Below are 55943 nucleotides of genomic sequence, written 5' to 3' on the forward strand. Positions count from 1 at the left end.
GGCGGGCGGGCACGGGCTCGACGCCGGGCAGCGCCGGCGCTTCGGCCCAGCGCGGGCCGAAGCCGCGGATAACCACGGACCGCGGCTCGTCGTCGTCGTCCGTGTCGAAATCCAGCACGCCGGAATCGGCGGCGGAATCGGCAGCCACGCGCGGTGCCCCGGCGGGCTGAGCCACGGCTGGCATGCCCGCGGCGCCCCCGCGCGGCCGGTGGAGCTCCACCTCAAGCCGGCTGTCGCTCAGGTGCTCAACCCGGCCGCGGCCCCATTCGACCACCGTCACGGCGCTGTCCATGGTGTTTTCGAGATCGATGTCATCGATTTCGGCGGCCGACTCCAGCCGGTAGGCGTCCACATGCACCAGGTCCGGCCCGCCCGGCCGGGGTCCTCCGGGCAGATTGGGGTGGATCCGCACCAGGACAAAGGTCGGCGAAATGATGCCTGCCCGCACGCCCAGTCCTTCCCCCAGCCCCTGCGTGAAGGTGGTCTTGCCCGCACCCAGTTCGCCGGTCAGGACCAGCAGGTCGCCCGTTTCCAGCACGGCGCCGAGGGCCGCGGCGAGCGCGTRCGTCTCCGCCGCCGTCCGGACCTCAAGGCTCCGTTCCCACGCGGGCCCGCTCACGGCCGCTCTTCGCCGGCGGAGGGTTCTTCGTGAAGGTAGCGGCGCGGCACCCGGGGGCTGATCCTGGTGACGATCTCGTAGTTGTTGGTGCCGGCGGCCCTGGCCCAGTCATCGGCCGTGGGTCCGCCGTCGGCGCCGTCGCCGAACAGCACCGCCTCGGCCCCGAGGATGCTCGGGCCTCCGGCCGTCACATGGCGGGGGCCGAGGTCGATCACCATCTGGTCCATCGCGATGCGCCCCACGACCGGATAGTTCACGCCCTCGACCCGGACCGGACCGCCGGTGGCAATGCGCGGCACGCCGTCGGCATACCCCAGCGGGATGAGCCCGAGGGTGCTGACGCCGTCCGTGCGGTAATTCAGGCCGTAGGAAACGCCCTGCCCGGCGGGCACGTCCTTGCAATGCGAAACCACAGTGCGGACCGTCATGGCCGGGCGCAGCCCGAGCTCGGCCGGGGTTTGTCCTTCGAACGGGGACAGCCCGTACAGGCCCAGGCCCACGCGGACCAGGTCAAAGTGGGTGTCCGGCCGGGAGAGGGCGGCCGGGGTGTTGGCCAGGTGGCGGACCTCGGGGTCCACGCCGGCGTCCTGGGCAACGGCGAGGACCTGACGGAACGCGGCGAGCTGCTCGTCGGTTTCGGGCCGTTCGGGTTCGTCGGCGACGGCCAGATGGGAGAAGATCCCCACGACCCGGAGCAGGCCCTGGTCCTGGTGTTCCATGGCTTCACCCACCAGGCTGTCCCAGGCGTCGAGGGTGGCGCCGTTGCGGCCGAGCCCGGTGTCGACCTTCAGATGAACGCGGGCGGGCCGTTCCTGTTCGCGGGCGGCGGCCACGATCCGGTCCAGTTCCCAGCCCGAGCATCCGATGTCGATTCCGGCGGCCACTGCGGCGGCGAAGTTGCTGTCCGGGGTGTGCAGCCAGGCCAGCAGCGGCGCCTCGATCCCGGCGGCGCGCAGGGCGAGGGCCTCGGAGATGTGGGCCACGCCCAGCCAGCTGGCCCCCGCACCGAGGGCCGCCCGGGCCACCTGGACGGCACCGTGCCCGTAGGCGTCGGCCTTGACCACGGCCATGACCTGCGCGGGTGAGGCCACGGCTGCGAGGCGGCGGACGTTGTGCCGGATGGCGTCGAGGTCGATTACGGCTGAGCGCTCCTCAGCGTGGGCCGGCACTGCCGCCGATCCGGGCAGGAGATCGCCTGTTGTTGCTTGGTAAGTCACTTAACGATTCTAGGCGCGGCGCCGCGGGCCGAATAATCGGCGGCCCCGGCCACCACTGGACATGCCGTCCCTCCCCCAGCGGGACATGCCCATTCTTCACGCCCACGAATGCGCACAACGGGCACAGGTCCACGCCTTGGCCCCACCAGAGGACATGTCCACTCGCGGCAGGAACCCGGACCGGCACCCACCGCAGGACATGCCCATTCTTCACGCCCAAGGCCGCGCACAACGGGTACAGGTCCATTCCTTGGCCCCAGCCGAGGACATGTCCACTCGTGGCAGGAACCCGGACCGGCACCCACCGCGGGACATGCCCATTCTTCGCGCCCAAGGCCGCGCACAACGGGTACAGAGCGCTCTCTCGTGAGCGTCGCAACACCTACCTGAACGTGGTGTTGATTGTGGGACGTTCACGGCGAACGAACGATTGCGTGACTGGCTGATTTACGATTCACAGGGCTTGCGGCGCCCCTTTGTGCTGCATCGCTGGTTTGGCGGACAGCGGTCAGCCGATCCGCTCGGCCAGGGACACGATAATCCCCTCAGGACCGCGCACGTAGGCCATGCGCCAGATGTGCTCGTACTGGCCGATGCCGCCAACCAGCCCGTAGCCGTCCGCGGCCAGCCGGTCGACGGTCCCCTGGAGGTCGTCGACCTCGAAGGCCACGTTGCGCAGCCCCAACTCATTGGCCATCGCCGCGGGCGATCCGGGCTGGTGGTCGGGCCGGACAAAGCTCGAGAGCTCCACACGGGTACCTCCGTCGGGCGGCCGCAGCATGACGATCTCGGTGCGGGAGTCGGGGATGCCGATGACCGTGTCGAGGAACTCGCCCTCCACGAACATCCGCGTGCCCTCGACCTCGAGACCCAGCCCGACGAAGAACGCCGTCACCGCGTTGAGATCGGCAACAGTGATACCGACATGATCGAAACGTCGTACATGTGACATGAGGTCCATCCTCCGGTGCTCATCTTCTCGATCCGTCCGAAGGGACGGAGCCGACGGGGATTCCCAACACAATCATCGGCGAAATCCTTCCGGCGCACTGATTGAACAATCCGAAGGATTGGCAGACTGCCCCTTCTCCGACAAACACCGCGATGCTGGCCTGAGTCCCGCCGGTGCGGGACGCCAGCCCGCAGCGGTCGCGGCGTCGCCCAAGACGCGGCGGTGAGCCCGGTCAGTACTCGCCCTTAATGACGAAGTAAGAGCCGCGGATAACGCCCGCCAGCTTCGACTTCTGGCGAGCGAACTTGAAGCGTGAGGCCAGTTCCTCCGGAATCTCCATGCCCTCGGCAAGTTTGAATCCGACCGCTCGCTTCCCGCCTTCCTCGATGCTGTACATGACGTTGATCGACAGCCCCGACTCGTAGAACACATAAGCCATCCGCAAACCGTCCACTTCGAAGGCGGTCGCTTCGAGCCGGCGGGAGCCGATGACGATGTCACGCTCGTCCCTGAGGATGCGGCTCACCCGGTCGACCACCTCCGGAACCTCGCCTGCAGGGCTCACTGTGAAGACGTGGCCGTACTTGTTCCGGTAATAGCGGCCCTCGTTGGCGCGCAACCCGGCCAAGGCCTCGGCGACCGGAGACGATTCCAAGCCGACAGTAGAAACGTTCTCGAAGTCAACGATGTACGGCATGCGGGCCTCCTGGTCAGATGTGCTGGGACCAATCTAACGCGACGACGTGCTGCCCGGACGTCAGAACGCACGTGCGTAGCGCGCCGATCCCCGTGACGGCCGACGCGGATAGGCGCAAAGCTGGGTTCCGGTCCAGCAGCCGGTGAAGGGGCCCTATAAGCACACGATTCGGATCGTTAGAAACGTCCGATGTTGAGGCGGATCCGTGAGCGGGCACCGGCATCCGCGGGACCGCCGAGATCTTTGCGCGGCACGATGGCATCGGCGAGGATGAATGTGATCGCCCGTGCTGTGAAGAAGGAGTCGACGCGATGACCAAGTATCTGATCTCGTTTCCGAGTGCCGCCATGGTCTTTCCTGACGAAGACCTGCAGGCCGTTTCGGATGCGGCGCATGCGGTCGTTCAGGAGGCGAAGGACGCCGGCGTCTGGGTGTTCGGCGGCGGCATCGATGAGAGCATCCCGCCCGTCATGGTCGACGGCGATGGGACGGTGAGCGAGGGCACCTACCCGCAGACGACACAGCTCGAAGGCGGCTACTCGGTGCTGGAGCTGCCCTCGTACGATGCGGCCTTGGAGTGGGCCGCGAAGATCGCGGTCGCCTGCCGTTGCGCGCAGGAAGTGCGCGCTTTCCAATACGACCCCGCCAGCTAGGTCTCGGCCGGGTCTCCTCGTCGCTGGACTCGCGGTCGACATATTCGCGATCGCACGGATTTGTCGCGCTCGACGCACCCACGAATGCGCACAACGGGCACGGGTCCACGCATTGGCTTGAACGGAGGACATGTCCATTGGCAACAGGAAGGCTCAGGAGGACATGTCCAGTGGTAACAGCAACGGCCCCGCCCAGGCGCCCCCCGGCCCGTCTACGCGTCGGACAGGTGGGCGATGGTCGCCGTCGCCCGCCGCTGCGCCTCGGGTGGGACATCGCGCACGATCTCTTCCAGGAAGCGGTAGCGGCGAAGCCATTGGCTGCCCTGCCGTTCCTTCCGGGCGTTGGCCCGCTGCCACCAGTCGGCAATGTCCCCCCAGCCGGGTGCGGCAAGTGAGCCGCCAACCTCCTGGACGGCCAGGGCGGCGCACAGATTGGCGAAGCGGAGCCGGTCTCCCAGCGGCCAGCGGGCCAGGGAACCGACAATGAATGCCGCACCGAAGCAGTCACCGGCACCGGTGGGATCGTAGGCCCGGACAGGCAGGGACGGGACCCACTCTTCCTCCCCCGTTTCCGAATCCACGGCCATGGACCCCTGGGCGCCGAGGGTGACCACCGCCACCGGAACCCTCTCTGCGAGCGAGTACAGCGCGGACCAGGGGTCGTCGCGGCCGGTGAAGTTCATAGCCTCATGCTGGTTCGGCATGAAGGCGTGGAAGTACTTCAGGTTGTCCAGCCGGGTCGAGGACCACGCGCCGGTGGGGTCCCAGCCGACATCGCCAAACAGCAGGACGCCGTTCTTGTGCGCGTCGACAGCCCACGGTTCGAGTTCCTCCCCCAGCTCCGCAACGGCTGCGAGCGCCGGCGGCGGGCATCCGACCAGCTCGGTGGAGGTCACCGGTGCCGGGTGCCCGTGCGTCACCATGGACCGGTCCTTCTCCACGCTCAAGGACACCGTGACAGGCGAATGCCAACCCGGCACACGCCGCGACAGGGACAGGTCCACATGTTCCTGGGCGGCGAGGATCTTCCAGTTGTAGTCGCCGTAGCCGTCATCGCCGAACGCGGCGGCAAGACCGGTCCGCAGTCCCAGCCGGGACGCGGCGATCGCCTGGTTGGCGACACCCCCGGGGCAGCTGCCCATCCCGTCGCTCCAGATTTCCGTTCCGGGCTGCGGCGCGTGGGGCAGCCCGGTGAAGATAATGTCCTGGAACACCGTCCCGGTCAGGAGCAGGTCGAACCCGTCCGCGGCCGGGCTGCGGACGGCAGAGAGCGGATCAAAGCGCCGCGCCGGGGTCGCGTCCATATACGGCACACTACGCTGTACCGCCGTCGAGGGAAACCGCGGGAACCGGGGCCCTGGCCTGCGGGGAATAGACTGTCCGCATGCGGCTCACGATCGCCGGCGGGGGCGGGTTCCGGGTCCCCCTGGTTTACCGGGCGCTCTCTGCCGGCCCTTTCGCGGGGCTGGTGCGGGAGCTGGTGCTCTACGACGTCGATCCCGCCAGGCTGGCGGCCATCGAGGCGGTCCTGGCCTCCCTGGCCCAGCAGGGTCCGCCGGGTTCCGGCCCGCAGGTCCGTGCCGTGTCCTCGCTCTCCGAGGCCCTCGACGGCGCAGACATGGTCTTCGCCGCCATCCGGCCCGGCGGCACGGCCGGGCGGACCGCCGACGAGCGGATCGCCCTGGACCTCGGACTCCTGGGCCAGGAAACCACCGGCCCCGGCGGCATCTCCTACGCCCTGCGGTCCATTCCGCCGATGCTGCGACTCGCGGAGGAAATGCGGAGCCGCTGCCCCGCGGCGTGGCTGCTCAATTTCACCAACCCCGCCGGCATGGTCACCGAGGCCCTGGCCCCGGTGCTCGGGCCCAAGGTGATCGGGATTTGCGACTCCGCCAGCGGCCTGGTGCACCGCGCGGCGCGGGCTGCCGGCGTCGCCCTGCCGGAAGGAACGCTCGACGGCGTGGGCTACTACGGCCTGAACCACCTCGGCTGGCTATACCGGCTGGAGGCCGGAGGCCGGGACGCCCTCCCGGAGCTGCTCGCGGACCCTGCAGCGCTGTCGGGATTCGAGGAAGGCCGGTTGTTCCCGCCCGGGTTGCTGGCCGGGCTCGGCTGCCTGCCGAATGAATACCTCTTCTACTACTACGACACCGCTCGAGCGGTGGCCGGGATGCGCGCAGCAGAGCAGACCCGAGGGGAATCCATCGCCCGGCAGCAGGCCGAGCTCTATCCCCGGCTGGCTGCCGCCGGACCGGATGCTTTTGCACTTTGGGACGCCGCCCGGCTCTCACGCGAGGAAGGCTATCTCGCTGAAGCCCGCACCTCCGGGGAACGCCGTGACGAGACCGACCTCGCCGGCGGCGGCTACGAGCGGGTGGCCCTGGCGGCCATGCGCGCCCTCTCCGGAGGCGGCGCGGCGGACCTGATCCTCAACACGCGCAACACTGTCAACGCCGCCGGGTCCGCGGCACCGGAAGCGGGCGCCGCCGGGTCAGCGGCGCAGGCGGTGCCGGCGGTGCCGGGACTGCCGGCCGACGCCGTCGTCGAAGTTCCGTGCACGGTGACGCCCGACGGCGCTGTGCCGGTCCCGCAGGATCGTCCGGCACCGGCACAACTCGAGCTGATGCGGCGCGTCAAGGACGTCGAACGGCTCGTGGTGGAGGCGACGACGACCGGCCGGCGGGAGGCGGCGCTGGCCGCGTTCGCCAGGCATCCGCTGGTGGATTCGGAGGTCCTCGCCGGCAAACTGCTGGCCGGTTATGAAGCCGCGTTCCCGGAGCTGGGCCGTCTCTGGCACGGCGGCCAGTAACGGCCCCGGGGCAGGAACGCCCGCGGCCAGTAACGGCCCGCGGCCAGCGACAACCCGCGGCCAGCGGGCCGGAACCCCTACAGCTTTCGGTACATCACATGCAGGCCCACATAGCCCAGTTCCGGGTGGTTGAACGCCTCGGGAATGGTCGCGAGCACTTCGAAACCCATGGATTTCCAGGCGGCAACGGCCCGGACATTGCTCTCCACCACGGCGTTGAACTGCATGGCCCGGAAGCCGGCGTCGCGCGCGGCCTCGAGCGAATAGGCGCAGAGGGCCCGGGCCAGTCCGCGGCCGGCCTGGGCGGGATGGACCATGTAGCCCGCATTGGCGACATGGCTGCCGCCGCCGCCCTGGTTGGGGTGCAGCTCGCCGGTGCCAAGGATGGCACCCCCTGTCCGGTCACTGTCGCTGTCGCCGGGCCCGTCGGCGACAGCGACGAACGTCTGGCCCGGCGCCTGCTTGAACCAGCGCCCGCGGGCCTCGTCCTCCGCGGTGTCCCGGTCCCAGGTAAAAGTCTCCCCGGCCCGGATGACCGGTTCCAGGATCGCCCAGATCCCCGGCCAGTCCTCCGCGCGGGCCTCCCGGATTGACCAGCCGGCTGCACGTTCAGGTTCTGTCGTTGCGCTCACAGCGGCCACGTTAGCAGTAAGCCCTGGTCTGGGAACGGACCCGTGGCGCGGTCCGGGAACGGAGCCGTGAACCAGCCGGCACTTCAGGAGTAATGTTTTATCGACATGCAGTCTGCAGAGGAAAGGGGAACCGTGTCGCTGATCCGCCGCGTCGCTTTCCTTTCCCTGCACACCTCGCCCATGGAGCAGCCCGGCTCCGGCGACGCCGGCGGAATGAACGTGTACGTCCGGGCACTGGCCGCGGCCCTGGCCGAGACCGGCGTGGAAGTGGAGATCTTCACCCGGTCCACCTCGGCCACGCAGCCCGCCGTCGAACACCCGTCCCCGGGCGTGTGCGTACACAACGTCCTCGCCGGCCCGCCACGGAAGCTGCCCAAGGAGGAGCTCCCAGGGCTGCTGCACAGCATGGTCGCCGAGATCGACCGGATCCGCCAGCTCCAGCCGCACGGCCGGTATGACGTCATCCATTCCCACTACTGGGTGTCCGGGGTGGCCGGGCTGGAGCTCGCAGAGCTGTGGCGGCTGCCTCTCGTCCACACCATGCACACGATGGCGAAGGTCAAGAACCAGCTCCTCGAGTCCGGCGAGCAGCCCGAACCGCGGCGGCGTGAGGACGGCGAGCACCGGATTGTCGACGGCGCAACCCGGCTGATCGCCAATACCGGCACCGAAGCGGCCGAGCTGGTCTCGCACTATAACGCCGACATCGACCGCATCGACGTCGCGCCGCCGGGGGTGGACTTGGCGGTCTTCACGCCGTCCTTCAGGAACCGCGCCCGGGCCCAGCACGGCGTCGTCCCGGGCAAGTTCCATCTGCTCTTCGCGGGCCGGATCCAGCGGCTCAAGGGCCCGCAGATCCTGATCAAGGCGGCCGCGCTCCTGCGTTCCCGGCGTCCGGACATCGACCTGCAGCTGACCATCCTGGGGGCCGTCAGCGGCGCCAAGGACTTCAATCTCAAGGCGCTGATCACCGCCGCCGGAATGGACGACGTCGCCACCCACCATCCGCCGGTGAACGCCCCGGAGCTGGCCGGCTGGTACCGGTCGGCCGACGTCGTGGTGATGCCCTCCTACAGCGAATCCTTCGGTCTGGTGGCCTTGGAGGCGCAAGCCTGCGGGACGCCCGTCCTCGCCACGAAAGTGGGCGGCCTCTCCCGCGCCGTCCAGGACGGCCGGACGGGGATGCTGATCGAGGGTCACAAGGCCAGCGACTGGGCGGACGCCCTCGAAGAGCTCTTCGACGACCCCCAAACGCGCACCGACATGGGGCACACCGCGGCGCTCCACGCGGAGGATTTCGGCTGGCAGCACACCGCCGCCATCACGCTGGACAGCTACCACACCGCCGTGAGCCAGTATTTTGGAAGCCTGACCATCCCGGTGGGCCACACGCCCTGAACCGGATCCGCCCCGCCCCCGCCCGGCAACTCCGGGCCGGGACCAACCCGCCGACGCCACGAGCCGAAGGACAACGATGTCTGAGACCACCACTGCCGGGAACAACGCACCCAGCGACCTGGAGATTGCCCAGCGGGCAGTCATGAAGCCGATCGGGGAGATTGCGGCGGCCGCCGGCATCAACCCGGACGCGCTGGAACTGTACGGACGCTACAAGGCCAAGATCGATCCGGCGAAGCTGACCGTTCCGGCGGGCGCCCCCATGCGGGCCCCCGGCAAGGTGGTGCTGGTCTCCGCGATGTCGCCCACCCCCGCGGGCGAGGGCAAGTCCACCACCACGGTGGGGCTCGCTGATTCCCTGGCCCGTGCCGGGCACCGCGTGATGATCGCGCTGCGCGAACCCTCGCTCGGCCCCATCCTGGGCATGAAGGGCGGCGCCACCGGCGGCGGCTACTCCCAGGTGCTGCCGATGGACCAGATCAACCTGCACTTCACCGGCGACTTCCACGCCATCACCTCGGCGAACAACGCCCTCATGGCCCTTGTGGACAACCACATCTTCCAAGGCAACGAGCTCAACATCGATCCGCGCCGGATGACGTTTAAACGGGTCCTGGACATGAACGACCGATCCCTCCGGGAGGTGGTGATTGGCCTGGGCGGGCCGGCCCAGGGCACGCCGCGGCAGGACGGCTTCGACATCACCGTGGCATCGGAGATCATGGCCGTGTTCTGCCTCGCCACGGACCTGAACGATTTGCGCGAACGGCTGGGCCGGATCACGTTCGGCTACACCTACGACCGGCAGCCCGTCACGGTGGCCGACCTCGGCGTCCAGGGCGCCCTGACCATGCTGCTCAAAGACGCGATCAAGCCGAACCTCGTACAGACCATCGCCGGCACCCCGGCGCTGGTGCACGGCGGGCCCTTCGCCAACATCGCCCACGGCTGCAACTCCCTGATCGCCACGCAGACGGCCCGCAGCCTCGCGGACATCGTGGTCACCGAGGCAGGTTTCGGCGCGGACCTCGGTGCCGAAAAGTACATGGACATCAAGTCGCGGATGGCCGACGTCGCCCCGTCCGCCGTCGTCCTCGTGGCCACCGTCCGGGCGCTCAAGATGCACGGCGGCGTACCGAAAGACCGGCTCACGGAGCCCAACGTGGGGGCGCTGGCCGCCGGCGTCGCCAATCTCCAGCGCCACATCCGCAACGTCGAGAAGTTCGGCATCATCCCGGTTGTGGCGGTCAACAAATTCGCCACGGACACGGCCGAGGAGCTGGACTGGCTGCTTCAGTGGTGCGCCGCGGAGGGTGTCCAGGCTGCGGTGGCCGATGTCTGGGGCCGCGGCGGTGGCGGCGACGGCGGGGACGAGCTTGCGGCGAAGGTGGCAGCCGCGATCGACACCCCGCACAGCTTCCGGCACCTGTACCCGCTGGACATGTCCGTCGAGGACAAGATCCGGACCATCGTGCAGGAGGTCTACGGCGCCGACGGCGTGGACTTCTCGGTGCCCGCGCTCAAACGGCTGGCGGAGATCGAGAAGAACGGCTGGTCCGGGATGCCCGTGTGCATGGCGAAGACCCAGTACTCCTTCAGCGACGACGCCGCCCGGCTCGGCGCCCCCAAGGGCTTCACCATCCACGTCCGGGACCTGATCCCCAAGACCGGCGCGGGCTTTATCGTGGCCCTCACCGGCGCGGTCATGACCATGCCCGGCCTGCCCAAGGTTCCGGCAGCGATGCGGATGGATGTGGACGACGCCGGCAACCCCGTCGGCCTCTTCTAACTCCCGCCCCCGCCCCCTGTCCCCTCCCGTTGCGCTATCACTTTTGGTTGCCATTCCGGTCCTTTGACCGCTCCAAGTGATAGCGCAACCAGGGGCCTGTGGATAACCGGAGCGGGGACCATGCGTTCGGACAAGAATGGTCCGCATGCACCCACCAGCACCCCTGCCGGCTCACCTTTCCGCGGCCCCGTTCACGGTCTACGAGGCGCGGGCTGCGAGCCTGGGCAGTGCCCGGCTCCGTTCCTCCGACCTCGCCTCGGCGGGCCGGCTGATCCATGTGCCTGTGGGCTGGGAGTTTGAAATCCGGAGCCTGGCCCGTGCCCTGTCGGCCGCGACGCCGGGCGCGTGGATTTCGCACCTCACGGCCGCCGTGCTGCTGGGGCTGTGGCTCCCGACGTGGTATCGCGGCTGCCGCGAACTGCATCTCAGCAAGCGCCGGACCCTGCCGCCGGTCCGGCGAGAGGGCGTGGTGGGGCATACCGTCCTCGCGTTCGACGACGAGCTCATGGTCCTGGACGGAATCCGGATGTCAACACCTGCCCGGACCTGGCTGGACCTAGCCCGTATCCTGCCGCTGGACGATCTCGTGGCGATGGGCGACCAGCTCGTGCGGCGGCCCCGCCCTGGACTGGAGAGCCGCACGGAGCCATGGACCACCCTTCCCGAGCTGAACACAATGTTGAAGCGCCACCCAAAGCTGAAGGGAATCGTGAAAGCGCGCGAGGCGACGGCACTGATCCGGCCCGGTGCCGACTCGGCCCCCGAGACATTCCTGCGCCTAGCGCTGACCGCAGCGGGGTTGCCGGAGCCGGAGTTGCAGCTCCGGATTGTGCCGGAAGACCCCTACTCCCCCGCCGCGGACCTCGGCTACCGCGCGCAGCGGGTGGCCATCCAGTACGACGGCGGCCACCACCTGACACGCGAGCAGCAGTCCCGGGACAACCGACGCGACGAATCGTTCAACGCGGCCGGCTGGCGCTATTTCAAATTCAACGCCGACGATCTGGCAGATGACTTCCGCGGCGCGGCCCAAAGAGTCCGGTCCGCCCTTCGTCCCCGTTAAACGCCGGTTGCCCTATCACTTACAGCGGCCAAACCAGAGGTTTAGGGACCGTAAGTGATAGGGCAACCGGGGAGAGGAGAGGCGGTTAGCGCTCCAGGTCGCCGCGGATGAAGGCCTCGACCTTTTCACGGGCGAGGTCGTCGTTGAACTGCTCCGGCGGGGACTTCATGAAGTAGCTCGACGCCGACACCAGCGGGCCGCCGATGCCGCGGTCCAGGCCGATCTTGGCGGCGCGGATGGCGTCGATGATCACGCCGGCGGAGTTGGGCGAGTCCCAGACTTCGAGCTTGTATTCGAGGGACACCGGGGCGTCGCCGAAGTTGCGGCCCTCGAGGCGGACGAACGCCCATTTCCGGTCATCGAGCCACTGGACGTAGTCTGACGGGCCGATGTGGACGTCCTTGGCGGCGAGGTCGGCCTCGACGTTGGAGGTCACGGCCTGGGTCTTGGAGATCTTCTTGGACTCCAGGCGGTCGCGCTCGAGCATGTTCTTGAAGTCCATGTTGCCGCCGACGTTCAGCTGGTACGTGCGGTCCAGGGTGACGCCGCGGTCCTCGAACAGCTTGGCCATGACGCGGTGGGTGATGGTGGCACCGATCTGGCTCTTGATGTCATCGCCCACGATCGGCACGCCCGCCGCGGTGAACTTGTCCGCCCACTCCTTGGTGCCGGCCAGGAACACCGGCAGGGCGTTGACGAATGCCACACCGGCATCGATTGCGCACTGGGCGTAGAACTCGGCGGCCTGCTGGGAGCCGACCGGCAGGTAGCAGACCATGACGTCAACCTTGGCGTCCTTGAGGGCCTGGACGACGTCGACCGGCTCCTCCGGGGACTGTTCGATGGTCTCGAGGTAGTACTTGCCAAGGCCGTCCAGGGTGTGGCCGCGCTGGACGGTGACTCCGGTCGGCGGGACGTCGGCGATCTTGATGGTGTTGTTTTCGCTGGCCAGGATGGCGGCGGACAGGTCCTGGCCCACCTTCTTGCCGTCGACGTCGAACGCGGCAACGAACTCGACGTCGCCGACGTGGTACTGGCCGAACTCCACGTGCATCAGGCCCGGAATCGTGGCCTTGGGGTCGGCGTCTTTGTAGTACTGGACGCCCTGGACCAGCGAAGTGGCGCAGTTACCTACGCCGACGATTGCAACACGAATCGGATGTGAAGACACGGAACTCCTTTTGAGAACAAGGGTGACCGGCGCGGCCGCACTCTGTTGTGCGGCGGCGGCAGGCGGACACGGCGCCGTGAGGCGCCCTTAGTAGTCTAGTCAACACTGCCGGGGCCGCGGTTGTTCCCCGGCGGCCCCGGCTCTTGTGTTAAGTCCGGGTTAAGTGCGGGTCCTGGCTACTTCTGGGCCCACAGGTTGATGTCGGATTCGACGGCGAACTCATCGATCGCGTCGACCTCGTCGGCCGTGAAGCCCAGATTGTTGATCGCAGACAGGGTGTCCTCGAGCTGCCGGACGCTGGAGGCGCCGACCAGTGCGGACGTGATGGAGGAGCCCTTGCCCTGCTCGCGCAGGATCCAGGCGATGGCCATCTGCGCGAGGGACTGTCCGCGGCTCTCGGCGATCCGGTTGAGCCCGCGTACGCGGTCCAGGTTGTCCTCGGTGATCATGGATTCGTCCAGGGACTTGTCCTGGGCGGCGCGGGAGTCGGCCGGAATGCCCTTGAGGTAGCGGTCCGTGAGCATGCCCTGCGCCAGCGGCGAGAACGCGATGGATCCGGCGCCCACCTGCTCCAGCGCCTCGTAAAGGTTGGGGGTGCCGTTCTCGGTCCAGCGGTTGAGCATGGAGTAGCTGGGCTGGTGGATCAGCAGCGGCGTGCCGAGTTCCTTGAGGATCCGGGCCGCCTCGAGGGTCTGTTCCGGGGTGTAGGACGAGATGCCGGCGTACAGCGCCTTGCCGGAGCGCACCGCCTGGTCCAGGGCTCCCATGGTCTCTTCCATCGGCGTCTCGGGGTCCGGGCGGTGGCTGTAGAAGATGTCCACGTAGTCCAGGCCCATCCGGCCCAGCGACTGGTCCAGGCTGGCCAGCAGGTACTTGCGGGAGCCAAAGTTGCCGTAGGGGCCCGGCCACATGTCGTAGCCGGCCTTGGTGGAAATGATCAGTTCGTCGCGGTACGGGGCGAAGTCGTCCTTGAAGTGACGGCCAAAGTTGGTCTCGGCGCTGCCGTAGGGCGGGCCGTAGTTGTTGGCGAGGTCGAAGTGGGTGACGCCCAGGTCGAAGGCGCGGCGCAGGATGGCGCGCTGGATCTCGAACGGCTTGTCGTCGCCGAAGTTATGCCACAGGCCCAGCGAGATGGCCGGGAGTTTCAGGCCGCTGCGCCCCACGCGGCGGTAGGGCATGGAGTCGTAGCGGGTATCAGTTGCCAAATATGTCATACGTCATATCCTGCCTTAGTTGGTGAGAATCGCGGCGCTGTGACCGGGGAGCTCGAGCCGGTTGGCGGACGGCTCACCGGTGGGAACCGGCTCTTCGCCGGGAGTCGGGTGCAGCCGGACGGCGTCGTCCGTGGCCAGGGCCAGAGTGGCGCCGCGGACCGGGAGCCGCCGCTCCCCGGCGGAAAAGTTCATCGCCACCTCGGTGCGGCCGCGGCGCAGCAGCAGCCAGCCCTCGTCCTCGCTGACGTCGACGGCGGTGTCCTCGAAGCCGGGTTCCGTCAGGTCCGGCGTGCTGCGGCGCAGCGCGATCAGCGCCCGGTACAGCTCCAGGAGGCGGGCGTGGTCCCCTCCGGAGGCCTCGGCCCAGTCGAGCTTGGACCGGGTGAAGGTTGCCGGATCCTGCGGATCGGGCACGACGGCGGGGTCCCAGCCCATGCGCTCGAACTCCCTGATCCGGCCCTCGGCCGTCGCCTTGCCCAGCTCCGGCTCCGGGTGGGAGGTGAAGAACTGCCACGGGGTGGTGGCCCCGTATTCCTCGCCCATGAACAGCATGGGCGTGAACGGTGAGGTCAGGGTGGCGACGGCGGCGAGCGCGAGCTGCCCGTAGCCCAGGGACTGCGACAGCCTGTCCCCGGTGGCCCGGTTGCCGATCTGGTCGTGGTTCTGGCTGCACACCACCAGCGCGGCGGGGTGGACCTGGGCCGGGTTGATGGGCCGGCCGTGGTGGCGGGCGCGGAAGCTGGAGTAGCTGCCGTCGTGGAAGAACCCGCGCTCCAGGACCTTGGCGAGTGCCCCGAGCGAGTCGAAGTCGGCGTAGTAGCCGGTGGTTTCGCCGCTGACGTTGACGTGGACGGCGTGGTGGAAGTCATCGCTCCACTGCCCGGCCAGGCCGTAGCCGTTGGTGTCCCGCGGGTAGAGCAGGCGCGGGTTGTTCAGGTCCGATTCGGCGATCATGGTGGCCGGGCGGCCCGTTTCCGCCGAGACGGCGTCCGCGAGGGCGCCGAAGTCTTCCAGCAGGTGCACGGCGCGCTCGTCCTTGAAGGCGTGCACGGCGTCCAGCCGCAGGCCGTCCACGTGGTAGTCCCGCAGCCACATGGCGGCGTTGTCCAGGATGTAGCGGCGCACCTCGTCCGACTCCGGTCCGTCCAGGTTGACGGAGTCGCCCCAGGTGTTGCCCTCCCCCGACTTCAGGTAGGGCCCGAACCGCGGAAGGTAGTTGCCGCTGGGGCCGAGGTGGTTGTAGACCACGTCCTGGATGACGCCAAGGCCGGCGGCGTGGGCGGCATCGACGAAGCGCTGGTATGCGGCGGGCCCGCCGTAGCCTTCGTGCACGGCGTACCAGAGGACGCCGTCGTATCCCCAGTTGTGCGTGCCGTTGAACCCGTTGACCGGCAGCAGCTCCACGAAGTCGATGCCCAGCTCCGCCAGGTACTGCAGTCTCCCTGCCGCGGCGTCCAGGGTTCCCTCCGGCGTGAAGGTGCCCACGTGGAGTTCGTAGATAACGGCGCCCTTGAGCTCCCGTCCCGCCCACTGGCCGTCAGCCCACTGGTGGCGTCCGGCGTCGAACGTGCGGGAGAGGGCGTGGACGCCCGCGGGCTGGCGCCGGGACCGCGGGTCCGGCAGCGGGGTGGGGTCCCCGTCCACCAGGTAGCCGTAGTCCGCCTCCCCGGAGGCGGGCGCCCCGGGGGCAGTCCACCAGCCGGGCGCCTCCCCGCCGCGGCGGGTCATGTCATACTTCCGGCCGTCAGCGAGGAGCGTGACCGCCTGCGCTTCGGGAGCCCAGAGATCGAAGCGGTCGTTTCCGTGTGCAGGCAAGGTCATGGCATTCTTCCGTTCCCCAAATGTCGGTACGTCAAGGACTGCTTAGGCGGTGGGCATCAGGAGGGCCACCGGATAGTCCCGCAGGATCTCCCCCACGGCTACGGTGCCCGGACCGTGCGTGGAGCCGGTCAGTTCATCGGACATGGCCGCGGCCAGCACTATGGTCGTGTCCTGCCATCCGCCGCGCCGCTCCAGGCCGCGGGGCAGCCGGGTGGCGAGCGTCAGCGCGCCCGGGGCTGAGGGGGTTCCGCGGTCAAAGGCGAGCACGTGCGCGGCGGCGCTGCCCGTGGCCGGGACCGGCGTGTACCCGGTGAACAGCTCCGGCCGGTCCCGCCGCAGGCGCAGGGCCCGCGAGGTGACGAGGAGTTTCGCTGCCTCGTCCAGGAACGACGCCGGACGCTCACCGGCGTCGAGCGCGGCGAGGGCGCGCCGTCGGGCGCCGAAGTCGAACGGCCGCCGGTTGTCCGGGTCGGTCAGCGAGCGGTCCCAGAATTCGGTGCCCTGGTAAACGTCCGGCACGCCGGGCATGGTGAGCTGCACGAGCTTGGCGCCGAGTGAGTTGACGGCCCCGTATGGCTCCAGCAGAGCCACGAGGGACTCGAGCTCTGCCGTCACCTCCGGGGTGTCGAAGGCGGCGTCGACGGCGGATGAAAGTTTCGCCTCGAAAGCCTCGTCCGGATCGATCCAGTTGGTCGAGTTCCCGGCCTCCCGGGCGGCTTTTTGTGCATAGGACTGCAGCCGGTCGCGGTCCGCGGGCCAGGCGCCCGCGATGGCCTGCCACAGCAGGTTGGCCAGCGGTCCGTCCGGCAGGGGCGCCAGCTTCTGCAGCCGCTGCAGGGAGGCCTGCCATTCCGGCGCGAGCTCCGCGAGGACCGAGATCCGGGCGCGGGTGTCCTCGCTGCGCTTGGTGTCGTGGGTGCTGAGGGTCGTCATGGACAATGGCAGACCGGCCTGGCGGCGGGCCATCCGGGTGTGGAATTCCTCCGGCGCCACGGCAAACTCGGTGGGATCGGCGCCGACTTCAGTCAGGGTGCCCAGCCGGGTGTAGCGGAAGAACGCCGTGTCTTCCACGCCCTTGGCCATGACCATCCCGGAGGTCTGCTGGAAGCGGATGCCCAGTTCGGCCTCCGCGTCGAGCAGGAGCGGCAGGAGCACGCCGACGGCGCCTTCGAGTTCGGGGCGGCGGCGGACAGCGAGTTCGCAGGCTTCCTTGAGGACGTCTGCACCCTCCGGCAGGTAGCTGCGGTAGACCGGGAACGCGGCAATGATCTCGGACAGCGCGTCCGCCGCGGCGCCCTCAGCCAGCCCTGCCCCGGCCGGGACCAGCCGTGCCAGGCGAAGCATTTCCGAGTGCAGGATTCCGTCCGTGATCCGTCGTTTGGTGCCGCGGATCATGTCGTCGTAATCGGCCGCGCCGCCGCGCAGTTCGGCGTCGAGCGCATCTAGCGGGCCCTGGCCTGCGGCGTCGACGAACACCCGGTCCACGTCCGCGAGCGCGTCGTAGCCGGTGGTGCCCTCGCACTCGAAGCCGGCGGGCAGGGTCTCACCCGGTTCCAGGATCTTCTCGATGAGCAGGTAACTGCCGCCCGTGACCTCGCGCAGCCGGTGCAGGTAACCCTCCGGATCGGCGAGGCCGTCCGGGTGGTCGATCCGTAGCCCGTCGACGAGCCCTTCCCGGAACCACCGCACAACCTCTGCGTGGGCTTCATCGAAGACCTCGGGAAGCTCCACCCGGATTCCGGCCAGGCTGTTGACGGCAAAGAACCGGCGGTAGTTCAGGTCCGTGTCCGCCCGGCGCCAGCCGATCAGCTCGTAGTGCTGCCGGTCGTGGACCTCACGGGGGTCATCGGCAGCGGAGTCACCTGCGGTATACGTGCCCTCTGCAAGCGGAAAGCGGTGGTCGTAGTAGCGCAGTTCCCCGTCACGGATCTCAAGCGCGTCCACGTCCGAGTCCGCGCCCAGCACGGGGATCCGCACGCGGCCGCCACCGTAGTCCCAATCAACGTCGAACGCCTGCGCGTAGCGGGACTGCTGCCCCTCCTTCAGGAGCGACCACCACCACGGGTTCTGGACCGGGGTCGCGACGCCGACATGGTTGGGCACGATGTCAACGAGCACGCCCATGCCGGCTTCCCGCGCGGCCGTCGACACCGCCAGCAGGCCTTCCGCGCCGCCCCGGTCCGGATCAATGGCAGAGGGATCGGTGACGTCGTAACCGTGGTCCGAACCCCGCTCCGCCGTCAGGATCGGCGAAAGATAGATCCAGTCCACGCCCAGCGACTTCAGGTACGGAACGGTCTGCGCGGCGTCCTGCAGCGTAAAGCCGGGACGGATCTGCAGCCGGTACGTCGAGACCGGGGTCCTCATGAGGCCGGGCCCTTTTTGGACCGCGGCTTCTTGCCAGCCCTGGCCGGGGCGCGTTTGCCCGGGGCGCGCTTCGCCGGAGCGGGCTCAGTCGCAGCCGCAGGCTCAGCCGCAGGGGCTGCCTCCGCCGGAGCCTCCTCGGCCGGCGCCTCCTCGGCCGGCGCCGCCGGAGCCTCCTCGGCCTCCTCGGCCGGCGCCTCCTCGGCCGGCTCGGCCGGAGCCTCCTCGGCCGGCTCGGCCGGAGCGGCAGGAACCTCGGTAACCTTGGCAACCTGCTCAGCCGGCGCAGCGGTGACCGCTTCCGCGGGAGCTTCGGCCCTGGCCGCCAGGGAGGCTGCGGCGGAGTAGTCCACCTCCACCTCCGGGCCCGAGTAGGCGCGCAGCACCACGAGGGACTTTGCCGCCAGCTTCAGGACACTCCCGGCCTTGAGCGGCTGGCCGGTGTCCGCCGAGTCGGCGGTGTCCACGAGGAGATCCCAAAACGGCGTATATTCCTCGGCCGGGAGCAAGAAATCGACGCTGTCGTCATGGGCGTTGAACGCCAGCAGAAAACTGTCGTCGGTGATACGGCGTCCGCGCGAATCCTGTTCCTGGATGCCGTGGCCGTTATAGAACACGCCGATGGTCCGGCCGAATCCGCTGCCCCAGTCCTCCGGCAGCATTTCCTTGCCGTCGGTATTGAGCCAGACGATATCCGGCAGCTTCTCGCCCTCGCCGCGGCGTACCGGGCGGCCGTCGAAGAAGCGGCTGCGCCGGAAGGTGGGGTGGTCGCGGCGGATCTTGTTGACTACCGCAGTGAACTCCACGAGCGGCTGGTCTATGGCGTCCCAGTGCACCCAGCTGAGTTCGGAGTCCTGGCAGTACGTGTTGTTGTTGCCCTGCTGGGTGCGGCCCAGCTCGTCGCCGTGCAGCAGCATCGGAACGCCCTGCGAGAGCAGCAGGGTGGCAATGAAGTTCCGCTGCTGGCGGGCGCGCAGCGTCAGCACGGCGTCGTCCTCGGTATCGCCTTCCGCGCCGCAGTTCCAGGAGCGGTTGTGCGATTCGCCGTCGTTGTTGCCTTCACCGTTGGCGTCGTTGTGCTTCTCGTTGTAAGACACGAGGTCGCGCATGGTGAAGCCATCGTGGGCGGTGACGAAGTTGATGGACGCCACCGGACGCCGGGCAGAGCTCTCGTAGAGGTCGGCCGATCCGGTCAGGCGCGAGGCGAATTCGCCCAGCGTGGACGGTTCGCCGCGCCAGAAATCACGGACGGTGTCGCGGTACTTGCCGTTCCACTCCGTCCACTGCGGCGGGAAGTTGCCCACCTGGTAGCCGCCGGGGCCCACGTCCCACGGCTCGGCAATCAGCTTGACCTGGGAGACGATCGGGTCCTGCTGGATCAGTTCGAAGAAGGTGGAGAGCTTGTCGACGTCGTAAAACTCCCGTGCCAGGGTGGAGGCGAGGTCGAAGCGGAACCCGTCCACGTGCATTTCCGTCACCCAGTAGCGCAGGGAATCCATGAGCAGCTGGAGGGAGTGCGGGTGGCGGACGTTCAGCGAGTTGCCGGTGCCGGTGTAGTCCATGTAGTGCTTCAGGTCATCGTCCACCAGCCGGTAGTAGGCGGCGTTGTCGATGCCCTTGAAGGAAAGGGTGGGGCCCAGGTGGTTGCCCTCGGCCGTGTGGTTGTAGACCACGTCCAGGATCACTTCCATGCCGGCCTTGTGCAGCTCGCGGACCATGGCCTTGAATTCCTGGACCTGGTGCCCGACGTCTCCGGAGGAGCTGTAGGTGTTCTGCGGGGCGAAGAAGCCGATGGTGTTGTAGCCCCAGTAGTTGTTGAGGCCCTTCTCCACGAGCGTGCCGTCGTTGACGAACTGGTGCACGGGCATCAGTTCCACAGCGGTAACGCCGAGTTTCTTGAGGTGCTCCACGACGGCGGGGTGTGACACGCCCGCGTAGGTGCCGCGCTGCTCCTCCGGGACCTCCGGGTGCAGCTCGGTCAGGCCCTTGACGTGGGCTTCATAGATGACGGACTCGTGGTACGGGATGCGCAGCTGGCGGTCGCCGTCCCAGTCAAAGAACGGGTTGATGACCACGCCGTGCATGGTGTGCGGAGCCGAGTCTGCGTCATTGCGGGACGCAGGGTCCCCGAAGTTATAGGAGAAGAGCGCGGGGTCCCAGTCGATCTGGCCCTGGATGGCTTTGGCATACGGGTCCATCAGCAGCTTGTTGGCATTGAACCGGTTGCCGTTGTCCGGCGCGTAGGGTCCGTGGACACGGTAGCCGTACTTCTGGCCGGGCTGGACCTGCGGCAGGTAGCAGTGCCAGACATAGCCGTCCACCTCGGTCAGTTCGATCCGGGTTTCGGACAGGTCGTCAGCCAGGAGGCACAGTTCCACGCGCTCGGCGCGTTCGCTGAACAGGGCAAAGTTGGTGCCAGTGCCGTCAAAAGTGGCTCCCAGCGGGTAAGCCGTTCCGGGCCAGACTTCCATGTGTACTCCTCGTGCGTGACGAATTATTCTCTAGACAGACTACTTGTAAGTAGGGTTAGCATTTGTTCGGGCGCACTGAGCGCGGCCGTTTATTACAGTTCCCGCATCACCTCCGGAACGGCACCGGCGATGGCCGTTGCGGTCACCGGTCCCCCTTGGGAGGCCAGGACTCCGGCGCGGCCGTGGATGCTGGCTGCCATCGCCGCGATCGCCGCCCATCTAGCGTCGGGATCGATGTCATGTCCACCGAAGCGCCCGACGTCGGCACCCAACTGGGCCAGCAGCCCACCGATAACTCCTGCCAGGACATCGCCGCTGCCTGCCGTGGCGAGCCAGGGCGTGCCCTCGGCCTGGCTGAAGAAGTCCTGGAAGGGGGAGGCTACGAGGGTCGTGGCGCCCTTGAGCAGCACCGTGGCTTCGGTCAGGCCCGCAGCCACCCGCACCGCGCTGAGCGTGGATGCTTCTACCGCGGAGCGCTCTGATGCGACCCCGAGGCGCTGAAGCAACGCCGACAGTTCGCCGGCGTGGGGTGTCAGGATCACTTGCGGGGCCAGCACGTCAGGCAGGGCGGGCAGCGCGCCGGCGTCGGCGATCGTCGGCAGGCCCGAGTCTGCGGCGTCGCGGGCGCGCTGCAACTGCTGCTCATTGGAGTCATCCAGCCCGCAGCCCACGAGCCAGGCCTGAACGTGCGTCTCGGCCACGGTGCCGTCGCTGCACACGACTTCGGGGCAGGCCTGCCGGACGAGGTCGGCGACGTCCGGCGGCCCAAGGTAACGCACCATGCCGACGCCGGCGGCCAGGGCACCCTTGCAGGCCAGCACGGCGGCGCCGGGATATGCGCCGGAGCCTGCGACCACCCCAAGCACCCCCCTGGAGTACTTGTGCGCCCGCCGCTCCGGGCGTGGCAGCAGTGCGGAAAGGTCTCCGGCCTCAAGCCGTCGCAGGGCCGGCCATGGCAGCGCTCCTTCGATGCCGATCGGAATGATCTGCACGCGGCCCGCGAAGTCGGCCCCGGGGTCTGCCAGCAGGCCTGCCTTGGCGGCACCAAAGGTCACCGTCATATCCGCGGTCAGCACCGGCGCGTGCGCCTCCCCGGTGTCCGCGTCGACGCCGCTGGGGATGTCGCAGGCCACCACGAGGGCCGGTCGGGACCGCTCCAGCGCCGCGATCAGTTCTGCGGCCGGTCCCCGCAGCCCACCCTGCGCTCCGGTCCCGAGGACCGCGTCGATCACGACGTCGGCGCCGCCGGCCATCGCGGCGAGTTCGGCCACGTTGTCCCCGGTGAGGGCCACGGCATGCCCGCCCGCTTTCCGGAACGCCGCCAGCCCGGCGTCGTGGGCCGCGCCGGCGGTGAGCACCGCCGTCGTCCGCATGCCGCGGCGGGCCAGCAGCGCTGCGGCGAAGAGCCCGTCCCCGCCGTTGTTGCCCTTGCCCGCCAGCACGGCCACGCTGGAGCCGTACAGCCGCTTCCCGCCCCCTTGCAGGCCGCTGATGACAGCGTTGGCGAGGCCGTAGGCGGCCCGCTGCATGAGAACAGCGCCCGCACCGGAGCCCAAGGTGTCGTCGAGAAATGGCTTCTCGGCGTCTCGTACCTGGGTTCCGGTGTAGGCGCTGATCATGGTTTCAGTCCATTCGCGGTCGCTGGGAAATGCCTGGCGCTCAGGCCGGTTCGGCCTGGACGGCTCTCTCAGCCTTCGGCGACAACTGTCGCGGTGGCAATCCCGCCGTCGTGGCTCATGGACAAGTGCCAGCGCTTGACGCCCTTCGACTCCGCCACAGCCAGCACGGTGCCTTTGACCTGGACGGTGGGACCGTTCTGGTCCAGCCCGATCCAGCAGTCCTGCCAGTTCATGCCGGCCGGCGCCCCCAGCACCTTGGCCACGGCCTCCTTGGCCGCAAACCGCGCGGCGAGGGAGCGCGTGTTCAGTTCCCGTTCGGCGGGGACGAACAGCCTGTCGCGCAGCCCGGGGGTGCGCTCGAGCTGCCGGCCGAACCGCTCAATGTCTACGACGTCTACGCCTATGCCAACGATCATGGCGTTATTCTACGGTCACGCTCTTGGCCAGGTTGCGCGGCTGATCCACGTCATAGCCCTTGGCCGAGGCGAGCGCGAGGGCGAAGATCTGCAGCGGAACCGTTGCGAGCAGCGGTGCCAGGAGCGTGGGGGTCTCCGGGATGTAGAAGACGTGCTCGGCGTAGGCCTTCACGGCCTCGTCCCCTTCCTCCGCGATCACGATCGTCCGGGCGCCGCGGGCGCGGACTTCCTGGATGTTGGAGACCACCTTGGCGTGCAGCGAGTCGCGGCCACGCGGAGACGGGACCACCACGAAGACGGGCTGGCCTTCCTCGATCAGGGCGATCGGGCCGTGCTTGAGCTCGCCGGCGGCGAAGCCCTCGGCGTGGATGTACGCGAGCTCCTTGAGCTTCAGCGCGCCTTCCATCGCCACCGGGAACCCGACATGGCGGCCCAGGAACAGCACGGACTTGGCGTCAGCCATGGACCGGCCGAGTTCCTTGATCTCGGCCTCGTTGTCGAGGATGCGCTGGATCTTGGCGGGAATCTTGCCGAGGTCAGCCAGGATGTCCTTGATCTCGCCCTGGAACTTGTTGCCGCGCAGCTGTGCCAAATAAAGGCCCAGCAGGTAGGCAGCCGTGATCTGGGCCAGGAACGCCTTGGTCGAGGCCACGGCGATCTCCGGTCCGGCGTGCGTGTAGAGCACGGCGTCCGATTCCCGCGGGATGGTGGACCCGTTGGTGTTGCAGATGGAGACCGTCTTGGCGCCCTGCTCCTTGGCGTAGCGGACCGCCATGAGGGTGTCCATGGTCTCGCCGGACTGGGAGATGGAGACAATCAGGGTGTTCTCGTCCACGATCGGATCCCGGTAGCGGAATTCGTGCGAGAGTTCGACCTCGGTGGGGATCCGGCACCAGTGCTCAATGGCGTATTTCGCAACCTGGCCGGCGTAGGCGGAGGTGCCGCAGGCCAGGACGATGATTTTGTCGACGTTCTTGAGCAGCTGCGGATCGACACGGAGCTCATCAAGCGTCAGCTTGCCGTGGATGTCGGAGCGGCCCAGCAAGGTCTGCAGCACGGCGTCCGGCTGGTCGTGGATTTCCTTTTCCATGAAGGACGGGAAGCCGCCCTTCTCGGCAGAGGCAGGGTCCCAGTTGACGTGGTATTCCTTGCCCTCGGCGGGGGCGCCGTAGAAGTCCGTGATCTCCACGGAGTCAGCGGTGATCGTGACGATCTGGTCCTGGCCGAGTTCCACAGCGCGCCTGGTGTAGTCGATAAAGCCGGAGACGTCGGAGCCGAGGAAGTTCTCGCCTTCGCCGAGGCCGACGACGAGCGGGGAGTTCCGGCGGGCCGCGACCACCACGTCAGGCTGGTCGGCATGGACGGCGAGGAGCGTGAACGCGCCCTCGAGCCGCTGGCAGGCGAGCTGCATGGCCAGGGTGAGGCCGCCATTGGTGGCGTCACCGCCCAGCTGGTTCCGGTAGATGTCCCCGAGCAGGGCAGCCGCTACTTCGGTGTCGGTCTCGGACTCGAATATGACGCCCTTGCGCTGGAGTTCCAGTTTGAGCTCGGCGAAGTTCTCGATGATGCCGTTGTGGATCAGGGCCAGCTTGCCGCCGTCGGACAGGTGCGGGTGCGCGTTCTGGTCCGTCGGGCCGCCGTGCGTGGCCCAGCGCGTGTGGCCGATTCCCGTGAGGGATTCCGGCAGCGGGCGGGTGTCCAGTTCCGCGATGAGGTTGCTCAGTTTGCCCGACTTCTTCCGGGACGAAATGGTGCCGTCGGCAACCACCGCAATGCCCGCGGAGTCGTAGCCCCGGTACTCCAAGCGCCGCAATCCTTCAAGGACAACGTCCAAGGCATTGTGTCCAGCATTTACCCGGCCATCTGAGTGGCCCACATATCCAACGATTCCACACATGGTCATAAGCCTAGCGGGTTTCCAGGAGGGAGGACGTGGGCCAGCGGCGCGCGGGCGCCCCGGCGCGGGTGCTGGTGAGGGCCTGCCCGGGCTCCCACCGGCCGGTCCATTTCGCTCTCGGCGCTGGGAAGGGCAGAATCTCTAGGGTGACTTTGCAACGCAATGAAGCGAACGGGGAAGGTGTCTCCCCATTCGTGGAGCTGGACCGGCAGACCTGGTCCCGGCTCGCTGCCCAGATGGAACAGCCCCTTAATGAAGAGGATGTGTTCCGCCTTCGCGGCCTCGGGGACCCCCTCGACATCAAGGAAGTGCGCGAGGTCTATCTGCCGCTGTCCCGGCTCCTGCACCTTTACGTGGAAGCCGCGGGCCAGCTTCACTCGGCCACCACTACCTTCCTCGGCGAAACCACCCAGCGCACGCCCTTCGTCATCGGCGTGGCCGGTTCGGTGGCCGTGGGCAAGTCCACCATCGCCCGCGTCCTGCGGGAGATGCTCCGCCGCTGGCCGGGCACCCCCAACGTGGAGCTCATCACCACGGATGGATTCCTCTACCCGCTCGCCGAGCTCAAGCGCCGGCAACTGCTGGAACGCAAGGGTTTCCCGGAGTCGTACGACCGCCGCGCCCTGCTGCGCTTTGTGAGCGAGATCAAGGGCGGCGCCGAGGAAGTCCGTGCCCCCTGGTATTCCCACGTCACCTACGACATCGTCCCCGGCAAGGAAGTGGTGGTGCGCCGGCCGGACGTGCTGATCGTCGAGGGACTGAACGTCCTGGCGCCGGCCCGGCCGCGGCAGGACGGCAGGCAGGGCCTGGCCCTGAGCGACTTCTTCGACTTCTCCATCTACGTCGACGCGAAAACCTCATATATCGAGGAGTGGTACGTGGACCGGTTCCGCAAACTGCGGACCACGGCCTTCGCCCAGCCGGAATCGTACTTCCACCGCTACGCAACACTCTCCGATACCGAGGCCGAACAAACCGCGCGTGAGATCTGGAAGCGCATCAACGAGCCCAACCTCGAGGAGAACGTCCTCCCGACCCGGGGCCGCGCGCAACTGGTCCTGACCAAGGACGCCGACCACTCCATCCGCCGGATGCTGCTGAGGAAGGTCTAGCACAGATGTGCTACGACAACGCGGACGGAGCGTTCGGGCGGCAGCCTGCCAGCCCGGATTCGCCGAGCCGCCGGGCCTTCAGCCGCCTCCTGCTGGCAGGCACCGGCCTCGCGGCGCTCTCAGCCTGCACCCCGGCCCAGTCCTTCACGCCGTCCGGCACGCCGGGGCCGACGCCGGACCCGACCCCGGGCATGGGCAGTGCGACGCCGACCGCAGCCGCCGCGGCGTCTAGCCCGCCGGCCAGCTCACCATCTGCGACCCCGGCGCCCGCGGCGGCGGCGGCTGTCCCGCCGTCGGCCGCGGCGCCCCCTCCCTCGGCCGCGGCGCCGGGGCCGCAGCATTCACTCACGGACCCCACCAGTGCCTGGGTGATCGTCAACAAGCACCGGCCGCTGGCCCCCGCCACCTTTGTGCCGCCGGATCTGGTCCGGCCGGCCGTCCGCCTGGCCACCTCCGGCGAGGCGGCACTGCTGAACAGCACGACGGCGGCCGCGGCGGAGAAGATGTTCGCGGCGGCGGCAGCGGAGGGCGTCATCATCACGCTGGCCAGCGGTTACCGTTCATTCGCGACGCAGACGGCGACCTACGGCAGTTGGGTTCGCGCGCAAGGGCAGGCCGGGGCCGACACTGCCTCCGCACGGCCGGGCTATTCCGAGCACCAGACGGGCTGGGCGTTCGACATTGGCGATGGCAGCGGCGCAGACGCTTTTACCCCACAGTTCAAGGACCGGCCGGCGGCAATCTGGGCGAAGGCTAACGCCCACCGCTTCGGCTTCGTGGTCCGCTACCCGTGGATGCTGCACGAAATCACCGGCTATTTCTACGAGCCATGGCATCTGCGCTACATCGGTACCGCGGCGGCCACGGACATGTCCGCCCGCGGGATCGGCACGCTGGAACAGTACTTCGGTCTGGAGCCGGCGCCGGCGTACTTGTAAGGCGTCAGCGGCCTGCGCGGATTTTCCCCACCTTTGCCACCACGACGACGGGACACCCCGGCGCAATCGGCCGACACGCCGTCGGGCGCCCTCGTAGGTGGGGAAACCCGGCGGCGCCGGCCACAGGGACCGGCCGACGGAACCGTTTGAGTCTGGCTATTCGGCCACAAGCTCCAGGGCCAGTTCGGTCCGTACCACTTGAGCCAGCCGCTCGGCGACGCCCTGGGCGGTCTTGTGGTCTCCGGCCTCCACCATCACTCGTACCACTGGCTCGGTGCCGGAGGGACGCAACAGGACGCGTCCGGTGTCGCCGAGTTCGGCTTCGGCGATCGACACGGCCGCAGCCACCACTTCATCGCCCTTCACCCGGCTACGGTCCACGCCCTTGACGTTGATGAGGACCTGGGGCAGCTTGGTCATCACCGTGGACAGTTCCTTGAGCGGGCGCCCGGTGAGGGCCACCTGGGCCGCAATTTGCAGCCCGGTCAGCACACCGTCGCCGGTGGTGGCGTGGTCGGCAAAAATCACATGCCCGGACTGCTCGCCGCCAAGGCTGAAGCCGCCGTTGCGCATTTCCTCGAGGACGTAGCGGTCCCCCACGCCGGTTTCACGCAGGCTGATCCCGGCGTCGCGCAGGGCGAGTTTCAGGCCGAGGTTGCTCATGACTGTGGCCACCAGGACATCGTCCTTGAGCTTTCCGGAGGCCTTGAGAGCTACGGCCAGGATGGCCATGATCTGGTCGCCGTCCACCTCGTTGCCTTCGTGGTCCACGGCGAGGCAACGGTCGGCGTCGCCGTCGTGGGCGATACCGAGATCCGCCCCGTGGTCCAGCACGGCCCGCTTGAGCGGGCCAAGGTGGGTGGAGCCCACCCCTTCGTTGATGTTGAGTCCGTCCGGTTCGGCGCCAATGACGATCACGTTGGCGCCGGCGTCCTTGAACACCTGCGGGGAACAGCCGCTGGCTGCGCCGTGGGCGCAGTCGAGCACCACTTTCAGGCCGTCCAGGCGGTGCGGGAGCGTGCCGAGCAGGTGCACGATGTAGCGGTCCTCGGCGTCGGAGAAGCGCTGGATCCGTCCTACCTCGCCGCCCACGGGCCGGAAGGGCTCCTTGGCGAGCTGCACTTCGATGGCGTCCTCGACGTCGTCGGGCAGCTTCTGGCCGCCACGGGCGAAGAATTTGATGCCGTTGTCAGGCGCAGGGTTGTGGGAGGCCGAGATCATGACGCCGAAGTCGGCGCCGAGGTCCGCCACGAGGTAGGCGGCAGCCGGGGTGGGGAGAACTCCGGCGTCGTAGACGTCGATTCCCGAGCTTGAGAGGCCGGCCTCCACGGCGGCCGCGAGGAACTCGCCACTGGCCCTCGGGTCGCGTGCAACCACGGCGATCGGCCGCTTCCCGGTCGTGTTGCGCTCATGGCCAAGTACGACGGCGGCGGCCTGGGCCAGCTGCAACGCGAGCTCGGCGGTCAGCAACCCGTTCGCCAGGCCGCGGACTCCATCGGTTCCAAATAATCTAGACATCGGGTCAAGCTTAGTCGATGGCCAGCCGCTCACGCTGGCGCGCGCGTATCGACCGCCTTTTGACCCAGCTGCGCCGGAGAGTTGGACGTGCGACTATTCGGTCCGAATGGCGGTTTTTTCACAGCTCCCCAACGACAAGAGCGGTCCACACTTACGCAGACCCCATCGTTTGATCAACAACATCGTTTGGTCAACGCCAGGGTGGCGGGTTGGCCGCAATGATCTCCGGGGTCAGGAGCATGCCCCCGAAGTCGGCACGCGCTTTCGCGAGTGCTGCCGGGTCCGGGTCGACGTTGGCGTACCAGGGCTCCAGGCCTTTGGCCTGCACGAGGTGTTTGTCTGCGCCGAGAGGCTTGAGATCCAGTCGGAGAGGTCGTTCGCGTGCGCGAGGTGGGCGTCGGTGAGGAGCTGCAGTCCGTGCGCGTCGGGGATGTACTGCCCGTTTAGGTGCCTGTTGTAGCGGACCTGGTATTCCTTCACGTGCGGTAGCGGCGGTCTGCCGTCGGAAAGCTCGCTCCAGCTGCTGGTGTTGACGTGGCTATGCTGCACGAACGCCAAATCGGTGTCCCCGGGGAACGCGAGCATGGCCCGAGTGACCTGGGCCAGCCTGTCCTGCCAGGACGCAGTGTCGTCCATGACCCCATAACAGCCCCGACCTAGAGTGCCCAGCGACGCCCAAACCAGTCGGCGTGGCTGGGACCGCAGATAGGTCACACCAGCCAGCGAATTTCGCGACGCCGTCCGCCAGCGCCGGACCCACGTCCGGGTTCTTCGTCCGGATCTGATGGATGTTGCGAAACAGGTACACGTATGCACGGTCGAGCCGGCCCCATGCCGTGGCGGCGTCAGTGATCTTCTCCGTCAGTGCGGGCGGGACATGCCAGGCCCGGCGCTGTTCGTCGGCGTCCAGCAAGGCCAGATCATCGGTCTGGTAGGACACGAACGCCGTGAGCTGTGGCGGCGGCCTGAGTTCGCCGCTCATCCAGTCCGGGAAAAAATGCCTCCGGCGCGGCGGTGACCTTTCCGGACTTCCCCAGGCTCTGTAGATGCCGGGCGAAGGCGTCCAGCCAAGCGCGGACCTCCTCCTCGGGGCCGGCCCTGCTCATTAGCGCCACTGGTCCGGCGTCGGAATCCGAGACTCCCCAGTGAAGACGACGTCGCCCCACCCTGCGTCCTCGACTGCCTGGTTCGCAACCTGGACCGCGGCCCCTACTGCGTCAAAGACATCCTTCGAACCACGGGGCCGGAACTGCAGCCACAGCTCCTCGTACTGGGCTTTCCGCCAAGCCTTCGACAACGCGCCCCACACAACCTCAACGCCGGGCTCCGGCATCCGATCCCCCTTCGTTCACGCGGCGCTACCCCTATCCGGCGAACCTACCCCATCCCATTGCCAACATTCGAGGAACCCCTCGACCCGGCCCAAATCAGGCTGAAAGATCGGTCGACTACTTGGTTTCGAGGTTTCTTGTACTCTATTTTCCCCAAACACCTACTGCCTTTTCCAGGATGCGTTTAGGCTTCGTGGCATGAAACCTAGCTCTGGGGGCTTGGCGCTTGAAATTGTTGTACCGGTCTTTAATGAGCAAGCGGTACTCGAAAAAAGCATCACAAAGCTCGTGAATTACTTAATGCAAGAAATGCCTTCGACGTGGCAAATCACCATCGCCGACAATGCCAGCACGGACAATACTTCGACTATTGCCCGGCGCTTGGCGGAGCAGCTGCCGAATGTGATTCACCGCAGACTCGAGGTCAAGGGACGCGGGTTCGCATTGAGGGACGCTTGGGGTGCATCCTCAGCCAAGGTCTTGGCGTACCTCGATGTTGATCTGTCAACGGACCTCGCGGCGCTGCCACCACTCGTGGCACCTCTGCTGTCGGGCCATTCGGACGTTTCCATCGGGACCCGGCTGGGGCAAAGTTCCAGGGTCAGCCGCGGCCCGAAGCGCGAGTTCATTTCACGGTCCTACAATTTTCTGCTCAGACGGACCATGCAGGTGCGATTCTCAGATGCCCAATGTGGCTTCAAGGCCATCCGGGCGGACGTCGCCAAGCGGATCCTTCCCCATATTGAGGACAATGGCTGGTTTTTCGATACGGAGTTGTTGATCATTGCCGAGCGCTCCGGCTTGCGGATCCATGAAATCCCCGTGGACTGGGTAGACGATCCCGACAGCAGAGTTGATATCAGGCAGACCGCTGTGGATGATCTCCGTGGTCTCGTTCGCGTTGCGGGCTCGCTGTTGAAAGGAAGCATTCCTGTCCAGGCAATCTACGCAGAGCTGGGGCGCCGGCCCATCGTTGCTCCGGGGCGGCCGAGCTTCTTCGGCCAGGTGCTTCGGTTCGGATTGGTGGGCGGGGCTTCCACAATCGCTTTTGCCTTGCTCTATCTAACCCTTCAAGCACCCTTTGGCGCACAGCAGTCGAACTTCTTAGCACTGCTTTTGACCGCCGTCGGTAATACCGCAGCCAACCGCCGGTTCACGTTTGGCATCCGTGGTCCGGTAAGGCTCTTCACTCAACAGTTCCAAGGACTCGTGGTCTTCCTGCTTGCCTGGACCATCACTTCCTCCTCGCTGACGATTCTTCATGCCATCAGTGTCGATGCCGTTCCAAGTCACGAACTCCTGGTGCTGACTGGGGCAAACGTCATAGCTACGCTGCTGAGGTTTGTCCTGCTCCGGGCCTGGGTTTTCAGGGTCGGTCATGTCGCCCAACGGGGCGCTCGTATCTCCCCCCAGCCAGTTGAGGGACCTGCGCTTTGAACTCCGCGCAGGCCCGTTCACTGAACACCGCGCCTGTCCTCAGCGAGCGAACATCCGCCTTGGACCGGGGCCTCTTGGTCGAGTGGCCACGCACGCTGTTCCACGGCAGCCGGTGGCAGCGTCCCGCTCTGTTGGCCCTGCTGGCGCTCACAGCGTTGCTGTACACATGGGGCTTGGATCGCAACGGGTGGGCGAATTCCTACTACTCCGCGGCTGCTATGTCGGGGTCCCTGGACTGGACGGCATTTGTCTTTGGTGCCTCCGATCCGGGGAATGCGATCACCGTGGACAAGCCCCCTCTCAGTATCTGGCTCATGTCGCTATCGGTCCGGGTGTTCGGACTCAGCTCCTGGAGCCTCTTGCTTCCCCAGGCGTTCATGGGCGTGGCCAGTGTCTACCTGCTATACCGAATGGTCCAAAAGCGCTTCAATTCAGCCGTAGGCCTCCTGGCCGGAGCGTTTATGGCCGTCATGCCCGTCTCTACAGTCATGTTTCGCTACAACAATCCTGATGCGCTCCTGACGCTGCTCATGATTGGAATTGCCTTTCTTGCCCTGGAATCCATCGATCGTGGCCAAGTTAGATGGCTGCTGCTGGCCGGCCTGCTCACTGGCCTGGCGCTTCTCACGAAACAGCTTCAGGTCGTGCTTCTGCTGCCTTCCATTGCGGCAGCATACTTTCTGTTCTCGCGCGCCTCAGTATTCAAGCGGTGCCTGCATCTTCTCGCTGCCCTCGGCGCGGCCGCGGTTGCAGGCGGCTGGTGGTTCCTGTTAGTTCAAATCACGGACCCGGCCCGACGACCGTTCATCGGCGGCTCCAGGAAGAACAGCGCCGTGGAACTCACCTTGGGCTATAACGGGCTCGACCGCCTGACCGGGGAAGACGCCAGCAGAACCATGGCGGCGGGTATCACGGGCGCGGCTGACCAACTCGATGTCGGCTTCCAGCGCTTCCTCCAGCCACAGTTCTCCGGACAGAGCGGGTGGTTCCTCCCGTTGGCTGCAGCGGGTCTCTGCATTGGACTCTGGTGCATCGTCCGGCGCCGAGTGCCCCGCGCCGCAAGTGCGCTCCTCGTGCTTTGCTGCGTGTGGTTCGCCTGCTCCGCCACCGTTCTCGCCTTCATGTCTGGAATCGTGCACCCGTATTATGTCCTGACCGCTGTCCCGCCCATGTGCTGCCTGGCGGCTGTGGCCCTGGTGTACTTTCTGCATGGGCTCGCCGCCCCCCGCACGCGTTGGGCAGCCATGATCACGCTGACGGCGAGCATGATCATTGCATATGTCACCGCGGTCCGTTCGACGGCGGATTTCCCGGGCTTGCCCTATGCCCTGCTGATAATTTGGGGCGTCGCGATCGCCGGAATCCTTATCCCTGCGCCAAAACCCGCAGTAGCACGGGCAAGCGCAATGTTCCTGCTCGCCGCGTTGTTCCTTGGGCCCCTGTTGTGGTCGCTGAACACGGTCCTGGCCCCCCACATCGGGGCCGGAGTGGTTGCTGGGCCCAGTATCCTCGGCATGCGTACCGATGAGCGCAATCGCGCGTCGCCCGACACTCACCCGAGTTACTTGGCCGTCATGTACGGTGATCTGCCGTCGGCCGGCGTCCTTGAGCGCTTGAGCAACCAGCCGGCGTCCACGACGTGGGCGGCTGCCATAGTCGGCTCCGAGACTGCAGCCAACTATCAGCTCGAATCCGGCCATGCGGTGCTGCCGCTGGGTGGCTTCGACGGGACGGATCCGTTTCCGACCCTGGAACAGTTCGAGGTGCTCGTCGCGGAAGGACGAGTGGGATCTGTCGTGATCCAAAATCTGCCGCCGCAGACTCTTGAGGGCCGCGGCGAGTCGGCCAGAATCGTCGAGTGGTTACGGCATCGATTCGTTGCGGAAGACATCGACGGAGCACAGTACTTCCAACTCGCCAAATAAGAGCCCTGAAACGGCGAAAGCCCGCCCCGCCGAGTGGCGGGACGGGCTTTCGTGCAAGCGCCAGAAGCGCTTGAAAGCGGGATTAGCGCTTGGAGTACTGCTGAGCCTTACGGGCCTTCTTGAGACCGGCCTTCTTACGCTCGATGACGCGGGCGTCACGGCGCAGGTAACCGGCCTTCTTCAGGGTGGCGCGGTTGTTCTCGGTGTCGATCTCGTTCAGTGAACGGGCGATGCCGAGGCGCAGGGCACCGGCCTGGCCGGAGATGCCGCCACCGTGGATGCGGGCGATGACGTCGTAGGCGCCGTCAAGATCGAGGATCTTGAAGGGCTCGTTGACGTCCTGCTGGTGCAGCTTGTTCGGGAAGTAGTTCGCCAGCTCGCGGCCGTTGATGGTCCACTTGCCGGAGCCCGGCACAACGCGAACGCGTGCAACGGCTTCCTTACGACGGCCAACTGCAGCGCCGGCAACGGTCAGTGCCGGGCGTTCCTTCTTCGGCGCAGCTGCTTCCGCAGCACCGCTCTCCGAGGTGTAGCTGGTCAGGTTTTCCTCAGCCTCAACGGCTTCGGTGGTCAGTTCTTCGTTCTGAGCCACGATTCTCCTTGATAAAAAGTTGGTTGGTGGCCAGGACTACTGGGCGACCTGGGTGATTTCGAAAGTCTTGGGCTGCTGGGCGGCGTGGGGGTGCTCTGCACCGCGGTACACCTTCAGCTTGCCCAGCTGCTGTGCAGCGAGGGAGTTCTTCGGGAGCATGCCCTTGATGGCCTTCTCCACGGCGCGAACCGGGTTGGACTCAAGCAGCTCCGCGTAGTTGACGGAGGTCAGGCCGCCCGGGTAACCGGAGTGGCGGTATGCGCGCTTCTGCTCCAGCTTGGCGCCGGTGAGGGCAACCTTTTCAGCGTTGATGATGATGACGAAGTCGCCCATGTCCATGTGGGACGCAAAGGTGGCCTTGTGCTTGCCGCGCAGCAGGATTGCGGTCTGGCTGGCAAGACGACCAAGGACAACGTCGGTGGCGTCAATGACGTGCCACTGGCGGTTGATATCGCCGGGCTTCGGGGTGTACGTACGCACGGTGTTTGCCTCGTTCTTGTTCTGGCGTTCTTGTTTTAGGCGTCACTCTTACGGTGCACCTACTATCTATGCGCTACCGGAACAGAGGTGAGGGCTCTATGTAACCAGTCATCCTGAGGTCTCGAATGTGCACGTTGAGTAGCTATCCTGCAACCGGATTCTCAAGCGGGCACGCACCATCGAGATAGGACACGCACAACGACTACCAAGAATAGCCGATCGCGGCCTCTTGGGTCAAAATGGGGTGTCCGGATGCATCCTGTCTGCGCCTTGTTTCGCAGACCGTCCCATGCCGGCCCGCCGCATCCCTGGAGGAACAGTGTCCGATCCCACCGCCGCCGGCTCCATCCCCCTGCTCTTGGAACAGTCGGCCGGACCGATGACTGGACTTCTGTTCATAGCCGGTGTTGGCATCGCGGGAGCATGCCTGGGCCTGCTGGCCGAACTCCTCATCCGGCGCACACTCCCCCGCCTTGGCGGACCCCTGACGGTACGCATGAGAATTACGACGGCGGCGGCCGCCTTTACGCTGTCCGCCCTGCTGGCCTTGCGCTTCGGACTCGCCTCCGAGCTTCCCGCCTACATCCTGCTGGCGGTTGCCGGCGTCCAGCTGGCGCGGATCGACCTTTTGCACCATCTACTGCCCAACCGGATGGTTTTGCCCCTACTCGGGGCCGGCCTGGTACTCCTCGGGGCCGCCGCAGGAGTGTCCGGCGAGGCAGGTAGCCTGCTACGCGGGGCTGCCGGCGCCTTAATATTGTTCGTTTTGTACCTTTTTCTTGCCCTGACCAGCCGAAACGGCCTCGGAATGGGCGATGTGAAGCTTGCGGCACCACTTGGCCTGTACTTGGGCTACCTAGGCTGGTCCCACTTGTTCTACGGAGGGGCGCTGGGGTTCGTCGCAGGTGGCGTCGCCTCCCTGCTCGTGGTCCTCAAAAACCGCGGAAACAAGCCGAAGGAAGTGCCCTACGGGCCGTCGATGCTGGCTGCCGGCCTGGCCATCATCCTGCTGCTCCCCTAGGTGTGCTACGTCCCCGTGGGACGCGAATTAAGTAAGACGCCTTATCAAACCAAGTAGTCGAGCCCTGCCCCTACTTGGAAACTGAGTACACCTCACATTTGTGGGCAGGTGATGCCCTAAATTTCCTTCAAAAAGTCGAGTATCCCGCGCCATTGCCGAGGCCTTAATCGCCATGCAAATGTTGTCTCAACGGAACTCCAGCGGTTTAGCAAAAGGGGATTTGCTGGAATTTCGTTTCATATTCGAAACTCTGAAAAGGAAAAATGAAATGACTGGTCTCATGGTCTCAATGCTCGCATTCATCGCCGGCGCCAAGGATCGCCTCTCCTCCGAGAAGGGCGCAACGGCCGTTGAATACGGACTGCTCGTGGCGCTCATCGCGGCAGTAATCATCGGCGTCGTTGTAACGCTCGGCACTCAGATCAACACCGCGTTCACCACGATCTCGGGCAAGCTCTAGCCGCACACATGCAGAAAGGCCCAGGGCGGGGGCGGAGGTAGTTCGGGCGTTAGCTCCGCTGCCATCGCCTCCGCCCTGGGTTTTTCGATTTTCACGGTTGTGCCAGGTCTCAATTGTTGGAGGGGTTGTGAAAGGTCTCAGTAGATGTAGCTTGGCCCTGCGGCGGGTGGCGGGAGCCGGCCGATGGGGGAAACTTTCAAGCGAGGCGGGAGCGACTGCGGTCGAATACGGCCTCTTGGTGGCACTCATCGCCGCCGTGATCATAGGCATTGTTGCGACTCTTGGAGGTCAACTGGTTCCTGGCTTTCAATCCGTGATCGACGGTCTCTGATGACGGCCCGGCGTCGGGCGGCCGGACGCCCCGGACCCGAAAGGGAAAAGGGAGCGGTCGCAGTCGAGTTTGCGTTGGTTCTGCCGATCTTCCTGGTTCTCGTCTTGGGAATCGTCGAATTCAGCAGAGCGTATAACATCCAGGTATCGCTCTCAGAAGCTGCCCGGGAGACTGCACGGTATACGGCGATTCACTACGCCGATGCCGGCTTCAGCGCGGCAACGGCCCAGGGTGTGGGCGTCAGCGCTGCGCCAACTGTGGCCCTGGCACCCGGGAACATCAACATTTCGTACTCCGGCGGCGGCGCTTGTGCAGCGGGCGAAAGCGTTGTTGTCACCGTTGATTTGGCAACTCCCTATATGACCGGATTTCCTGCACTCATCCCGGGCATGCCGGCCAGCCTCAACATCTCAAGTAAAGGTGTAATGCGATGTGGCGGCTGAGGCACGATGATCGCGAACGCGGTGTCGTTGCACCCCTGACCGCCATCCTCATGGTGGCGATGCTAGGAATGGCGGCTTTCGCAGTGGATGTCGCAACGATGTACTCCGAACACGCCCAGCTGCAAAATGGCGCGGACTCCGCCGCGTTGGCCATTGCAGAATCCTGCGCCAATACGCCTACTGACGCGTCCTGTACCGCACCTATGTCCTACGCAACGGGATTTGCAAATGGCAATGCCCTGGACGGGCATACCAACGTACTCAGTGCCGCGGTAGGTGCCGGCACGGTGAACGTCACAACCCAGGCCCAGGATACCTCGGGAAACAATCACTTCTCACTCATCTTTGCCCGTGTTCTTGGCATCCAGGTTACGGACATCCAGGCCTCGGCTGAGGCGAAGTTTGGTGGTTACTCCAGTAGCAATGTGCTTCCGCTTTCGTTCTCAAAATGTGAGTCGGATCCTGGTTTTACAAAGGGACTGCAGTTCTTCCCGGAGCACGGAAATGCATTAGCAGACGACCCCGGTTATGAATGCATTACGACTTCCTCATCGGGACTCGAAGTTCCCGGGGGATTCGGCTGGCTGGATCATGCCTCCGGGGTCTGCAACGTCACCGTAGACATCATGGACCCGTGGGTAGGAACTAATACCGGCAATAACTATGACAGTGATTGCGCCACCACTATGAACAAGTGGGGAGCTATCCTGGCCGACCCTTCGAAGACCGTAGAAATACTCGTACCGATTTTTGACGATGTCCGCGGCACGGGAGCCGGCGCGGAATTCCACATCGAGGCCTTCGCCCAAATATCCCTGCGGGGATGGAATTTGAAAGGTGGCAGCTCGCTGCCAGGGGACTTCATGACTGCGGAAGCAACCGCACTGTCCAAATCACTGAAGCTCAAGAATAGCGACAACGGAATTTTTGGACGTTTTATCAAGAAGGTCACCCTGGCCGAAGCAGCAACCATGGGCGGCCCGAAAACCTACGGAGCGCTGGGGGTCCAACTCTCCAAGTAGCAACGACCACATCAATGAGTTCTATTCGGCAAAAGGAGAAAGTCACAGTGAAAACTCGCCTACTGGGAGGCATAGTCGCACTCGTGCTGGCAATCGTTGGCACACTGCTATTGGTCTCATATGTTCAAGCATCAGAAGCCAGGGCCCAACAGGACCTGCAGCCCGTCGAGGTACTGGTAGTTCAGGAGCAGATCCCGAGGGGATCCGATGTTGAAAAGATCAAATCCGCCGTAAAGCTGACATCGCTTCCCGCAGCTTCCGTTCCCAACGGAGCGCTCAAGAGCCTCGAAGGATTGAATGGAAAGGTCGCAGGTGTTGAGCTGCTGCCCGGAGAGCCCCTACTGGGCGCCCGGCTGGCCGACCCTGAGAGCCTCTCAGCGCCAGGCTCCGTCCCGGTTCCCAACGGGATGCAGGAAATCTCGGTGCAGCTGGAGGCTCAGCGGGTCGTCGGCGGACGCATCGCGGCCGGCGACACGGTGGGCATCGTGGTCCTCTTCGACAAGGGCGCGCTGAAGGACGCCCCCGACCTTGAAACCGGTCAGGAGGTCTTCCACAAGGTCCTGGTGACCAGTGTTCAGCGGTCCACAGCAAAGGCATCAACTGCCAGTGACCCGGCCACGCAGGCTAACACGGAGCTGCCTACGGGACAGCTGATCGTCACGTTTGCCCGCAACGACGCCGATTCCGCGAAAATCGCGTTCGGTGCCCATTTTGGGAGCCTCTGGCTCACCAAGGAGCCGTCCACCGCCACTGAGGGCGCCCCCGTTGTGGTCAAGAAGCCGGAACTGTACCGATGAGCCGCTTCGTACTGATCACCTCAGATCCAGGGTTTGAACGGCGTGTAAGGCAGGCGGCTTCCGGGCTGCATGGCACGTTCCACGCGATCGTGGCCGACAGCCTCCCCCAGGGTCCGGATGACCTGCTGCGAGTCCTGAGCGGCGACCCAGTGGAAGTCATTCTGCTGGGCCCCGGTTTGCAGACAGAGGACTCCATCCGTCTGGCCAGTCTCTTCGACCTTCAGTATCCGGAAATAAGCGTTGTCCTGGTCACTGAAAGTGAGGAGGGCGTCGCCCTTCCCGCAATGCGGGCCGGCATCAGGGATTTGCTCCAGCCTGGTTCGGATGTTGACACCATCCGCTCGTTGCTGGAGCGGGCAAGTCTCGCAGCAGCCGGCCGGCGCCGTGGACTGGGAAACTCCGTGGAAGGACAGGCCAGGAGCGGCCGGATCATCGCCGTCATGTCGCCCAAAGGCGGGGTCGGCAAGACAACGGTCACCACCAACCTCGCTGTGGGGCTGGGCAAGGAAGCCCCCATGGGCGTCGTGGTGGTAGACCTCGACCTCCAATTCGGCGACGTTGCTTCGGGGCTCACGCTGGAACCGGAGCGGACACTCGCTGATGCTGTCGTCGGCGCCGCAGTCCTGGACAGCGTCGTGCTGAAGTCCTATTTGACGCTGCATCCCTCAGGCATCTACGCCCTCTGTGCCCCGCTGCGCCCAACCGATGCAGACCAGATATCGGGCGAACAGGTAGGCCGACTCCTGAGCCAACTGGCTAACGAATTCAAGTACGTGGTGGTCGATACAGCACCTGGCCTGGGCGAGCATGTCCTGGCCACGCTGGAAATGGCAACTGATGCTGTGTGGGTGTGCGGCATGGACATTCCCAGCATCCGCGGGCTTCGAACTGGATTCGGCATCCTCGCGGAACTCGACCTCGTACCAGACAACCGCCACGTCGTCCTCAATTTTGCGGATCGACGTACGGGGCTGACGCTGCAGGACGTTGAGGCCACGATCGGTTGTCCCGTGGATGTGGTGCTTCCGCGATCCCGCGCTGTGCCATTTTCCACGAACAAAGGCGCGCCGCTGCTCCAAGACGGCACCAGGGATTCGGTGACAAAGGGCCTCCGCCAGCTTGTGGAACGGTTCAGCGCCAACTGGGAGTCTCGCCCCCACAAGAAACTTCACAGAAGGGCAGTAGTCTAATGAACCTCACCAAGCGTTTTGAATCTCTTCGGGGCGGCGGCGGTGGCGACACGGAAGCTGCGACGAATCCGGTGGCCGCAAGCGGACCCTGGTCGAGTGGGCCAGCATTGGCAGCAGAGTCACCATCCATGGCACCTGAGCCGAAGGTCCTCGGCACAGATGCCAACGAAGCCTTGACCGCCGTCAAGGATCGGGCGGGCACCGCGCTGTACGAACGTATGGGTAGCCGGATCACTGATGCGTCCCTGGACGAGGCCGAGCTGCAAAGCTATGTCAAGGACGAGCTTCGGGCCATCGTGGACGAAGATGAAATTCCGCTTACTGCCCCTGAACGGCACCGTCTCGTTCAGGAGATTATGGACGATGTCCTGGGGCTCGGACCGCTCCAGAAGTTCCTGAATGAGACGGCCGTTACGGAAATCATGGTCAATGGGCCGGACAAGGTCTACGTGGAACGTGGCGGGCGCCTTTTCCTCACGAACGCACGCTTCAGTTCGGAAGACCACCTGCGCCGGATCATTGAACGTATCGTCACCAAGGTCGGGCGGCGGATCGACGAGTCGTCTCCCATGGTTGATGCCCGCCTGACCGACGGCTCGCGCGTCAACGCGATCATTCCCCCACTTGCAGTGAACGGGGCATCGCTGACGATTCGAAAGTTCGGGCAGACACCGTTGACGGTCGACAATCTGATCACGTTCGGAACCTTGACACCGGAGATGGCGGAGCTCTTGCATGCCTGTGTGCAGGCGCGGCTGAACATCCTGGTGTCCGGCGGTACCGGCACCGGGAAGACGACTCTGCTCAATGTTCTCTCGTCCTTCCTGCCGGCCGATGAGCGGATTGTCACCATCGAGGATGCCGTGGAACTACAGCTGCAGCAGGAGCATGTTGTGCGGCTGGAGAGTCGGCCGCGCAACATTGAGGGTAAGGGCGAGATCTCTATCCGCGACCTGGTGCGGAATTCACTTCGCATGCGGCCCGACCGGATTGTCATTGGCGAAGTCCGCGGCGGCGAATCACTCGACATGTTGCAGGCGATGAACACCGGACATGACGGCTCAATTTCCACCGTGCACGCCAACTCTCCCCGCGATGCCATCGCGCGACTCGAGACATTGGTGCTCATGGCAGGAATGGACTTGCCGCTGCGCGCAATTCGCGAACAGATTGCATCGGCCGTAAACCTCATTGTGCATATTTCGCGACTCAGGGACGGGACGCGCCGCATCACCCACGTCACCGAGGTGCAGGGAATGGAAGGCGATATCGTCACCCTGCAAGACGCGTTCACCTTCGACTACAGCGCCGGCCTTGATGCTAACGGACGGTTCCTCGGCCGCCCCACTGCCACCGGCGTCCGGCCTCGCTTTGCCGACCATTTTGCCGAGCTGGGCATCCAGCTCTCACCTGCCGTATTCGGCGGCTTGCACATGGGCGGTGGACACCGGTGACCGCCACAAGCCCCATTTTTTTCGCCTTGGGCATTGGCCTTTGCCTCGTAGCTCTCGGCATCCTCCTATTTTCGACGATGGGCATGGGCAAGGCCGGAATTGCTTTATCCAGGCGGCGGCCCGGAGTCAAGGAAGAAACCTCTCTTTTGACCCGTGTAACGGACCACGCCGTGACCTTCGTGGATCGGAATGTCAGCAAGAATGCCCGTTTCGGTACGAGGGAATCGCTGGAGCAGGCAGGCCTGAAGCTCCGGCAGGCTGACTTCATCCTCTTGGTTTGTTGCATCGGCGTCACGGCGAGCCTTGTCGGGTTTATTCTGGGCGGCGTCCTCATGGGTCTGCTGTTCCTCGTGGTCACTCCGTTGCTTGCGATGCTTTTCCTGAGGATTCTCTCCAGCCGCAGACGCGCGAAATTTGAGGATCAGCTGGGGGATACGTTGCAGATGCTAGCTGGCGGGTTGCGGGCCGGGCACAGCCTTCTGCGGTCGGTGGACGCAGTTGCCCAGGAAGCAGAATCCCCAACGTCCGAGGAATTCGCCCGGTTGGTCAATGAAACACGCCTCGGGCGGGATTTGAAGGACTCGATGCTTGATGCTGCCAAACGCCTCAAGAGCGACGACTTCGATTGGACCGGGCAGGCCATAGAGATCCACCGCGAGGTGGGCGGAGACTTGGCAGAAGTCCTCGACCATGTGGGGGAAACCATCCGGGAACGTTCTGAGATCAAGGGACAGGTCAAGGCTCTGAGCGCCGAGGGTAAACTCTCTGCCTACATCCTGATCGCCCTGCCCGTTGGCATGTTCTTGTATCTCAGTGCAGCGAGCCCAAGCTACATGGCCGTTCTGTACTCGAATTTCATTGGCTGGGTAATGGTGGGCATGTCTGTGGTGCTGCTGGCCCTCGGCTCCTGGTGGCTCAGCCGCGTCGTAAAGATCAAGTTCTAGGAGGCTCGTTGTGAGTGTATTGGCGTGGTTATTGGTCGGACTCATCATCGTTCCGATTTCGGCAATGGTCTTTTCACTGATCGCAGTCGACCGCGGCGGTCTGGCCGCGGTTCGAGGGAACCTCGGCCGCGGGCTTCGCTTGGCGCAGGAAAGCACCCCGTCCACAGAGTCACGCGGACCGGCGGCCCTCGGCGTCCGGATGACTCCCAAGGGCTATGYGGGGTGGCTGGACAAACTACTTGCCAAAGCTGGGAGGCCTGCGGGCATGCCCCTCGAACGGCTCCTTATTGCGAAGCCGGCCCTGGCATTAGTGGCGGCCTTCGTCAGCATGCTGTTCCTGACAAAGTCTCCGACCGGCATCCTTCTCTTGTTAGTGCTTCTCCTGCCGGTGCTCGCCTATTTCGTTCCGGACATCCTGATCCATGGCCGTGGAGCCGAGCGCCAGAAGGCCATAGAGATGGAACTGCCGAACACCCTCGACCAGATGCTGATTTCGGTCGAGGCCGGCTTGGGATTCGAAGCGGCGATGGCACGCGCGGGCCAGAACGGAAAGGGCCCGCTGGCCCAAGAGCTCGTGCGCACGCTCCAGGACATGCAGGTCGGCCGAAGCCGCAAGGACTCCTATCTGGCCTTGGCTGAAAGGACCGATGTGCCGGACCTGCGGAGCTTTGTTCGGTCCGTGGTGCAAGCGGACACTTACGGAATTGCGCTGGCAGGCGTCCTCCGTACCCAGGCAAAGCAGATGAGGGTCAAGCGGCGTCAGCGCGCCGAGGAAAAAGCGATGAAACTGCCCGTCAAGGTTCTGTTCCCCCTTATGTTCTGCATCCTGCCTGTGCTGTTCATCGTCGTCATAGGTCCAGCAGCCATCAATGTGATGAACAACTACATCGGGGCGTTCTAAGCCCCGGACACCAAGCCCGATACACAAGCCGCATCCCCAAAGACAGGACCCCCTCGGCACCCAGAGCCGAGGGGGTCCGTCATGCGTCCGGGCTTATGCCTCCGCAGTTCAAGCGCAGAATCTACGCAGAAAATGTAAAGAAAATGTGCAGTTTCGGAAGCCTTAGCACAGGATGTGGCAAGCAGCGTAACTTTTGACGAATCGCGTTGCTAGCTTTCTGGCAGAGCTGGCGTCTGGCCAGCTTCCCTTCGCTCGCTCAGGAGTCTCACATGCTTTCACTAATCGCAACCCTTCAGACCCTCGGCTTCGCCGCCAAGGACCGCTTTCGCGAAGAGAAAGGTGCAACGGCTGTCGAATACGGCATCATGGTCGCCCTCATCGCCGTAGTCATCATCGTCGCCGTCACTATGCTTGGCAAGCAGATCAACGAGGCGTTTGACGGCATCACCAAGCTGCTGCCGGCACCGAAGGCGGCGTAACAGCACTCCCACCCCGGCATACAGGCGGCGGTGCGGCGAAGGGCGGGAGTCCAATGCGGCCCGCGAAGGCGCGCGCGTCATGGCAATCAGCAACGACCCGGCTGCTGCCCGAAGTGCCGTCCGGGGTGCGCTCGGAACGCTCGTACCGGTACTGACCGACGACAAAATTGTATTCACCGCATCCGCCCCCACCGGCGCCAAAACCTGTTCAGCTGGAGCGCAGATGTCCGTGACCGTGGGCTATACGCTCAGCACGATGACCGGCATAGCCGGCCCCTTCGCCCTACAGGGCCAAGGAGCCATGCTGTGCGGGGGGTAGGACAGCAGGAAGCCGGCGAACGTGGCGCGATCAGCGTACTCGTCGCCACCGTGATGGTGTGCCTGCTGGGTTTTGCCGCCCTGGCCGTTGACGTCGGAGTACTTTACGCTGAGCGGGCCCAGCTGCAGAATAGCTCGGACGCCGTGGCACTGATGGTGGCCCAAAAGTGCGCCAAGAGCGTCAGCGATCCGGAATGTTCCGACACGTGGCCCCGCCCCACCGAGCTTGCCGCCAAATTGGCCAACGGCAATGCCGCGGATGGCATGACCAACATCAAGTCCGTCGCCCTCGATACGAGCAAGGGGACTGTCTCGGTCGACTCCGGGGCGAAAGAGACGGGAAGCCCCGCCAACAGCATTTCGCTGTTCTTCGCAAGGGCCCTCGGCATTGCCAGCGCCGAGGTGGGTGCCACGTCACGGGCCCAATGGGGGGCCCCGTCTAAGGGAACCGTGATTCTTCCGCTGGTCATCGCCGAGTGCAAGTTCAACCTGAATCCCGGCTCTTCGGTGGCGGTTGAACAGGTCCTGGAATTTGGCACGGGTTGCGGAAGAGTTCCGGGCGGTTTCGGCTGGATCAAGTCAACTGGCACTCAATGCAGCATCAGTCTTGGTGTCGGCAACACGGCCACCCCTGGAACATGGTTTGAAAGCGACCCGGGCGCCAGCGCGCCGTCCCGGTGCACTGCCGCAGACCTCAGCAAGATGAACAATCAAACAGTCCTTTTCCCGCTCTACGATCTGGCAACCGGTAGCGGCACTAACGCGAAATATTACGTAAAAGGCTTCGCGGCCTTCCACGTCACCGGCTACAACTTCGCCAACTACGGCTGGAGCGCCAGCGGAACGATCACCAACAAGACGGTCCGTGGCTATTTCGTCAAATTCGTTTCCTTGTCCGAAGCCCTCGAGCTCGGCAGCGCTCCGGATTACGGTACGTCCGTCGTCCGCCTCAGCATTGGAGCACCCTAAGCATGAAGTCCCGACTACTCGCCGGAGTGGCAGCGGTGGTCCTGGCCGTCGTCGGCGCCATCCTCGTGGTGTCCTACGCCAGCGGCGCGGACGCGCGGGCTGTGAAGAATCTTGAGCCCGTGGACGTCCTCATCGTGTCAAAGCCGGTGCCTGCGGGCACCTCCGTAGAGGGCCTTCTGCCCTTCCTGACCAGCCAAAAGCTCCCGGGCACTGCCGTGGCCAAGAGCGCTCTGACCAGTCTCGACGGCCAAGCCGGAAAGGTCACAGCCGTTGACCTATTGCCCGGGGAGCAGCTCGTTGCGGAGCGCCTGGCCGCCCCGGAAACCATCAAATCCAGCGGTGTCATACAGGTACCGGAGGGCCTGCAGGAAATCTCCTTCCAACTTGAGGCCCAGCGCGTCGTCGGCGGCCAGCTGGCGCCCGGCGATCACATCGGCATCTTCATCTCGCTGAAGGGCGGCGGCATAGAGGCCACCCCGGAGACGGAGACGACGCAATTGACCCTCCACAAAGTCCTGCTGACCGCGGTGCAGGGCGCCTCAGTCCCGACGGCAACTCCGCAGCCCTCGGATGGCGGCTCCGCTGCGGCCCCCGCTGGAGCCCCCCCTGTTCCCTCCGGGCCACTGATCCTCACCGTGGCCGTGAACGATGTGGACGCCAGCAAGATCGTCTACGGCAGCGAATTCGGCACGCTCTGGCTCAGCAAAGAACCGCTTAACGCCGTGGACAGCGGCCGCCCTGGAATCATGACGAAACCGGAGGTATACAAATGAGCCGCTTCGTGATGATCACGCCCAATACCGACTTCGACGCGCGGGTTCACCGGGCACTGGCAGGCGGTCTGCCCGGCGGCCTGCAGACCTTCGCCTTCGTCGATCCATCTGATCCTGGCGCACTGTTCATGAACCTCAACCAGGAGCGCCCCGAGGTGCTGATACTTGGGCCGGACCTGCCGTTCGAAGACGCGTTGCGGCTGGCTATGGTCTTTGACGTCCAACTGCCGGAGTTAAGCATCATTCTGGTCAGCGAACCTGATCCCGACTTCGTCTTGCTGGCCATGCGCGCCGGCATCCGGGATTTTCTCAGCCCGAACGCCGAAGCTGCCCAGATCCGGGTCTTGCTGGAGCGCGCCTGCCAGTCCTTTGCCAGCAAGTACAGGACCGAGGGCGGTCAACAGCCTGCGGGTTCGAGAGGCCAGGTGATCGGCGTCTTCTCGCCCAAGGGCGGAGTAGGCAAGACGACAGTTGCCACGAACATCGCCATAGGACTCGGGCAAATCGCGCCCATGAGCGTGGTGATCGTGGACTTGGACCTGCAGTTCGGAGATGTAGCCTCAGGCTTGTACCTCCACCCGGAGCACACTGTCACGGACGCCGTCTCCTCCGCGGCGAGCCACGATTCCCTAGTGCTCAAGGCCTTCCTGACCGTACACTCCGGCAACATCTATGCGCTCTGCGCCCCGCATAGTCCGGTGGAAGCCGACTTCGTCACACCGGAGCAAGTCACCCGAATGTTGCAGCAGCTCGCGGAACAATTCCAATACGTCATCGTGGACACAGCCCCGGGATTGCCTGAAATAGGTCTGGCTGCGATGGAGCAATGCACGGACCTTGTCTGGGTGACCGCCATGGATGTTCCCAGCATCCGAGGACTCCGGTCCGGTCTCGAAATCCTTGGCCGGCTGGACATCCTGCCTGAGACGCGTCATGTCGTCCTCAACATGGCTGACTCCAAATCCGGCCTCAGCGTCCAGGACGTTGAGGCGACCATAGGTGCGCCCGTTGACATCAGCATTCCCCGTTCGAAGGCCGTAGCCTTCTCCACTAACCGGGGCATACCGGTGCTTCAGGACGGACGCAAAGACCCGGCGGTCAAGGGCCTGCGCCAGCTCGTGGAACGGTTTGATCCGGCGTGGCGGGCCAGAGCGAAAAAGAAACTGCACCGAAGGGTGGTGGTCCAGTGAAACTTTCCGAACGGCTTTCCGCCGCTGAGGGTGGGTTTGCCCCTGAGGCTAAGGCCGCACCCGCCGGCCGCCGCGCCTCTCACGCTGATTCACACTCGGCTGTGGTGCCTTCACCTTTTGAGCAACCGGGACCCACGCAGTCCGCCCCTACATTCGAGGATCAGCCAGACGCCCTTCGTTCCACTGGCCAACAGCCGGTGGATGCCTTTGCGGCGCTCAAGGAACGCGCCGCTACGGCCCTGTTTGAAAGGATGGGCTCCCGCTTCAACGATTCCGCTGTTAAAGAGGAAGATCTCCGCTCAGCCGCACGGGAAGAGCTCATCCGAATCGTCGATGCCGAGCAAGTCCCGCTCTCTGCAGAGGAGCGCTCACGGCTGGTACGCGACGTGGCAGACGATGTGCTCGGCTACGGCCCCCTGCAGCGGCTCCTCGACGACCCGGCTGTCACGGAAATCATGGTCAACCGGATGGACCAGATCTATGTCGAGCGGCACGGCAAGTTAACGTTTACCGAGTCAAGATTCAGTTCCGAGGACCACCTTCGCAAGGTCATCGAGCGCATAGTTTCCAAGGTGGGCCGTCGCATCGACGAGTCGTCGCCCCTCGTCGACGCGCGGCTTGAGGACGGGTCCCGCGTCAATGCCGTCATTCCCCCGCTCGCAGTGGGGGGCTCATCCCTGACCATCCGAAAGTTCAGCAAGGTGCCGCTGACCGTCCGGAACCTCATCGAGTTCGGCACGCTCACGCCCGAGATGGCCGAACTGCTGGATGCATGCGTGAAGGCCAAGCTCAACATCATTGTGTCGGGTGGTACCGGCACGGGCAAAACAACGCTGCTCAACGTCCTGTCATCCTTCCTGCCTTCGGACGAGCGCATCGTGACGATCGAGGACGCCGTCGAACTCCAGATCCAGCAGCGGCACGTGGTGCGGTTGGAAAGCCGGCCGCCGAACACCGAAGGCAAGGGCGAGGTCACCATCCGGGAACTGCTGCGGAACTCCCTGCGTATGCGTCCGGACCGCATCGTGGTGGGTGAGGTCCGTGGTGGAGAGTCCCTCGACATGCTCCAGGCCATGAACACGGGCCACGACGGTTCCTTGTCGACAGTCCACTCGAATTCACCCCGCGACGCCGTCGCGCGACTGGAGACTTTGGTGCTTATGGCCGGCATGGACCTGCCGCTGCGCGCCATTCGGGAGCAGATCGCCTCGGCCGTCAATCTCATCGTCCAGATTTCCCGTCTCCGCGACGGTACCCGCCGGATCACGCATGTCACTGAGGTCCAGGGCATGGAAGGTGACATTGTCACGCTCCAGGATGCCTTCGTCTTCGACTACTCGGCCGGTGTGGACGCTCACGGTCGTTTTCTCGGCAAGCCGGTCCCCACCGGGATCCGTCCGCGTTTCATTGACCGCTTCGAGGATCTGGGCATCCGGGTCTCCCCCAGCGTGTTCGCCGCTCCCCCAGCCTCGGCTCTGAGACCGTGAGGAGGACATGACATTGTTGTCCCTTGGAGTTGCCTTTGTCTTCGCCGCGCTTCTGCTACTTGGCGGTGCGTTGCTTGCCCCGAGGAAGTCCACGGTGCCGCTGGACCGGCGGAGGCCCGTCCAGAACCAGCCCGACTCCCCGCTGACCCGGTTCGCAGGTTCGGCTGTCCACCTCGTGGACAGATTCTCCGCTCAGCGAAGCCTCAGGCTCTTCAACCGGGAGACGATCGAAAACGCAGGACTCAGGCTGAGCCAGTCCGATTTCCTGGTACTGGTCCTGGCGGGAGCCTTCGTGGGTGCGCTGACAGGCGTCGTCATCTCCGGACCGCTGCTGGCAATCCTTCTCATCCTGCTGGCGCCCCTGACGGGGCACCTTGTCCTTGGCTTCCTGTCGGGCAAGCGCAGGAGCCTGTTTGATCAACAGCTCGGAGACACCCTCCAGCTGCTCTCCGGCGGCCTTCGGGCAGGTCACAGCATTCTGCGCGCCATTGACGCGGCAGCCACGGAATCCCTGAGCCCGACGTCGGAAGAGATGCGCCGCGTGGTCACGGAGACGAGTTTGGGACGCGATCTGCTGGCCTCCCTCAACGACACGGCCGACCGAATGCAGAACGAGGATTTTGTCTGGATCGCGCAGGCAATCCAGATCAACCGGGAGGTGGGCGGAAACCTGGCAGAGGTCCTGGACCAGGTCAGCGAGACGATTCGCGAGCGCAGCGAAATCAAAGGCCACATCAAGTCGCTCGCAGCCGAAGGTAAATTCTCCGCTTACATCCTGATGGCCATGCCGTTTGGCATCGTCATAATGCTCATGATGGTCAACCCTAGCTACATGAACGTCATGTTTTCGCACCCGCTGGGTTGGGGCATGATCGCGGCCTCCGCCGTGATGATGACTATCGGTGGTCTGTGGATGCGCAAGATCATCGACCTGAAGTTCTGACCCCATGGACCCCCTCGTTCTGCTTGCACTGCTGCTGGTATCCCTTCCCCTAGGGTTCCTGGCCTGGTCATGGCTCTCCGTGGACCGAAAGTCCGAACGTGCAGCCCGGGAGCTGCTGGCCCTTGGCAGGGACACCGCCGGTCCCTCCGGGCAGGAGCAAAGCAAGCTATTGGAGCGGATCGGCTACCGGCTGACGCCGGCCGGCTACATCAGGAAGCTCGACAGGCTTGTGTCCCTGGCGGGACGTCCGGCGTCGCTGCCGCTCGGACGCGTCCTCGCGGCCAAGCCTTTGCTGGGCTTGGTGGGTGCCCTCCTCGGACTCTATTTGAGCGGCACAGGCCCGACGCCGATCCTCAAGCTGGTCGGGATCTTCGTAGCAGTGCTGGGCTACTTCATCCCCGACCTCCTGCTCTACAGCAAGGGCCAGGAACGCCAGAAGGTCATGCAGCTGGAACTGGCCAACACCCTGGACCAGATGCTCATTTCTGTGGAGGCAGGTCTGGGGTTCGAGGGAGCCATGGCGCGCGCCGGCGAAAATGGGAAGGGACCGCTCGCCGACGAGCTCGTCAGGACCCTGCAGGACATGCAGGTAGGCAGGAGCCGCCGCGAGTCCTACCTGGCGCTCGCGGAACGGACCAGCATCCCGGAACTGCGTAGCTTTGTCCAGGCCGTCGTTCAGGCGGACACGTACGGTATCGCCGTCAGCACAGTGCTTCGGATCCAGGCGAAAGTCATGCGGGTCAAGCGTCGCCAGCGAGCCGAGGAGAAGGCCATGAAGCTCCCGGTCATGATCTTGTTCCCGCTGCTGTTCTTCATTTTCCCCGTGCTTTTCATCGCCATTCTTGGCCCCGCCGTCATCAATGCCGTGGCGACCTTCAGCGGCGGATAGCTGCAAGAGGTCGCCGGAGGAAGCCAAGCCGCAGGGCAGGGCCCAGGAATGCACTCGAAAAGCCACAATTTTGCCACAGGAAACGCCGGAGTTGGAAACACTGCGCAGGCGCAGCAAGTAGCGTGGGCACATGTCCTTCCAAGGTGCGCCAGATGACGGCGATGCAAACACTGGCTCCTCCGCCGACAGCTCCCCGTCCGGTGCAGGCGTGGCCGCAACGGCGGCCGAAGACGTCGCGAGCCCGATCGTGGACCCCTCCGCCCTCAAGGAACTCGGATCCCAGCTGGACAGCCCTGCTGTGGCCAAAGGATTCGCGAGGGACTATGCAAGGATGTGGGACCATCGTTATCAATCCCTCGCGACGTCCCTTGATAGCGGTGACGAGACGGCCGCGCTGGACGCAGTCCTGAGCCTGAAGACGTCCTCAGCGATGGTCGGTGGCGTCCGTCTGGCCGAGCTCGCCAGAGAGCTTGAGGACGCCATCCGCGTCCGCGACGCTCGCCTGGCGCGGTTGCTCCTGCGTGAAGTTGCAGAGAGTGGAAACGACACAGTGGACGAACTGCAGCTCAGGCACAACCTCGGGGACAGCTAGTCCGAGGCCGGCGTGAGCCGGTACCCAACGCCACGGACGGTCTGGAGCCAACGAGGGTGCAGCGGATCCTCCCGCAGCTTGCGACGCATGTTGCCGATGTGCACTTCGACGGCCCGCTCGTCGGATTCACTGATGTAGGCATCCGCGCTGTAATGCTCACCCCGCACCACCCGCACCAGATCGGTCTTCGACCTGACGGCACCCGCCCCTTTCAACAGGGCATGCAGGAGATCGAACTCACTGCGCGTGAGACTGGCAGCAATGCCGTCAACGGTGACCGAACGGGTGTGCGGGTTCAATACCAGGCCGTTGTGCCGGAATTCCGAATCGTGGGACAGGACAACGGCCTTCGACGGAGCCGTTCCCGGGTCCACGGACGTGGCCTCGGGGCCGTCCTGCCGCGGCCGGCGCATCATCGCAGAGACCCTGGCTCGGAGTTCGCGCGGCCGGAACGGTTTGGTCATGAAATCGTCGGCACCGGTATGCAGTGCGGTCAATGTGTCCAACTCGTCCGTCCTCGCCGTCAGCATGACCACGTAGGCATCGCTGAACTGCCGAATTCGGCGCAGGACTTCAAAACCGTCAATATCGTTGAGGCCAACGTCCAAGGTGACAACGTTGGCCTTCTCATTCCGTACGACCTCGACCCCCTCGCGACCGCTCGCTGCGCCGTGGACGTCAAATCCCGCCTGGCTCAACACAGCTTCGACGAGATGACGCACATCGTCGTCGTCTTCCACAACGACGGCGACTCCCAAGTCAGTCATGGCCCCCCCTCACATCTGATGCGGCACCTACCCCCATAGCTGCCGCGTCGGTACTGCTGTGCAATGATGATTCGCCAGCATTGCTAGATTACCTACGCTATAGCGCCAATGACCGTTTAGGCACAGCCACCGCAATATAATTTCGTAACTTGTCAAGTTAGCGTGACGAATGCCGTTAAATTGGAGCAGTGAGGAAGGGGCGCGGCTGCATTGAGTAAACAGCAACTGGTCCGGAACCAGGAAGGTACCTTTGCGGGGTTCCCGCGGCGTGTGCGGGTGGCCCTATGCCAGCTCCCGCTCACGCTGGCGATGACTGCTGTGGTGCTTGCTGCGCCCTGGGGCTGGCCCGGCCTCTTCGAGAGCGGCCTGTGGCGGGCTGCCTTGGCGCTCCAACTGGCACTCTTTATGGCCTGCCTTCTGTTGCCCTGGCAGCGATTCGGGCTGCTCGCTCCGCTAGCAATCCCCGTGCTCGACTTGGCCGCGATCTGCCTCATCCGCAGTGACAGCGTCGAAGGCCTGCCGGACCTCGGCATCCTGGCCGTTCTTCCGGTCCTCTGGATCACAGTCTCACGTTTGTCCGGTCCGGCCATCCTCTCGATCAGCTTCTTCGGGCCGTTGCTGACCGGCCTGCCGTGGTTGCTCCATGCCGGCTCCCCTCCGGACCGAATCGCGGCCGCCGTCCTCCTGCCGTTCATCACATTGGCCGTCTCCGTTGTCCTGCGATTCGCGCGGCAGGAGTTGACTGGGCGCTTGGCAAGCCAACTCCACGCCGGCCGTGAACGCGAACGGCTGCTCAATGACGAGGTGTCCGGTCTGATCGATGCCCTGTCGGCCAAGGACGACGTGGTCTCCACCGTCTCCCATGAGTTCCGGACCCCCCTCACATCGATCATCGGCAATCTGGATCTAGCCCTCAGCGACTCGGAACAGTTGTCCGCCCAGGCCCTCCGCCGCCTCGAGGTTGCGCAACGAAACGCCGAACGGCTCCTCGCCCTTGTCTCGGATCTGCTGATGTCCGCCAACTCGGCTGTCCACATCCATCCGCTGAGGACCGATCTGGCGAGCCTTGTGGAGGCGAGCCTCGGTTCGGCCCACGCCCACGCCGAGGCTTCCCAGGTCACGCTCTCGATGGAAGTGCCGGCGCCGCTATGGGCGCACGTGGACCCGCTCCGGATCAGCCAGGCACTGGATAACCTCATTTCCAACGCCATCAAATATTCCCCCAACGGGGGCAGTGTGCGCGTCTCCGCCAGCACGGAGGGAGACCGGGTGCTGCTGCACGTGGAAGATGACGGATTGGGGATGACAGCCACCGACGCCGAACAAGTCTTCACGCGGTTCTTCCGAAGCCCGGCGGTGCGGGACGGTTCCATCCCGGGGGCCGGGCTCGGGTTGTCGATCACGAAGGCGATCGTGGAGCGCCATGGCGGCTCCATCTCTTGCAACACGCATCTGGGATCCGGAAGCACCTTCACGCTGGAGCTCCCCGCGGAAGGCGCCGCGCCGGCTTACTCGCAGCAGGCATTCCCGTAGCCGCACTCCCGCTCTGGATCTACGCGCGCATAGCCCGGGTCAGCTCGGCCCTGGCCAGCATGCCGCTCTCAGTTGGGTAAGCCACTTCCTCAAGCACCAGCGGATGCGGGGCTGCCAGCACGGAGCGGGCGTCGCGCTGCCGGGCGAGGAGCCGCTCATAGAGCCAGCCCGGGGCCTCCACGCCCTCCCCCACGTACAACGCCGAGCCCACCAGGGAGCGGACCATGTTGTGGCAGAACGCGTCGGCCTGGACGGTGGCGACAATTACCCCATCGCTGCCGCGGGCGAATTCGAAGCGCTGCAGTTCGCGGATGGTCGTGGCGCCCTCGCGTGGCTTGCAGTACGAGCGGAAATCCTGCAGCCCGAGCAACGGTGCCGCGCCCTCGTTGAGGAGCCCGACATCGAGCCGTTCCTTATGCCACAGGGTCGAGGCGCGTCCCAGCGGATCCCACAACGCCGGACCGTCCGCGATCCGGTAGGAATATCGGCGCCAGAGGGCGGAGAAGCGGGCGTCGAAGCCAACGGGGGCCACGCTCACGCTGTGCACCTCGATCGCCCCGCTTAGCTCGCCCAGGCCCCGGCTCAAGGCGCCACGGATGCGGCGCAGCAGGGCAACGGCGGGATCCAGTTCAGCGCCGCGGTTCAAGCCCAGCCACTCCGCCTCACTGAGGTCCAGGTGCACCACCTGGCCGCGGGCATGCACGCCGGCATCGGTGCGGCCGGCGACCGTGACCCTGATGGGGCGGCGGATCAGCAGTTCCAGGGCCTCCTCCAGGACGCCCTGGACGGTGCGCAGTCCCGGCTGGACAGCCCACCCGCTAAACGGTCCGCCGTCGTAGGCCACATCCATCCGGATACGCAAAAACCCGCCGCCCCCCAAGACGGGGGCAGCGGGTTTGAGCTCGTTCATAGACTTAAGTCTATAAGAAGGTTTTAGCGAATTACTTCGCGTCCTTCTCGGACTCAGCGGCTGCATCCTCAGCGGCCGGAGCCTCTTCGGTAGCTGCAGCTTCAGTCTCAGTGACCTCAGCCTCGGGAGCCTCTTCGGTCTCGGCAACCGGAGCTGCTTCGGCCTTCTCGGCGTCCTTCTTGTCAGCGTCGCGCTTGGCGGCGGAGGTAGCCTCGGCTACGACTGCCTGCTTCGCGGAAACCGGCTCGAGAACCAGTTCGATGACGGCCATGGGAGCGTTGTCGCCCTTGCGGTTGCCGATCTTGGTGATGCGGGTGTATCCGCCATCGCGGTTCTCCACTGCCTGTGCAATGTCGGTGAACAGCTCGTGGACGACGCCCTTGTTGCTGATCAGGCCGAGTACACGACGGCGGGAAGCGAGGTCGCCACGCTTGGCGAAAGTCACCAGGCGCTCGGCGTACGGCTTCAGGCGCTTGGCCTTGGTCACCGTGGTGGTGATCCGCTTGTGCTCGAAAAGTGCGGCGGACAGGTTCGCGAGCATAAGACGCTCGTGAGCCGCTCCGCCTCCGAGGCGCGGACCCTTAGCGGGGGTAGGCATTATAGTTTCTCCTCATATGGAAGCCTTTGGGCTGCGCACACCAGGGTGCATCCAGCCAGCCGGCCAAGATCTGTTGGTTAGAGCTCGTCGTCGCTGAACGCGGCGTCGTCCTCTTCGATGGCTGCGGCACGTGCTGCGAGGTCGAAACCGGGAGGGGAGTCCTTGAGGGACAGGCCCAGTTCGACCAGCTTGGCCTTGACCTCATCGATGGACTTCGCACCGAAGTTGCGGATGTCCATGAGGTCAGCCTCGGAGCGGGCAACGAGTTCACCCACGGTGTGGATGCCCTCACGCTTGAGGCAGTTGTAGGAACGGACCGTCAGGTCCAGATCCTCGATCGGCAGGGCCATGTCGGCTGCCAGGGCAGCGTCCGTCGGCGACGGGCCGATCTCGATACCTTCAGCTGCGGTGTTCAGCTCGCGGGCCAGACCGAACAGTTCCACCAGGGTGGTACCTGCCGAAGCAACGGCGTCGCGCGGGGCGATTGCCTGCTTGGTCTCGACGTCGACAATGAGCTTGTCGAAGTCAGTGCGCTGCTCAACACGGGTAGCTTCCACGCGGAAAGTAACCTTCAGGACCGGCGAGTAGATCGAGTCGACCGGGATGCGGCCGATCTCGGAGTCGCCGGACTTGTTCTGAGCTGCCGAAACGTAGCCGCGACCGCGCTCGATGGTCAGTTCGAGTTCGAACTTGCCCTTCGAGTTCAGCGTGGCAATGTGCAGATCCGGGTTGTGGAATTCGACGCCGGCCGGCGGAGCGATGTCCGCGGCGGTGACGACTCCCGGGCCCTGCTTGCGCAGGTAAGCAACAACCGGCTCGTCGTGCTCGGAGGAAACCGACAGGTTCTTGATGTTCAGGATGATCTCGGTGACATCTTCCTTGACACCCGGAACCGTGGTGAACTCGTGCAGCACGCCATCGATCCGGATGCTCGTTACAGAGGCACCGGGGATGGAGGAGAGCAGGGTACGGCGGAGGGAGTTTCCGAGGGTGTAACCAAAGCCCGGCTCCAGCGGTTCGATGATGAACCGGGAGCGGTTTTCGGAGACGACCTCTTCGGAGAGGGTGGGGCGCTGTGCAATGAGCACTTAGGTTTCCTTTCGGCGAGCATCCGCTATATGACGCAACACAGGTGGTGGAAAGATCGGTCTGAAGACTTAACGCGGCCGGGCTTGCCCGGACCGGTGAGGGTCCGGGCAAGCTCCTGGGCGCTGGAAAGCCTTAGACGCGGCGGCGCTTCGGCGGACGGCAGCCGTTGTGGGCGCTGGGGGTGACGTCCTGGATGGAGCCAACCTCGAGGCCAGCGGCCTGCAGCGAGCGGATGGCGGTTTCGCGTCCGGAACCCGGTCCCTTAACGAACACGTCAACCTTGCGCATGCCGTGCTCCTGTGCACGCTTTGCGGCGGCTTCGGCGGCCATCTGGGCAGCGAACGGGGTGGACTTACGCGAGCCCTTGAAGCCAACCTCACCGGACGAAGCCCAGGAGATGACAGCACCGTTCGGGTCCGTGATGGACACGATGGTGTTGTTAAAGGTGCTCTTGATGTGCGCCTGGCCCAGCGCGATATTCTTCTTGTCCTTCTTACGCGGCTTGCGAACCGCGCCACGAGTCTTCGGGGGCATTTTTTCTCCTACAGAAAGTTATTGGGGGAAAGCCTCGTTAATCCCTCAGGGATTAACGGGCCTTCTTCTTGCCTGCGACGGTGCGCTTCGGACCCTTGCGGGTACGTGCGTTCGTCTTCGTACGCTGTCCGCGCACTGGCAGGCCCTTGCGGTGGCGAATACCTTCGTAGCTGC

54 protein-coding genes (1 of these 54 running past the window's edge) are annotated in these 55943 nt (G+C 65.2%); 29 read left to right on the forward strand and 25 right to left on the reverse strand.

Annotated features, from left to right (window positions below):
* The 4 genes from tsaE to AC1D2F_RS02685 form a co-directional block, all read right to left on the reverse strand.
* Positions 1–619: tRNA (adenosine(37)-N6)-threonylcarbamoyltransferase complex ATPase subunit type 1 TsaE (gene tsaE / locus AC1D2F_RS02670; RefSeq protein ID WP_476966107.1), on the reverse strand; the 619-nt coding region annotated here is incomplete at its 3' end.
* Entirely contained in the window at positions 616–1836 is a 1221-nt protein-coding gene (gene alr / locus AC1D2F_RS02675) for an alanine racemase (protein ID WP_476966108.1), read from the reverse strand. The genes tsaE and alr, both read right to left, overlap by 4 nt.
* Positions 1837–2344: 508 nt before the next feature.
* On the reverse strand, positions 2345–2788 hold the full coding sequence (locus AC1D2F_RS02680; protein WP_364745610.1) for a VOC family protein: 444 nt from the start codon (positions 2786–2788) through the stop codon (positions 2345–2347).
* A 232-nt stretch (positions 2789–3020) separates the two neighbouring features.
* Entirely contained in the window at positions 3021–3485 is a 465-nt protein-coding gene (locus AC1D2F_RS02685) for a phage tail protein (RefSeq protein ID WP_476966109.1), read from the reverse strand.
* 311 nt (positions 3486–3796) lie between these two features.
* Between AC1D2F_RS02685 and AC1D2F_RS02690 the strand changes: the two genes are divergently transcribed.
* A complete protein-coding gene (locus AC1D2F_RS02690; protein ID WP_364745987.1) occupies positions 3797–4138 on the forward strand; it encodes a YciI family protein in 342 nt (113 codons plus the stop codon).
* Positions 4139–4350: 212 nt separating this feature from the next.
* Here the strand turns inward: AC1D2F_RS02690 and AC1D2F_RS02695 are convergent, their stop codons facing one another.
* Positions 4351–5442 carry a carbohydrate kinase family protein gene (locus AC1D2F_RS02695; protein WP_229994812.1) on the reverse strand — a complete coding sequence of 364 codons (1092 nt, stop codon included), beginning with the start codon at positions 5440–5442 and terminating at the stop codon, positions 4351–4353.
* An 80-nt stretch (positions 5443–5522) separates the two neighbouring features.
* Here AC1D2F_RS02695 and AC1D2F_RS02700 point away from each other — a divergent pair, with 80 nt between their 5' ends.
* Positions 5523–6947 carry a family 4 glycosyl hydrolase gene (locus tag AC1D2F_RS02700; protein WP_476966110.1) on the forward strand — a complete coding sequence of 475 codons (1425 nt, stop codon included), beginning with the start codon at positions 5523–5525 and terminating at the stop codon, positions 6945–6947.
* Between the two features lie 77 nt (positions 6948–7024).
* Here AC1D2F_RS02700 and AC1D2F_RS02705 read toward each other — a convergent pair whose 3' ends face one another.
* Positions 7025–7588 carry an N-acetyltransferase family protein gene (locus AC1D2F_RS02705; RefSeq protein WP_476966111.1) on the reverse strand — a complete coding sequence of 188 codons (564 nt, stop codon included), beginning with the start codon at positions 7586–7588 and terminating at the stop codon, positions 7025–7027.
* 123 nt (positions 7589–7711) lie between these two features.
* Between AC1D2F_RS02705 and mshA the strand changes: the two genes are divergently transcribed.
* The 3 genes from mshA (at position 7712) to AC1D2F_RS02720 (ending at position 11829) form a co-directional block, all read left to right on the forward strand.
* Positions 7712–8977 (forward strand): D-inositol-3-phosphate glycosyltransferase, encoded by a 1266-nt coding sequence (mshA, locus tag AC1D2F_RS02710; RefSeq protein ID WP_229994818.1) that lies wholly within the window; start codon positions 7712–7714, stop codon positions 8975–8977.
* A gap of 76 nt (positions 8978–9053) precedes the next feature.
* Positions 9054–10766 carry a formate--tetrahydrofolate ligase gene (locus tag AC1D2F_RS02715; protein WP_476966112.1) on the forward strand — a complete coding sequence of 571 codons (1713 nt, stop codon included), beginning with the start codon at positions 9054–9056 and terminating at the stop codon, positions 10764–10766.
* 145 nt (positions 10767–10911) lie between these two features.
* Positions 10912–11829, forward strand: coding sequence for a DUF559 domain-containing protein (locus AC1D2F_RS02720; protein WP_229992825.1), 918 nt, complete (start codon positions 10912–10914; stop codon positions 11827–11829).
* A gap of 85 nt (positions 11830–11914) precedes the next feature.
* On the opposite strand, the gene AC1D2F_RS02725 is transcribed toward AC1D2F_RS02720, so the two are convergent.
* From AC1D2F_RS02725 to glmS, 8 genes are all read right to left on the reverse strand, one after another.
* Positions 11915–13000: an inositol-3-phosphate synthase gene (locus AC1D2F_RS02725; RefSeq protein ID WP_476966113.1), complete on the reverse strand. Its 1086-nt coding sequence runs from the start codon at positions 12998–13000 to the stop codon at positions 11915–11917.
* Positions 13001–13176: 176 nt separating this feature from the next.
* Positions 13177–14214 (reverse strand): L-glyceraldehyde 3-phosphate reductase, encoded by a 1038-nt coding sequence (mgrA, locus tag AC1D2F_RS02730; RefSeq protein WP_476966114.1) that lies wholly within the window; start codon positions 14212–14214, stop codon positions 13177–13179.
* A 15-nt stretch (positions 14215–14229) separates the two neighbouring features.
* Positions 14230–16035 carry a malto-oligosyltrehalose trehalohydrolase gene (gene treZ / locus AC1D2F_RS02735; RefSeq protein WP_476966115.1) on the reverse strand — a complete coding sequence of 602 codons (1806 nt, stop codon included), beginning with the start codon at positions 16033–16035 and terminating at the stop codon, positions 14230–14232.
* A 42-nt stretch (positions 16036–16077) separates the two neighbouring features.
* Positions 16078–18402, reverse strand: coding sequence for a malto-oligosyltrehalose synthase (treY, locus tag AC1D2F_RS02740; RefSeq protein ID WP_476966116.1), 2325 nt, complete (start codon positions 18400–18402; stop codon positions 16078–16080).
* Entirely contained in the window at positions 18399–20870 is a 2472-nt protein-coding gene (glgX, locus tag AC1D2F_RS02745; RefSeq protein WP_476966117.1) for a glycogen debranching protein GlgX, read from the reverse strand. Before glgX ends, treY begins: the two co-directional genes overlap by 4 nt.
* 92 nt (positions 20871–20962) lie before the next feature.
* A complete protein-coding gene (locus AC1D2F_RS02750) occupies positions 20963–22489 on the reverse strand; it encodes an NAD(P)H-hydrate epimerase (RefSeq protein WP_476966118.1) in 1527 nt (508 codons plus the stop codon).
* A gap of 68 nt (positions 22490–22557) precedes the next feature.
* Positions 22558–22905, reverse strand: a complete 348-nt coding sequence (locus AC1D2F_RS02755) for a holo-ACP synthase (protein WP_018773713.1) — start codon at positions 22903–22905, stop codon at positions 22558–22560.
* Between the two features lie 4 nt (positions 22906–22909).
* Positions 22910–24802: a glutamine--fructose-6-phosphate transaminase (isomerizing) gene (glmS, locus tag AC1D2F_RS02760; protein ID WP_476966119.1), complete on the reverse strand. Its 1893-nt coding sequence runs from the start codon at positions 24800–24802 to the stop codon at positions 22910–22912.
* A gap of 146 nt (positions 24803–24948) precedes the next feature.
* Here glmS and coaA point away from each other — a divergent pair, with 146 nt between their 5' ends.
* Positions 24949–25914, forward strand: a complete 966-nt coding sequence (coaA, locus tag AC1D2F_RS02765; RefSeq protein WP_229992818.1) for a type I pantothenate kinase — start codon at positions 24949–24951, stop codon at positions 25912–25914.
* A 5-nt stretch (positions 25915–25919) separates the two neighbouring features.
* The gene (locus AC1D2F_RS02770; protein ID WP_229992817.1) at positions 25920–26852 is read left to right on the forward strand and encodes a M15 family metallopeptidase; all 933 of its coding nucleotides are present in this window, start codon (positions 25920–25922) and stop codon (positions 26850–26852) included.
* A 156-nt stretch (positions 26853–27008) separates the two neighbouring features.
* On the opposite strand, the gene glmM is transcribed toward AC1D2F_RS02770, so the two are convergent.
* The 3 genes from glmM to AC1D2F_RS02785 form a co-directional block, all read right to left on the reverse strand.
* Positions 27009–28370 carry a phosphoglucosamine mutase gene (gene glmM, locus AC1D2F_RS02775; RefSeq protein WP_364745572.1) on the reverse strand — a complete coding sequence of 454 codons (1362 nt, stop codon included), beginning with the start codon at positions 28368–28370 and terminating at the stop codon, positions 27009–27011.
* A gap of 231 nt (positions 28371–28601) precedes the next feature.
* On the reverse strand, positions 28602–29006 hold the full coding sequence (locus tag AC1D2F_RS02780) for a hypothetical protein (RefSeq protein WP_476966120.1): 405 nt from the start codon (positions 29004–29006) through the stop codon (positions 28602–28604).
* A 469-nt stretch (positions 29007–29475) separates the two neighbouring features.
* Positions 29476–29703: a hypothetical protein gene (locus AC1D2F_RS02785; RefSeq protein WP_476966121.1), complete on the reverse strand. Its 228-nt coding sequence runs from the start codon at positions 29701–29703 to the stop codon at positions 29476–29478.
* Positions 29704–29899: 196 nt separating this feature from the next.
* Here AC1D2F_RS02785 and AC1D2F_RS02790 point away from each other — a divergent pair, with 196 nt between their 5' ends.
* Together AC1D2F_RS02790 and AC1D2F_RS02795 are read left to right on the forward strand one after the other, a co-directional pair.
* Positions 29900–31138, forward strand: coding sequence for a bifunctional glycosyltransferase family 2/GtrA family protein (locus AC1D2F_RS02790; RefSeq protein ID WP_476966122.1), 1239 nt, complete (start codon positions 29900–29902; stop codon positions 31136–31138).
* Positions 31135–33063 carry an ArnT family glycosyltransferase gene (locus AC1D2F_RS02795; protein WP_476966123.1) on the forward strand — a complete coding sequence of 643 codons (1929 nt, stop codon included), beginning with the start codon at positions 31135–31137 and terminating at the stop codon, positions 33061–33063. The genes AC1D2F_RS02790 and AC1D2F_RS02795 overlap by 4 nt, the downstream gene beginning before the upstream one ends.
* Positions 33064–33145: 82 nt before the next feature.
* Here AC1D2F_RS02795 and rpsI read toward each other — a convergent pair whose 3' ends face one another.
* Positions 33146–33655: a 30S ribosomal protein S9 gene (gene rpsI / locus AC1D2F_RS02800; RefSeq protein WP_018773707.1), complete on the reverse strand. Its 510-nt coding sequence runs from the start codon at positions 33653–33655 to the stop codon at positions 33146–33148.
* Between the two features lie 36 nt (positions 33656–33691).
* Entirely contained in the window at positions 33692–34135 is a 444-nt protein-coding gene (gene rplM / locus AC1D2F_RS02805) for a 50S ribosomal protein L13 (protein WP_015937805.1), read from the reverse strand.
* A 319-nt stretch (positions 34136–34454) separates the two neighbouring features.
* Here rplM and AC1D2F_RS02810 point away from each other — a divergent pair, with 319 nt between their 5' ends.
* The 19 genes from AC1D2F_RS02810 to AC1D2F_RS02900 all read left to right on the forward strand — a co-directional run bounded on the left by AC1D2F_RS02810 (position 34455) and on the right by AC1D2F_RS02900 (position 50338).
* On the forward strand, positions 34455–35156 hold the full coding sequence (locus tag AC1D2F_RS02810; RefSeq protein WP_476966124.1) for a prepilin peptidase: 702 nt from the start codon (positions 34455–34457) through the stop codon (positions 35154–35156).
* Positions 35157–35424: 268 nt separating this feature from the next.
* Positions 35425–35616, forward strand: coding sequence for a Flp family type IVb pilin (locus AC1D2F_RS02815; RefSeq protein ID WP_223980166.1), 192 nt, complete (start codon positions 35425–35427; stop codon positions 35614–35616).
* Between the two features lie 256 nt (positions 35617–35872).
* The gene (locus AC1D2F_RS02820; RefSeq protein WP_476966273.1) at positions 35873–35947 is read left to right on the forward strand and encodes a hypothetical protein; all 75 of its coding nucleotides are present in this window, start codon (positions 35873–35875) and stop codon (positions 35945–35947) included.
* Positions 35948–36051: 104 nt separating this feature from the next.
* A complete protein-coding gene (locus tag AC1D2F_RS02825) occupies positions 36052–36390 on the forward strand; it encodes a TadE/TadG family type IV pilus assembly protein (RefSeq protein ID WP_476966125.1) in 339 nt (112 codons plus the stop codon).
* Positions 36378–37412 carry a pilus assembly protein TadG-related protein gene (locus tag AC1D2F_RS02830; protein ID WP_476966126.1) on the forward strand — a complete coding sequence of 345 codons (1035 nt, stop codon included), beginning with the start codon at positions 36378–36380 and terminating at the stop codon, positions 37410–37412. Before AC1D2F_RS02825 ends, AC1D2F_RS02830 begins: the two co-directional genes overlap by 13 nt.
* Before the next feature lie 47 nt (positions 37413–37459).
* The gene (cpaB, locus tag AC1D2F_RS02835) at positions 37460–38209 is read left to right on the forward strand and encodes a Flp pilus assembly protein CpaB (protein ID WP_476966127.1); all 750 of its coding nucleotides are present in this window, start codon (positions 37460–37462) and stop codon (positions 38207–38209) included.
* On the forward strand, positions 38206–39399 hold the full coding sequence (locus AC1D2F_RS02840; RefSeq protein WP_476966128.1) for a CpaE/TadZ family protein: 1194 nt from the start codon (positions 38206–38208) through the stop codon (positions 39397–39399). The genes cpaB (AC1D2F_RS02835) and AC1D2F_RS02840 overlap by 4 nt, the downstream gene beginning before the upstream one ends.
* Positions 39399–40853 carry a CpaF family protein gene (locus AC1D2F_RS02845; protein WP_476966129.1) on the forward strand — a complete coding sequence of 485 codons (1455 nt, stop codon included), beginning with the start codon at positions 39399–39401 and terminating at the stop codon, positions 40851–40853. The genes AC1D2F_RS02840 and AC1D2F_RS02845 overlap by 1 nt, the downstream gene beginning before the upstream one ends.
* Positions 40850–41797, forward strand: a complete 948-nt coding sequence (locus tag AC1D2F_RS02850) for a type II secretion system F family protein (RefSeq protein WP_476966130.1) — start codon at positions 40850–40852, stop codon at positions 41795–41797. Before AC1D2F_RS02845 ends, AC1D2F_RS02850 begins: the two co-directional genes overlap by 4 nt.
* Before the next feature lie 265 nt (positions 41798–42062).
* A complete protein-coding gene (locus AC1D2F_RS02855) occupies positions 42063–42698 on the forward strand; it encodes a type II secretion system F family protein (RefSeq protein WP_476966131.1) in 636 nt (211 codons plus the stop codon).
* Between the two features lie 269 nt (positions 42699–42967).
* Positions 42968–43177 carry a Flp family type IVb pilin gene (locus tag AC1D2F_RS02860; RefSeq protein ID WP_476966132.1) on the forward strand — a complete coding sequence of 70 codons (210 nt, stop codon included), beginning with the start codon at positions 42968–42970 and terminating at the stop codon, positions 43175–43177.
* Between the two features lie 79 nt (positions 43178–43256).
* Entirely contained in the window at positions 43257–43496 is a 240-nt protein-coding gene (locus AC1D2F_RS02865; protein WP_476966133.1) for a hypothetical protein, read from the forward strand.
* The gene (locus tag AC1D2F_RS02870) at positions 43484–44464 is read left to right on the forward strand and encodes a pilus assembly protein TadG-related protein (RefSeq protein ID WP_476966134.1); all 981 of its coding nucleotides are present in this window, start codon (positions 43484–43486) and stop codon (positions 44462–44464) included. Before AC1D2F_RS02865 ends, AC1D2F_RS02870 begins: the two co-directional genes overlap by 13 nt.
* 2 nt (positions 44465–44466) lie before the next feature.
* Complete coding sequence (gene cpaB / locus AC1D2F_RS02875; protein ID WP_476966135.1) at positions 44467–45237, forward strand: Flp pilus assembly protein CpaB; 771 nt, start codon at positions 44467–44469, stop codon at positions 45235–45237.
* Entirely contained in the window at positions 45234–46427 is a 1194-nt protein-coding gene (locus AC1D2F_RS02880; protein WP_476966136.1) for a CpaE/TadZ family protein, read from the forward strand. The genes cpaB (AC1D2F_RS02875) and AC1D2F_RS02880 overlap by 4 nt, the downstream gene beginning before the upstream one ends.
* Positions 46424–47914, forward strand: a complete 1491-nt coding sequence (locus AC1D2F_RS02885; protein WP_476966137.1) for a CpaF family protein — start codon at positions 46424–46426, stop codon at positions 47912–47914. Before AC1D2F_RS02880 ends, AC1D2F_RS02885 begins: the two co-directional genes overlap by 4 nt.
* 7 nt (positions 47915–47921) lie before the next feature.
* Positions 47922–48857 (forward strand): type II secretion system F family protein, encoded by a 936-nt coding sequence (locus tag AC1D2F_RS02890; protein ID WP_476966138.1) that lies wholly within the window; start codon positions 47922–47924, stop codon positions 48855–48857.
* A 4-nt stretch (positions 48858–48861) separates the two neighbouring features.
* Positions 48862–49746 (forward strand): type II secretion system F family protein, encoded by an 885-nt coding sequence (locus AC1D2F_RS02895; protein ID WP_476966139.1) that lies wholly within the window; start codon positions 48862–48864, stop codon positions 49744–49746.
* 130 nt (positions 49747–49876) lie between these two features.
* Positions 49877–50338: an Hpt domain-containing protein gene (locus AC1D2F_RS02900; RefSeq protein ID WP_476966140.1), complete on the forward strand. Its 462-nt coding sequence runs from the start codon at positions 49877–49879 to the stop codon at positions 50336–50338.
* On the opposite strand, the gene AC1D2F_RS02905 is transcribed toward AC1D2F_RS02900, so the two are convergent.
* A complete protein-coding gene (locus tag AC1D2F_RS02905) occupies positions 50335–51105 on the reverse strand; it encodes a response regulator transcription factor (RefSeq protein WP_476966141.1) in 771 nt (256 codons plus the stop codon). The two genes, AC1D2F_RS02900 and AC1D2F_RS02905, sit on opposite strands and share 4 nt — an antisense overlap.
* Positions 51106–51315: 210 nt before the next feature.
* On the opposite strand from AC1D2F_RS02905, the gene AC1D2F_RS02910 reads away from it, so the two are divergent.
* A complete protein-coding gene (locus AC1D2F_RS02910) occupies positions 51316–52638 on the forward strand; it encodes a sensor histidine kinase (RefSeq protein ID WP_476966142.1) in 1323 nt (440 codons plus the stop codon).
* 19 nt (positions 52639–52657) lie between these two features.
* Here AC1D2F_RS02910 and AC1D2F_RS02915 read toward each other — a convergent pair whose 3' ends face one another.
* From AC1D2F_RS02915 to rpsM, 5 genes are all read right to left on the reverse strand, one after another.
* On the reverse strand, positions 52658–53548 hold the full coding sequence (locus tag AC1D2F_RS02915; RefSeq protein WP_476966143.1) for a tRNA pseudouridine synthase A: 891 nt from the start codon (positions 53546–53548) through the stop codon (positions 52658–52660).
* Positions 53549–53579: 31 nt separating this feature from the next.
* Positions 53580–54146, reverse strand: coding sequence for a 50S ribosomal protein L17 (gene rplQ / locus AC1D2F_RS02920; protein WP_476966144.1), 567 nt, complete (start codon positions 54144–54146; stop codon positions 53580–53582).
* A gap of 77 nt (positions 54147–54223) precedes the next feature.
* Complete coding sequence (locus AC1D2F_RS02925) at positions 54224–55234, reverse strand: DNA-directed RNA polymerase subunit alpha (RefSeq protein WP_018773683.1); 1011 nt, start codon at positions 55232–55234, stop codon at positions 54224–54226.
* Between the two features lie 133 nt (positions 55235–55367).
* The gene (gene rpsK / locus AC1D2F_RS02930) at positions 55368–55769 is read right to left on the reverse strand and encodes a 30S ribosomal protein S11 (RefSeq protein ID WP_018773682.1); all 402 of its coding nucleotides are present in this window, start codon (positions 55767–55769) and stop codon (positions 55368–55370) included.
* Between the two features lie 52 nt (positions 55770–55821).
* Positions 55822–55943, reverse strand: partial view of a 30S ribosomal protein S13 gene (gene rpsM / locus AC1D2F_RS02935; protein ID WP_229992794.1) — the 3' end only. 253 nt of this gene lie beyond the right edge of the window; the window shows 122 of its 375 coding nt (coding positions 254–375); its start codon lies beyond the right edge, outside the window; it ends in the stop codon at positions 55822–55824.

Source organism: Arthrobacter sp. P1_B3 (assembly GCF_056406615.1).

What these genes read in the sequence shown, in the direction of transcription:
- AC1D2F_RS02900 (WP_476966140.1), top strand. Translation starts at nt 49,877, where the DNA reads ATGTCCTTCCAAGGTGCGCCAGATGACGGCGATGCAAACACTGGCTCC.
- AC1D2F_RS02830 (WP_476966126.1), top strand. Translation starts at nt 36,378, where the DNA reads ATGTGGCGGCTGAGGCACGATGATCGCGAACGCGGTGTCGTTGCACCC.
- glmS (WP_476966119.1), bottom strand. Translation starts at nt 24,802, where the DNA reads ATGTGTGGAATCGTTGGATATGTGGGCCACTCAGATGGCCGGGTAAAT.
- AC1D2F_RS02785 (WP_476966121.1), bottom strand. Translation starts at nt 29,703, where the DNA reads ATGCCGGAGCCCGGCGTTGAGGTTGTGTGGGGCGCGTTGTCGAAGGCT.
- AC1D2F_RS02855 (WP_476966131.1), top strand. Translation starts at nt 42,063, where the DNA reads ATGCCCCTCGAACGGCTCCTTATTGCGAAGCCGGCCCTGGCATTAGTG.
- mgrA (WP_476966114.1), bottom strand. Translation starts at nt 14,214, where the DNA reads ATGACATATTTGGCAACTGATACCCGCTACGACTCCATGCCCTACCGC.
- AC1D2F_RS02780 (WP_476966120.1), bottom strand. Translation starts at nt 29,006, where the DNA reads ATGGACGACACTGCGTCCTGGCAGGACAGGCTGGCCCAGGTCACTCGG.
- treY (WP_476966116.1), bottom strand. Translation starts at nt 18,402, where the DNA reads ATGAGGACCCCGGTCTCGACGTACCGGCTGCAGATCCGTCCCGGCTTT.
- AC1D2F_RS02905 (WP_476966141.1), bottom strand. Translation starts at nt 51,105, where the DNA reads ATGACTGACTTGGGAGTCGCCGTCGTTGTGGAAGACGACGACGATGTG.
- AC1D2F_RS02915 (WP_476966143.1), bottom strand. Translation starts at nt 53,548, where the DNA reads ATGAACGAGCTCAAACCCGCTGCCCCCGTCTTGGGGGGCGGCGGGTTT.
- AC1D2F_RS02880 (WP_476966136.1), top strand. Translation starts at nt 45,234, where the DNA reads ATGAGCCGCTTCGTGATGATCACGCCCAATACCGACTTCGACGCGCGG.
- AC1D2F_RS02685 (WP_476966109.1), bottom strand. Translation starts at nt 3,485, where the DNA reads ATGCCGTACATCGTTGACTTCGAGAACGTTTCTACTGTCGGCTTGGAA.
- AC1D2F_RS02695 (WP_229994812.1), bottom strand. Translation starts at nt 5,442, where the DNA reads ATGGACGCGACCCCGGCGCGGCGCTTTGATCCGCTCTCTGCCGTCCGC.
- AC1D2F_RS02840 (WP_476966128.1), top strand. Translation starts at nt 38,206, where the DNA reads ATGAGCCGCTTCGTACTGATCACCTCAGATCCAGGGTTTGAACGGCGT.
- treZ (WP_476966115.1), bottom strand. Translation starts at nt 16,035, where the DNA reads ATGACCTTGCCTGCACACGGAAACGACCGCTTCGATCTCTGGGCTCCC.
- AC1D2F_RS02895 (WP_476966139.1), top strand. Translation starts at nt 48,862, where the DNA reads ATGGACCCCCTCGTTCTGCTTGCACTGCTGCTGGTATCCCTTCCCCTA.
- AC1D2F_RS02815 (WP_223980166.1), top strand. Translation starts at nt 35,425, where the DNA reads ATGACTGGTCTCATGGTCTCAATGCTCGCATTCATCGCCGGCGCCAAG.
- glgX (WP_476966117.1), bottom strand. Translation starts at nt 20,870, where the DNA reads ATGGAAGTCTGGCCCGGAACGGCTTACCCGCTGGGAGCCACTTTTGAC.
- AC1D2F_RS02690 (WP_364745987.1), top strand. Translation starts at nt 3,797, where the DNA reads ATGACCAAGTATCTGATCTCGTTTCCGAGTGCCGCCATGGTCTTTCCT.
- AC1D2F_RS02680 (WP_364745610.1), bottom strand. Translation starts at nt 2,788, where the DNA reads ATGTCACATGTACGACGTTTCGATCATGTCGGTATCACTGTTGCCGAT.
- AC1D2F_RS02865 (WP_476966133.1), top strand. Translation starts at nt 43,257, where the DNA reads ATGGCAATCAGCAACGACCCGGCTGCTGCCCGAAGTGCCGTCCGGGGT.
- AC1D2F_RS02750 (WP_476966118.1), bottom strand. Translation starts at nt 22,489, where the DNA reads ATGATCAGCGCCTACACCGGAACCCAGGTACGAGACGCCGAGAAGCCA.
- AC1D2F_RS02755 (WP_018773713.1), bottom strand. Translation starts at nt 22,905, where the DNA reads ATGATCGTTGGCATAGGCGTAGACGTCGTAGACATTGAGCGGTTCGGC.
- glmM (WP_364745572.1), bottom strand. Translation starts at nt 28,370, where the DNA reads ATGTCTAGATTATTTGGAACCGATGGAGTCCGCGGCCTGGCGAACGGG.
- AC1D2F_RS02715 (WP_476966112.1), top strand. Translation starts at nt 9,054, where the DNA reads ATGTCTGAGACCACCACTGCCGGGAACAACGCACCCAGCGACCTGGAG.
- cpaB (WP_476966135.1), top strand. Translation starts at nt 44,467, where the DNA reads ATGAAGTCCCGACTACTCGCCGGAGTGGCAGCGGTGGTCCTGGCCGTC.
- rplQ (WP_476966144.1), bottom strand. Translation starts at nt 54,146, where the DNA reads ATGCCTACCCCCGCTAAGGGTCCGCGCCTCGGAGGCGGAGCGGCTCAC.
- AC1D2F_RS02860 (WP_476966132.1), top strand. Translation starts at nt 42,968, where the DNA reads ATGCTTTCACTAATCGCAACCCTTCAGACCCTCGGCTTCGCCGCCAAG.
- AC1D2F_RS02700 (WP_476966110.1), top strand. Translation starts at nt 5,523, where the DNA reads ATGCGGCTCACGATCGCCGGCGGGGGCGGGTTCCGGGTCCCCCTGGTT.
- AC1D2F_RS02770 (WP_229992817.1), top strand. Translation starts at nt 25,920, where the DNA reads ATGTGCTACGACAACGCGGACGGAGCGTTCGGGCGGCAGCCTGCCAGC.
- rpsK (WP_018773682.1), bottom strand. Translation starts at nt 55,769, where the DNA reads ATGCCCCCGAAGACTCGTGGCGCGGTTCGCAAGCCGCGTAAGAAGGAC.
- AC1D2F_RS02790 (WP_476966122.1), top strand. Translation starts at nt 29,900, where the DNA reads ATGAAACCTAGCTCTGGGGGCTTGGCGCTTGAAATTGTTGTACCGGTC.
- AC1D2F_RS02720 (WP_229992825.1), top strand. Translation starts at nt 10,912, where the DNA reads ATGCACCCACCAGCACCCCTGCCGGCTCACCTTTCCGCGGCCCCGTTC.
- AC1D2F_RS02890 (WP_476966138.1), top strand. Translation starts at nt 47,922, where the DNA reads ATGACATTGTTGTCCCTTGGAGTTGCCTTTGTCTTCGCCGCGCTTCTG.
- AC1D2F_RS02845 (WP_476966129.1), top strand. Translation starts at nt 39,399, where the DNA reads ATGAACCTCACCAAGCGTTTTGAATCTCTTCGGGGCGGCGGCGGTGGC.